The sequence below is a fragment of the Streptomyces sp. NPDC085460 genome (assembly GCF_044541975.1).
Taxonomy (GTDB): Bacteria; Actinomycetota; Actinomycetes; order Streptomycetales; family Streptomycetaceae; genus Streptomyces.
In genome coordinates, this window is the sequence record NZ_JBITTO010000011.1 from 169,713 (window position 1) to 219,830 (window position 50,118).

A 50,118-nucleotide genomic window follows, 5' to 3' on the forward strand; every position below is an offset into this window, starting at 1 on the left:
TGCGGAAGTCGACCTGCCCGTCGGCGGTGAGCGCCTCCTTCACCACGTCGTAGGCGCCGACGCTGACGCCTCCGGTGGTGACGAGGAGGTCGGCCCGGATCAGCTGGTCCTCGATGGTGGCGCGGAGCGACTCGGCGTCGTCGGCGACCGCGCCGACCCGGTAGGCCAGGGCGCCCGCGTCCCGGGCGGCGGCGGCGAGCGCGAAGCTGTTGGAGTCGTGGATCTGCCCGGGGCCGAGTTCCTCGCCGGGCTGGACGAGTTCGCTGCCGGTGGAGAGGACGACCACGCGCGGGCGGGGCCGGACGGTGACCGTGCCCCGGCCGATCGCGGCGAGCAGGCCGAGCTGCGGCGGGCCGAGGACCGTGCCGGCGGCGAGGGCGAGCTCTCCGGCCCGTACGTCGCTGCCGACCCGGCGGACGTGCGCGCCGGCCTCCGCCGCGCGGTGCACCCGCACCTCGCCCGCGGCGCCCTCCGGGGCGGTGCTCGCGGCCCGCATGCCGGTGGCGGCGCCCTCCCCCGCGCCGCCGTCGGTCCACTCGACCGGGACGACCGCCTCGGCGCCCGGCGGCAGCGGGGCGCCGGTCATGATCCGGGCGGCCTGCCCGGGGCCGACCTCCGGCAGGCCGCCGGCGCCCGCGGCGACGTCGCCGACGACGGTGAGGACGGCCGGGAACTCCTCGGTGGCGCCCGCGACGTCGGTGACCCGGACCGCGTACCCGTCCATCGAGCTGTTGTCGAACGGCGGCAGGGCGACCGGCACCGTCACGTCCTCGACGAGCACGCACCCCTGCGCGTCGAGCAGCGGGAGCTCGATCGGGTCCAGGGGGCGGACGGTCGCCAGGATGTCGGCCAGGTGCTCGTCGACCGACCAGAGGCCCCGGGCCGGGCCGGCGCAGGGGTCGCCGGTCCCGTGATCGTGACCGTGATCGTGGCCGCCACCATGACCGTGGCCCTGGTCCTGGGCGCCCTGGTCCTGGGGGTCCTGGGACGGTGCCGTGTCGCTGCTCAAGGTCCTACATCTCCTCGCTGACGTATCTCCGGAGCCAGGCCCGGAAGTCCGGTCCCAGATCTTCACGTTCGCACGCGAGTCTGACAATGGCACGCAGATAGTCACCGCGGTCCCCGGTGTCATAGCGGCGCCCCTTGAAGACGACGCCGTGCACCGGACCGCCCAGCTTCTCGTCGCTCGCGAGCTTCTGCAGGGCGTCGGTCAGCTGGATCTCGCCGCCCCTGCCGGGCTCGGTCTCCCGCAGCGTGCCGAAAACCGCCGGGTCGAGCACATAGCGCCCGATGACCGCGTAGTTGCTGGGCGCCTCGGCCGGCTCGGGCTTCTCCACCAGGTCCGTCACGCGCACCACGTCGCCGTCGACGGTCGCCTCGACGGCCGCGCAGCCGTACAGGTGGATCTGCGAGGGCTCGACCTCCATCAGCGCGACGACGCTGCCGCCCTCGCGCTCCTGGATCTCGACCATCCGCGCGAGGAGGGGGTCGCGCGGGTCGATCAGGTCGTCGCCGAGGAGGACCGCGAAGGGCTGGTCGCCGACGTGCGGGGCCGCGCACAGCACCGCGTGGCCGAGGCCGCGGGGGGCGCCCTGGCGCACGTAGTGCATGGTGGCGAGGTCGTTCGACTCCTGGACCTTGGAGAGGCGTTCGCCGTCGCCCTTGCGGCTCAGCGCCTCCTCCAGCTCGTAGTTCCGGTCGAAGTGGTCCTCCAGCGGCCTCTTGTTCCGGCCGGTGATCATGAGCACGTCGGAGAGCCCGGCCGCGACGGCCTCCTCCACGACGTACTGGATCGCCGGCTTGTCGACGACCGGCAGCATCTCCTTCGGCGTCGCCTTCGTCGCCGGCAGGAAGCGGGTGCCGAGGCCGGCGGCCGGGATGACAGCCTTGCTGATCCGGCCGAGGCGGGGGAACGACTGATTCATGCAGGCACCTTAACCGCTAGGGAATGAGAGAAAGATGTGCCTCCGATTAACTTTCTTCCCATAAAGACGCTTACAAGCCAGTTACAAGAGATTCCAGGAACCCCCGTGCAGAAAGAAAATCCTGACTTGTCCGAAAAGGCACTGTTGCGCCGCCGGCTGCTCGCCGCCCGCGCCGCCCTCTCGCCCGAGGTCCTCGCCCGCACCGCCGCCGAGCTGGCCGGCCACGGCGCCGAGCTGCCCGAACTGGCCGGTGCCGCGACCGTCGCCGCGTACGTCTCGGTCGGCCGCGAGCCCGGCACGCGCGTGCTGCTCGACGTCCTGCGCGCCTGCGGGACGCGGGTCCTGCTGCCGGTGCTGCTGCCCGACAACGACCTGGACTGGGCCGCGTACGAGGGCCGGGAGGCGCTGGCGAAGGCCGGCCGCGGCCTGCTGGAGCCCACCGGGCCCCGGCTCGGCCCGGACGCGGTGTGCGCGGCGGACGCGGTGCTGCTGCCGGGGCTCGCGGTGGACGCGCGGGGCATGCGTCTGGGCCGGGGCGGCGGCTCGTACGACCGGGTCCTCGCCCGCCTCGCACGCGCGCGCGTGCACCCGGCCCTGGTCGTGCTCCTCTACGCGGACGAGGTGGTCGCGCGGGTCCCGGAGGAACCGCACGACCACCCCGTGCAGGCGGTGGTGACCCCCGAGGGGACCACCCGCTTCCGTGCCGCTACGGCTTGAGGACCAGCGTGTCCTTCGCCGCCGCGTCGACCGCCGCCTTGCCGTAGGCCCAGTCGTACAGCTCGCCCCTGGCCCAGGCGTCCGTCTGGTCCGTGTAGTTGGCGTGGTAGGCGTGGCCGGAGGCGCCGCTCAGGTTGATCCAGCGGGACCTGTCCCAGTCGCCGACGTTCACGACCATCCGCATCGACGGCACCCAGATGACCTCGTAGCCGCCGGCCGCGTTCCAGCCGGTCGCGTCGACCGCCGCCTCGCCGCCGCCGAGGTTCCACGGACCGCGGTTGAGCAGGTGCTGCACCATGCCGGGCCCGGCGGTGCCGAGGGTCTGGTTCTTCAGGGTCAGCTGGTGCAGCCGGCCCCAGCTCCAGGAGGAGACGTCCTTGCCGAGCTTGGCGGTCAGCTCCCAGCGGGCGTCCTTCATGGCCCGGGCGAGCAGCTGGTCGCGGGTCTCGGTGGCCGGGTCGGTGCGGGTGGCGGGGGTCTTCCACCACTCGCTCTTGTCCTGCTTGAGGAGCGGGCGGACCACCTCGTACCAGCGGTCGCCGCCGTCCGGCTGCGCCGAGTCGGCGTCGCGCTCGCCGCACTCGCGGACCAGCTCGTTCTGCTTGTCGACCGGGCCGGTGGCGTCGACCGGGCGCACGTTGATGCAGTCGCCCTCGGCGCGCACCTCCTTGGGCAGCTTGTCGCCGAAGGACAGCTTGAGGACGTTGCGCCAGACCGCGTTGAAGTAGGCGGCGGCGGCCGAGTCGGGCTCCTGGGTGTAGTCCCAGCCCTCCAGCAGCTTCTGCGCCTCGCGGACGTACGGGTCGGAGATGTCGACCTTCAGCAGCAGCGGGTTGAGCAGGGTGGCGATCTCGCTGCGGTTGTCGGTCTGCATGGTCCGCATGTCGTCCGGCGAGATCTTGCCGCCGTCCTTGGTCTTGGACTCGATGAGGTCGTTGATCCGCTGGCTGCGGGAGCCGTAGCCCCAGTCCTGGGTGAGCAGGTCGGGGTACTGCTCCGGGGAGATCACGGCCTGGTTGGCGGTGACGATGTAGCCGCGGTCCGGGTCGTACTCGTACGGCAGCTGCTCGAAGGGGATGTATCCGGTCCAGCGGTAGCGGGAGTCCCAGCCGGGGGCGGGCAGGGTGCCGTCGCCGGTGGCGCGGCGCGGGATCTTGCCCGGGGACTGGTAGCCGATGTGACCCTTGGTGTCGGCGTAGACGAGGTTCTGCGAGGGGACCTCGAAGTTCTTCGCGGCGGCCCGGAACTGCTTGAAGTCCTGGGCGCGGTTGAGCGCGAAGATCGCGTCCATGGACTTGCCGGGCTGGAGGGCGGTCCACTGGAGGGAGACGCCGTAGCCCTCGGCGCGGTCGGGGGCGGCGTTGCCGACGGGGGCCTTCTGGCCGACCTTCTCCAGTTCGGAGGAGCGGTCGGAGACGAGCGGGCCGCGGTCGGTGGAGCGGACGGTGATCTTCCGGTCGTCGCCGCCGGCGACCTTGATGGTCTCCTCGCGGGTGTCGAAGGGCTTGACCTTGCCGTCGACGAGGTAGCCCTCGGGGCTGAGCTTCTCCAGGTAGAGGTCGGTGACGTCGGCGCCGAGGTTGGTGAGGCCCCAGGCGATGGAGTCGTTGTGGCCGATGATCACGCCGGGCATGCCGGAGAAGGTGTAGCCGGCGACGTCGTAGCGGCAGGTGGCCGAGACGGAGCGGCAGTGCAGGCCCATCTGGTACCAGAGGGACGGCAGCATCGGCGCGAGGTGCGGGTCGTTGGCGAGCAGCGGCTTGCCCGAGGTGGTGAGGGCCCCGGAGACGACCCAGGAGTTGGAGCCGATGCCGTTGCCGTTGGGGCCGAGCAGCGCGGGGACCTGGTCGAGGACGTCGGAGAGGCCGGAGAGCGCGGCGAGCTGGGCGCTCGCGCCGCCGGAGCCGTCGCCCGAACCCGTACCCGTCCCCGTACCGTCGCCGGACTCCTCGTCCTTGCCCGCCTTCGGGTCGAACTTCTTCGTCACCGGGTCGACCGTGCCGCGGTCGAGGATCGGCTGGTGCAGGTCGTACGGGTACGCCGGGTAGAGCTGCTTGATCTGGGCCGGGGTCAGCCGGCTGGTGAGCAGGGAGCGGTCGATCTCGTCCTGCATGTTGCCGCGCAGGTCCCAGGCCATGGCCTTGAGCCAGGCGACCGAGTCGACCGGGGTCCACGGCTCGATCGTGTAGTCGTTGGTGAAGGCGAGGGCCGCGTACTCGACGGAGACGTCCTTCGGCGCCCGGTCCTTCAGGTAGGCGTTGACGCCTTCCGCGTACGCCTGGAGGTACTTCTTCGTCTCCGCGGTGAGGACCTTGTCGTACTCCTGCTGCGCGACCTGGCGCCAGCCGAGGGTGCGCAGGAAGGCGTCGGTCTCGACCTGGCCCTCGCCGAACATCTCGGAGAGCCGGCCGGCGGTCATGTGCCGGCGGACGTCCATCTCGTAGAAGCGGTCCTGCGCCTGGACGTAGCCCTGGGCGCGGAAGAGGTCGGTCTCGTTGTCCGCGTAGATCTGCGGGATGCCGTTGGCGTCGCGCTTGACCTCGACGTCGCCGGAGAGCGAGTCGATCCGGACCTCGCCGGTGGTCTGCGGGAACGAGGCCCGGACGGTGCCGACTCCCCACCAGCCGCCGAAGGCGACGGCCCCGACCAGCGCAAGGACCAGGAGCAGGACGATCAGGCGGGCGCGCCTGCCTTTCTTCTTGGCGGGGGGCGCGGTCGTGTTGGAGGGCATCGCTGTCCTTCGAGGGGCAGGGTGGTCCTGGAGTACGGGAGCAACCTTAGGCGCAGCGCCTGGGCGCCCCGGACTCGGTGTCAGGGAGGAACCGCACTGATGACCGCATCCCAGAACGGCGGAACGCAAAGAAGGCGTCAAGAAAGCGTTAAAGATTAGGTAAGGTAACGAAGTACCCGCGGTGGAGGAACGATCCGGCGCGTGCGAGGGGAAGGAACGGCGCACTGACTGTCCACGAGCTCAACGAACTCCTGCTGATCAGCTCACTCGTGCTGCTGATCGCGGTCGCCGCCGTCCGGATCTCGTCCCGGAGCGGGCTCCCCAGCCTGCTGCTCTACCTCGGCATCGGCGTCGCCATAGGGCAGGACGGCATCGGCAACGTCGCCTTCGACAACGCCGAACTCACCCAGGTCATCGGCTACGCGGCCCTCGTCGTCATCCTCGCCGAGGGCGGTCTCGGCACGAAGTGGAAGGAGATCAAGCCGGCCCTGCCGGCCGCGGTCGTCCTCTCCACCGTCGGCGTCGCCGTCTCCGTCGGCATCACCTCCGCCGCCGCCCACTACCTCGTCGGCCTGGAATGGCGGCAGGCGCTGATCATCGGCGCCGTCGTCTCCTCCACCGACGCCGCCGCCGTCTTCTCCGTCCTGCGCAAGGTGCCGCTGCCGTCCCGGGTCACCGGCGTCCTGGAGGCCGAGTCCGGCTTCAACGACGCCCCGGTCGTCATCCTCGTCGTCGCCTTCTCGGCCGCGGGCCCCGTCGACGAGTGGTACCTGCTCGTCGGGAAGATCGCCCTGGAGCTCGCCATCGGCGCCGCCGTCGGCCTCGCCGTCGGCTTCGTCGGCGCGTACGGGCTCCGCCACGTCGCCCTGCCCGCCTCCGGCCTCTACCCGATCGCCGTGATGGCCATCGCCGTCACCGCCTACGCGGCCGGCGCGATCGCCCACGGCTCCGGCTTCCTCGCCGTCTACCTGGCCTCGATGGTCCTCGGCAACGCCAAGCTGCCGCACGCCCCCGCCAACCGCGGCTTCGCCGAGGGACTCGGCTGGATCGCCCAGATCGGCATGTTCGTCCTGCTCGGCCTGCTCGTCACCCCGCACGAGCTCGCGGGCGACTTCTGGCCGGCCGTCGTCATCGGCCTCGTCCTCACCATGGTGGCCCGCCCCATGGAGGTCCTGGTCAGCCTGGCGCCCTTCCGCATCCCCTGGCAGGAGCAGGCCCTCATGTCCTGGGCCGGCCTGCGCGGAGCCGTCCCCATCATCCTCGCCACCATCCCGATGGTGGGGCAGATCGAGGGCAGCGAGCGGATCTTCAACATCGTCTTCGTCCTGGTCGTCGTCTACACCCTCGTCCAGGGCCCGACCCTCCCCTACCTGGCGAAGGCCCTGAAGCTCGGCGACTCCTCCGGCGCCGCCGACCTCGGCGTCGAGTCCGCCCCGCTGGAGCGGCTCCGCGGCCACCTGCTCTCCGTCGCCATCCCCGAGGGCTCCCGGATGCACGGCGTCGAGGTCGCCGAGCTGCGCCTGCCCACCGGCGCCGCCGTCACCCTCGTCGTACGGGAGGACACCAGCTTCGTACCGGGCCCGGCGACCGTGCTGCGCCGAGGAGACGAACTCCTCGTCGTCGCCACCGACCCGGTGCGCGACGCCACCGAGCGCCGGCTGCGCGCGGTCGGCCAGGGCGGCAAGCTCGCCGGCTGGCTCGGCACCGGCGACGGACGGAAGGCGGTCACGACGACGGCGACCCGCTTCCACCGGCCGTCGTCGGTGACGGGGAAGAGCAAGCGACCGGATCATTGATCAAGAGTTAATCGCCGGCATTATTTCGGGGTCAGGAGCGTTCTCCCCTGTGGAATCACAGGCGGGAGGGCGCTCCTCCCTGTACCATGAAGGCACACTTGATCGAACCAACTCTGCCTGACGCAGAGCTGGCGCGACCGTATGGCGGCCGCGGCGCCCCCTCCCGCAGAGGGGCCCACCCGGTATCTACCGCAGTTCCGCGCAAGAGGACAGCTCTCGGCGAGACCGGCACCACCGTGCCCGCGCGCTACCAGGCGGCAGAAAGGCCAGGACCGTGGCGTCCACGGTCGTCTCCGAGAAGCGGCCCGGCTACGGGCAGCTGCTGCGCACCCCCGGTGCGCTCTCCTTCCTGATCCCCGGGTTCGCCGCACGGCAGCCCTTCGCGATGCTGACCATCGGCATCGTCCTGCTCGTCCAGCACACCACCGGGTCCTTCGGCAGCGCCGGCGCCGTCGCCGCCGTCACCGGTGTCTCCATGGCGCTCTTCGCCCCGCAGAGCGGCAAGCTCGCCGACCGCTTCGGCCAGCGCGCCGTCCTCGTCCCCGGCGTCCTCGTCCACTCCGCGGCCGTCTCGCTCCTCGTGGTGCTGGCACTCGCCGGCGCCCCGCTGTGGGCGCTGTTCCTCGCGGCCGTGCCCGCCGGCGCCTCCGTCCCGCAGGTCGGCCCCATGGTCCGGGCCCGCTGGGCGGCCAAGCTCGACGGCACCCCGCTGATGCCGACCGCCGCGGCCTTCGAGTCCGTCACCGACGAGTTCACCTTCGTCGTCGGCCCGGTCCTCGCCACCGCCCTGTGCACCGGCGTCCACCCGGCCGCCGGCCTGATCACCGAAGCCGCCCTGACCCTCGTCGGCGGCCTCTTCTTCGCCGCGCAGCGCGCCACCCAGCCCGCGCACGGCCTGCTCGCCGCAGCGGGCCGCGCCGACGCCGAACCGCACCGCTCCGCGCTCTCCGTCCCCGGCGTCCGCGTCCTGATCGTCGCCTTCCTCGGCATCGGCGCCGTCTTCGGCGGCATGCAGGTCTCGCTCACCGCCTTCAGCGAGGAGATCGGCAACCCCGGCGCCAACGGCCTGCTCTACGGCGTCTTCGCGGCCGGCAACATGCTCGCCGGCATCGCCATGGGCGCCATCGCCTGGAAGACCGGCCCCCGCCGCCGCCTGATCCTCGGCTACACCGGCCTCACCCTCGCCGCCGCCCTGCTGTGGACCGCGCACTCCGTGGTGCTGCTCGGCGCCCTCGGCCTGGTCGTCGGCCTCTGCATCGCCCCGGCCCTGATCACCGGCTACACCATCGTCGAGACCCTGATCCCGGCCTCCGCCCGCACCGAGGCGTTCACCTGGCTCACCGGCGCCGTCGCCCTCGGCCAGGCGCTGGCCGTCACCGTCGCCGGCCGCCTCGCCGACGCCCACGGCTCCACCGCCGGCTTCCTCGTCCCGGCCGCCGGCACCGCGCTCGCCTTCGTCACGCTCGTCGCCCTGCGCGGCAAGCTCAAGCCGCGCGAGGCGAGCAGGATCGCGGCGCGGGTGTCGAGCACGGTCTCGACCACGGTCGCGAGGACGGCGACGACTTCGGTCACCGGACGCGTCGAGACTTCGGTCACGGGACCGGTCACGACGTCGGCCACGACACGTGGTGTCGGTCACCGCGTGCCGGTGACGGTGGACTGAACCCGCGGAATACGTCACTATGGGACGTCGTTAGCACTCGATGAGTGTGAGTGCCAGGAGGAAGACTAGTGCCGACCTACCAGTACCAGTGCACCGAGTGCGGCGAGGGCCTTGAGGCGGTCCAGAAGTTCACGGATGACGCGCTGACCGAGTGCCCCGCCTGCCACGGCCGCCTCAAGAAGGTGTTCTCCGCCGTCGGCATCGTCTTCAAGGGCTCCGGCTTCTACCGGAACGACAGCCGCGGCGCCTCGTCCAGCAGCTCCCCGGCCTCGAAGAGCTCGACGTCCTCCACGACGTCCACCTCCTCGACCACGTCGGACGCGAAGCCGGCCTCGACGACGTCCGCCTCGACGTCCTCGTCGTCGTCCTCGACCCCCGCCGCCTGAGGCACCCCCGCACCACCCCCGGCCCCGCCCCCTTGTGAGGGGGCGGGGCCGCGGCATGTCCGGGGGCCGGGTGGGGGGCGACCGGGCGGCCGACCGGCGGCCGGGGGGCGGCCGGGGGGCGGCCGGGTGGCGGCCGGGTGGCGGCCGGGGGCCGGGTGGCGGCCGAGTGGCCCGGCCAACCAGGGGGTTGGGGACAGGGGTTGGGGCCTGGGGCCTGGGGCAGGGGCTGGGGCAGGGGCTGGGCCTGGGGCTGGGCCTGGGGCTGGGGCCCGGGGCTGAGGCTTGGGGCTATCGGCCGTAGCTGCGCAGGCCGGCACAGCCCGGGGTGGTGGCTGCGTAGGGTGACGGCATGGCGACGACTCCAGGCACCAGCATCAGCACGGGCCCCGCAGGCGACCGGGACGGCCGGGGCGACCTCGACGGTCGGGGCGACCTCGACGGGCTCGACGGGCTCCACGGGCTCGACGACCGCGACGGGCTCCAGGGGATCGACCGGCTCGACGGGCGCGAAGACCGCGACGCGCAGGACGACCGCGACGGGCTCGACGGGCTCGACGGCTACGCCGAGATCGGGGTGATCGGCGGGTCCGGCTTCTACTCCTTCCTCGACGACGTCCGCGAGGTGTCCGTCACCACCCCCTACGGCGACCCCAGCGACTCCCTCTTCCTCGGCGAGGTGGCCGGCCGCCGCGTCGCCTTCCTCCCCCGCCACGGGCGCGGCCACCACATCCCCCCGCACCTGATCAACTACCGCGCCAACCTCTGGGCCCTCCGCTCCGTCGGCGTCCGCCAGGTCCTCGGCCCCTGCGCCGTCGGCGGGCTCCGCCCCGAGTACGGCCCCGGCACCCTCCTCGTCCCCGACCAGCTCATCGACCGGACGAAGAACCGCGCCCAGACCTACTTCGACGGAGAGCGCCGCCCCGACGGCGCCGTCCCCCGCGTCGTCCACGTCTCCTTCGCCGACCCCTACTGCCCCGACGGGCGTCAGGCCGCCGTCAAGGCCGCCCGCGGCCGCGACTGGCAGGCCGTCGACGGCGGCACCCTCGTCGTCATCGAGGGCCCCCGCTTCTCCACCCGCGCCGAATCCCGCTGGCACGCCGCCAACGGCTGGTCCGTCGTCGGCATGACCGGCCACCCCGAAGCCGTCCTCGCCCGCGAACTCGGCCTCTGCTACACCTCCCTCACCCTCGTCACCGACCTCGACGCGGGCACCGAGACCGGTGAGGGCGTCTCCCACACCGAGGTCCTGCGCGTCTTCGGCGAGAACATCGGCCGGCTCCGCGACGTCCTCTTCGACGCCATCGGCGCCCTCCCGGCCACGGCGGACCGCGACTGTCTCTGCACTCATGCCCACGATGGATGGAACCTCGGCATCGAACTGCCCTGAAACCTGTCAAACCCCTCGCACGGGTGGCCGAGTTGTCCACAGCCCGTGGATTGTCCACAGGCCGGAGCGGGATCGGAGGACGGGCGGGACAGTGGCCGCATGAACACGACGCACACCACTGTCCCCCCACTCGCCCCCACCTTCACCCCCGCCTTCGCCCCCTCCCCCGCCTCCCCCTCCGTCCCCGCCCCCGTCTCCGTCCCCGCCGCATGCGTGGTGCCGGAGTTCGCGCCGCTGCGGGTCCGCGGCGGCCGGTTCCGGCTCCGGCTGCGCCGGGCGCCCGGCGCACTCCTCCTCCTGACCGCCGCCACACTCACCCTCACCTCCGCGCTGCCGGGCGGAACACACGGCGGCCACGACCCCGGACCGCGCCCCGCCGCGGCCCCGGCGACCCCGGCGGCCCGATCCCCCGCCGCCTCCTCCGCTCCCGCGCCCTCCCCCGCCCCCGTCCGGCTCGTCTCCGCGCCGGTACGGATCGCGGACGCCGAGGCCGTACGGCTCCTGCGCGCCGGCGATCGCGTGGACGTCATCGCCGCACCGCTCGTCAACTCCGCGCCCGGAGACGGCGGCAGCGCGGCCCGGGTGGTGGCGCGGTCCGCCCGAGTGGCCGAAGTCCCGCAGTCGGGCGAGACTCGTTCGGACGGAGGGGCGTTGATCGTCCTGGCCGTGCCCCGGGCGACCGCGACAGCACTGGCGGGTGCCGGTGTCACCTCCCAACTGGCGGTGACACTGTGCTGATTCGCACTGACACACTGTCAAGTCACCGTCCCGTGTGTACGGATTGGACGGCTCTGCGCCCTTCACGGCCTAATGGCTGCGCACACAGCCGCACATCCGAAGAAAGGCACCTTGGTGGCCGAGAAGAAGGAAAGCGTGATGGCGGGCTTCAAAGCCTTCCTGATGCGCGGAAACGTGATCGACCTGGCGGTGGCGGTCGTCATCGGCGCCGCGTTCACCAACATCGTGAACTCGGTGGTCAAGGGCATCATCAACCCCATCGTCGGCGCCTTCGGCACGAAGGACCTGGAGAGCTACACCACCTGCATCCAGGACCCCTGCACGATCGTCAACGGCGAAATGCAGGGCATCCAGCTCCAGTGGGGCCTGGTGCTGAGCGCCATCCTCAGCTTCATCATCACCGCGGCCGTCGTCTACTTCCTGATGGTCCTGCCGATGGCCAAGGTCCTCGCCAAGCGCGCCGCGCACGACAAGGCGAAGGAAGGCGTCCAGGAGACCATGGAGGTCAGCGAGCTGGAGGTGCTCAAGGAGATCCGCGACCACCTGATCGCGCAGCGCGGCTCCGGCAGCAGCACGGGCACGCACTCCACCTCCTGACCGGAGGGACGCTCCGGCGTCAGAGGTGGTGCGGCGGCTTCTCGTCGAGGAAGCGCGCGAGGTCGGCGGCACCGCCGCCGGCCGGAGGCCGCTCGCCCCACCCGCGGTCCGTGTCGTCCGCGGACTGCGCGTCCAGCGGATCGTCGAAGACGATCACCGGCTTCGGAGGGTTCTGGGAATTCGGCCGAATGCCGTTCGGCTTCGCGTCTCGCGGTCCGTGGGCGGGGGCGGTGCTCATGTCTTCAGAGTACGCCCGCCGCCCCACCCCGGACCCGCCTGATCAGCGATCCTTCGGATCCAGCGCCCACAGGCCGAGGACCACCAGGAACGACAGGACGAGGAAACCCGCGCCCCACCACGCGGTGCCGGTGTCACCGGTCATCCACTCGTCCACCACGATGGTCAGCCCCCAGAGCTGGCCGATCACCACCGTGAGCGCCAGCGCCAGCCGCGCCGACAGCTTCGACGAGCGCTCCGGTTCCTGCTCCGTCCCCGCACCGGGGCCCGGTCCGGTGTGCCGGATCCGCGGGTCGCCGTATCCACTGGTGGGCCGGATCTGCGGATACCGCTCGTGCACCGGCCGGTTCAGCCGCGGCTGCGCGCTGCCCGGCCGGTACGAGGGCGGCCGGCCCGGCGCCGGCGGGGTGCCCGCCGGGCGCGGGGCCTCCGGGTCCTGCGGGAAGGCGCTCTCCGTCATGTCCGTTCGCTCCTCTCGGCGGGGGCGCCGGCGGCCGACCGCTCACGGCAGAGCCGCAGCGCGTCGCCCTGCTGACGGCACAGCCCCTCCTCCAGGCTCTCCCCGGACCGGGCGGTGCCGATCGCCCAGACGCTGCCGTCGACCTGCTCGATGAGGATCACCTTGGGCAGGCCGCGCGGCGGCGGGCCGGCGGTGACCTCTCCCGTACGGGCGTCGAAGACACCCTCGTGGCAGGGGCAGTACAGCTCGCCCTCGCTGCCCCGGTCGCTGCGCCACAGGACGGCGCAGGCGAGGTGGGTGCAGACGGCGGAGTAGCCGGCCAGGGTGCCGTCCTCCATGCGGACGGCGATGGCCCGGTCCCCGTCCCCGGGGTAGCGGAAGGCGAGCGACTCCCCCGGCAGGATCCGGTCGGCGATCTTCTTCGGCTCGGGGGCGCCCTCGCTGTCGCCGTGCCGGTGCAGGATGCCGGAGGCGACACCGATGCCGCCGACGGCGAGACCGCCGGAGACGGTGGCGACGATCCGCAGGTAGTCGCGGCGCGTGGTGAGGGAGTCGGCGGCGATCCGGTCGTGGAGCGCCTCCTGGGCCGCGTCGGCGCCGGCCTCCGGCGCGGGCGGCTGCGGGTCGGTGACGCTCATCGGACGTCCCTTCCGTTGATCTCGACGACGGGCAGGCCGCCGGGCACGGGCCACTGGACCTTGTCGGCGGGGACGACCATCGCCACGCCGGTGGTGACGGTGGTGCTGCCGAAGGTGAAGGAGTCGGCGACCTGGACGCCGGGGCGCTCGGCGCGGAGCTCGTCGAGCGTGCCGTAGAACAGGGCGCCGGTCGGGCAGACGGTGGCGCACATGGGGGCGAGGCCGTAGGCGGTGCGGTCGTAGCAGAGGTTGCACTTCATCTGGAGCTTCGCCTGGAGGTCGATCTTCGGCACGCCGAAGGGGCAGGCGTTGACGCAGTTGGCGCAGCCGATGCAGCGGGTGGTGTCGGCCTGCTGCACCACACCGTCGGCGGTCACCAGGATCGCGTCGGCGGGGCAGACCTCGGCGCAGGGGGCGACGGGGTCCTCACAGTGCATACAGACGGTGGGAAGGGAGGCGACGGAGTGACCTTCGTCGGGGTAGTCGAGGTGGATCATCGACTTGCCGCGGTGCGAGTCGCATTCGCGGCAGGCGGAGACACATGCCTGGCAGCCGATGCAGCGGCCCGGGTCGATGAAGATCGTGCGGCCCATCATGCGCGGTCAGCTCCTCTCCGCGGTGCCCCGCCCCTGGGGGGACGTGGGCGGCAGGGGGTCGGTGCGGGAGACCTGGGTCTCGGGGTAGGCGAGCTGCCCGGGGGCGGTCGGGGGCGCGGGGACGTCGTCGACGCGTTCGGCGGCCTCGATGCGGGCGGCGCAGACCTTGTACTCGGGGATCTTCGAGCGCGGGTCGAGGGCGTCGATGGTGAGGGCGTTCGCCGCGGTGGGGACGGGCCAGTGGTAGGGGACGAAGACGGTGTCGGGGCGGATGGCCTCGGTGACCAGGGCAGGGAAGACCTCGCTGCCGCGGCGGGTGACGACCCGTACCGGATCGCCGTTGCGGAAGCCGTGGGAGGGATGGACCTCGACCCACGGGCGGGGGGTCTGTTCGACGAGGGCGCCGAGCCGGCGGGTCTGGTTGCCGGAGAGGAAGTGGGCGACGGTGCGGCCGGTGGTGAGCGAGAGGGGGTACTCCTCGCTGTACGGGTCCATCGGCGGGTGCCACTCGACGACCTGGAGGTGGATCTTGCCGTCGGGGTGGTAGGTGCGCCCGTCCTCGAAGAGGCGGGGGGTGCCGGGGTGCTCGGTGGTCGGGCAGGGCCAGGCGATGCCTCCGGTCTCCTCCAGGCGCTCGTAGGTGATCCCGTAGTAGTCGTTGACGGTGCCGGCGGAGGCGATCCGCAGCTCCTCGAAGACGGAGCGGGAGTCGGGGAAGGCGAACTTGTCCCCGGCGCCGAGCCGCTTGGCCAGCTCGCACATCACCCAGGTGTCGGTGCGGACCCCGGCGGGGGGTTCCTGGGCCTTGTTGTGCTTGACGACGCGGGCCTCGGCGTTGGCCATGACGCCCTCGTCCTCGGCCCAGACGGTGACGGGGAAGACGACGTGGGCGTTGGCGGCGGTCTCGGAGAGGAAGAAGTCGAACTGGGCGTGGAACTGGAGGGTGTCGTAGCCCTCCTTGACCGTGGCGTAGTTCGGCAGGGAGACGAAGGGGTTGTTGCAGATGCCGATGAGGCCGCGGATCTCGGCGCGCTGCATCTGCCAGACCATCTCCATCATGGAGGTGCCGGCGGGCGGGAGCTCGGACTCCTCGATGCCCCAGATCTCGCAGATCTGGCGGCGGTGCTCGGGGTTGGAGATGGAGCGGCCGCCGGGGAGGAGGTCGGACTTCTGGCCGTGTTCGCGGCCGCCCTGGCCGTTGCCCTGGCCGGTGATGGTGCCGTAGCCGGCGCCGGGCTTGCCGATGTTCCCGGTGGCGACGCAGAGGTTGATGATGGTGAGGCAGTTCTCGACGCCCTGGGAGTGGTGTTCCACGCCGCGGGCGTGCCAGGCCATGGCCTTGTCCGCGCCGGCGAACATGCGGGCGACCTGGACGATCTGTTCCTCGGGGACGCCGCAGATCCGCGCGGAGCGGGACGGCGGGTACTCGGCGACGGTGGCCTTGACCTCGTCCCAGCCGGTGGTGTGGCCGGCGAGGTACGCCTCGTCGGTGAGCCCTTCGGCGACGATGACGTGGAGCACCGCGTTGAAGAAGGCGGAGTCGGTGCCGGGCTTGAGGGCGACGTGGACGTCGGCGGTGCGGGCGATGGCGGTCTGCCGGGGGTCGACCACGATCAGGCTCGCGCCCCGGTCGCGGGCGCCCCACAGGTACTGGGTCATCACCGGGAAGCATTCGCCGACGTTGGAGCCGGCGATGAGGAGGCAGTCGGTGAGGAGGATGTCGGAGAAGGGGTTGCCGGCCCGGTCGATGCCGAAGGCGAGTTTGTTGGCGCCGGCGGCGGAGACCATGCAGAGGCGTCCGTTGTAGTCGACGTGCTTGGTCTTCAGCGCGACCCGGGCGAACTTGCCGACGAGGTAGGTCTTCTCCGAGTAGAGGCTGGCGCCGCCGAGCAGCCCGAAGGCGTCGTTGCCGTACTCGGTCTGGATCCGGCGGATCTCGGAGACGGTGTGGTCGAGCGCCTCCTCCCAGCTGACGGGCCGGAACTCCTCGTCCCTGTTGCGCCGCATGAGGGGGGAGGTGAGCCGGTCGGGGTGGTTGACCTGCTGGTAGGCGTTGATGCCCTTGGGGCAGAGCCGCATCCGGTTGATGTCGTGGTTGCGGGGTTCGACGCCGAAGACCTTGCCCGCGTGGTCGACGCGCAGGTACATGCCGCACTGCACGCCGCAGAAGCAGCAGTGGGTGGGGACGAGGGTCTCCTCGTTCTGGTCGGCGTGCCAGCGGTCGGCGGGGATCCCGCCGGCGTCGCGGAAGTTCCTGGTGCCGGGCGGCGCGACGGACGGGTCGAGCGGCAGCGAGCGGGACGGGTCGGTCGCGGTCACTTACTGGAAGCCCTTCTTGACGTGAGTGAGGTAGGCGTTGCCGCGCAGGACGCGCTTGCAGCGGGGGCAGTACTCGGCCCATTCGTCGAAGTCGAGCTTGAGGTCCTTCATCGTTCCGCGCAGGTTGTCGACGTAGTCGGCGGTGTCGATGGGCTCGTGGCAGCGGCGGCAGGTCTGGAGCTCCTCGTCCTTGCGGCGGGAGGTGTACTTGAAGAGCTGCATGCCGACGGCGGCGGGCCGCTGGACGATGTGGAAGAACTTCCCGAAGGGGATGTAGATGAGGGTGAAGACGACCGAGACCATGTGGAGGATCGCCAGGAACTCGTAGCCGCCGCCGTGCAGGAAGATCGACGAGAAGGTGAGCAGCAGGCCGGTGACCGAGATGACGATCAGGGCGATGAGCGGGATCAGGTCGTAGGCGAAGCGCTGGCCGGTGATGGCGCCGCGGTCCTTCATGCGCCGCCACAGGAAGTAGGAGGCGCCGGCGATGACGAGGACGGCGGCGATGTCCAGGCCGTGGAACATGAGCCAGCCGATGGCGTTGAGCGCGTTGAAGCCGAGGACCTTGAAGCCCCAGATCCGCATCTCGTAGCCGGGGCCGTCGCCGCTGTCCGAGGTGAAGGTGAACCAGCCCCAGGTGAGCGGGAAGGTGATGAGCGCGGCGAGGATGCAGCCCCAGAAGAGGAGCTGGTGAGCGGCCCAGCGGGCGTGCGAGCGGGCGCCGAGGAACTTCTGGAAGCCGAGATAGGTGGCGATCATCTTCGGCAGGGCGGTGGGGGCCTTGCGGAAGTTCTCGGCGGAGAAGAAGGAGCGCCAGCCCTGGCGGAAGAGGCGCCGGGCGCCGGGGGCGGAGATCCAGACGGTGTAGCGGTAGGCGACGCCGAAGGCGAGGAAGACGGTGGCGACGGCGTAGGGCAGCAGCGCCGAGTCGAAGTCGCGGAGCAGCCGGCTGCCGAAGACGATCGCGAGGATGAGGAGGGCGGAGACGGCGGCGCCGGCGAGGACGGCGCGGCGGCGGACGGCGGCTGGGGTCTGGGGCGCGCGGCCGTCCGGGACCGGGGCGGGCGCCTCCGGCTCGGGGGTGGTGGGCTCGGCGGTCTGCGGTGGCTCGGTCACGCAGCCACGGTAGGACGTATGTACCCATTAAGCCCGTTTTGAGGGCTTGAGGGGTGAACGCGTCGCACCCCGCTCTCGTCGCGGCGGGGTTCAGACGGCGTGCAGACCGTGGCCCCGGAAGACCTCGCGGACGGCGGCGACCTGCTCGGGGTCGGGCGACGGGGTGTCGTGGAGGGTGAACGGCATGCCCAGCGCCTGCCATTTGGCCTCACCCAGCTTGTGGAAGGGGAGGACGTCGACACGGGAGACGTTGCCGAGGCCGGCGGCGAAGGCGGCGACGCCGTCGACGTTGGCGGGGTCGTCGGTGAGACCGGGGACGAGGACGAAGCGGACGTGCACGTCCTGGCCGAGCTCGGCGAGGCGCCGGGCGAAGTCCAGGGTCGGCTTCAGCGGCCGGCCGGTGACCTTCCGGTACGTCTCCGGGTCCCAGGACTTGATGTCGAGCAGGACCAGATCGGTGTCGCGCAGCAGGGCGTCGGTGGCGCGGACGCCGAGGAAACCGGAGGTGTCGAGGGCGGTGTGCAGGCCCAGCTCGTGCTTCATGCGGTGCAGCAGCTCGCCGGTGAAGACGGGCTGGAGGAGCGGTTCGCCGCCGGAGACGGTGGCGCCGCCACCGGAGGCGGAGATGAAACGGACGTACTTGGCCGCCTCGGCGATCACGTCGTCGGCGGAGGTCCGCTTGCCGTTCCGCATCTTCCAGGTGTCGGGGTTGTGGCAGTAGAGGCAGGTCAGCGGACAGCCGGAGAGAAAGGTGACGAAGCGGGTGCCGGGACCGTCGACCCCGGTGGACAGATCCCAGGAATGCACCGACCCCTCGGACGGGCGGTGAGTCACGGCGGCGGCCGGAGTGGCCGCCGCCACCCGGACCGGGGCGGCGGGGCGGACGGGGATGTCCGGGCCGAGAAGCGTGGCCATGACAGGGCCTCCTGGGGGAGGAGAGGTGGGTGGGGAGGGGTGGGGTGGGGCGGGGAGGGTGGGGCGGGGAGGGTGGCGTGGGGAGGGTGGGCGGGGAGGGGGAGGGGGGAGGGGCCCCCTCCCCCCTGCTGCGTTCGGCGTTCGGCGTTCGCCGTTCCGCGCCCCGCGCCCCGCGCCCCGCGCCCCGAGGCGACGCTTAGAGCGCCCCGTGGAAGGTCCGGTTCAGGACGTCGAGCTGCTGGTCGCGGGTGAGGCGGACGAAGTTGACCGCGTAGCCCGAGACCCGGATGGTGAGCTGGGGGTAGTTCTCCGGGTGCTCCATGGCGTCCATCAGCACGTCCCGGTTGAGGACGTTGACGTTCATGTGGAAGCCGTCGCTCGCCATGTAGCCGTCGAGCACGCCGGCCAGGTTCTTGATCCGCTCCTCGGGGGTGCGGCCCAGGCCGTCGGGGGTGACGGTGTTGGTGAGCGAGATGCCGTCCTCGGCGTCCTCGTACGGCAGCTTGGCGACCGACAGGGCGGAGGCCACGTAGCCGTGGGTGTCGCGGCCGTTCATGGGGTTGGCGCCCGGGGAGAACGGTTCGCCGGCCCGGCGGCCGTCGGGGGTGTTGCCGGTCTTCTTGCCGTAGACGACGTTCGAGGTGATGGTCAGGACGGACTGGGTGTGTTCGGCGTTCCGGTAGGTGGGGTGCTTGCGCACCTTCCGCATGAACTCCTCGACCAGCCAGACGGCGATCTCGTCGGCCCGTTCGTCGTTGTTGCCGTAGGCCGGGTAGGAGCCGTCGATCTCGTAGTCGGTGGCGAGGCCGGTCTCGTCGCGGACGGGGCTGACCTTCGCGTACTTGATGGCGGCGAGCGAGTCGACGGCGACCGAGAGCCCCGCGATGCCGCAGGCCATGGTCCGGCGTACGTCGCGGTCGTGGAGGGCCATCTCGATGCGCTCGTACGCGTACTTGTCGTGCATGTAGTGGATGACGTTCAGGGCGTGGACGTAGACGTTCGCGAGCCATTCCATCTGCTCGTCGAACCTGTCCATCACCTCGTCGTAGTCGAGGACCTCGGAGGTGAGCGCGCCGGTGGCGGGGCCGACCTGGGCGCCGGACTTCTCGTCGCGGCCGCCGTTGATCGCGTACAGCAGGGTCTTGGCGAGGTTCACGCGGGCGCCGAAGAACTGCATCTGCTTGCCGACGGGCATCGCCGAGACGCAGCAGGCGATGGCGGTGTCGTCGCCGAAGCGGGGGCGCATCAGCTCGTCCGATTCGTACTGCACGGACGAGGTGTCGATCGAGACCCGGGCGCAGAACTCCTTGAAGCCCTGGGGCAGCCTCGGCGACCAGAAGACGGTCATGTTCGGCTCGGGGGCCGGGCCGAGGTTGTACAGGGTCTGGAGGTAGCGGAAGGAGGTCCGGGTGACGAGCGGGCGGCCGTCCTCGCCCATGCCGGCGATGGACTCGGTGACCCAGGTCGGGTCGCCGGAGAACAGCTCGTCGTACTCGGGGGTGCGCAGGAAGCGGACGATGCGGAGCTTGATGATGAAGTCGTCGACGAGTTCCTGGGCCTGCTCCTCGGTGAGGAGTCCGGCGTCGATGTCCCGCTGGAGGTAGACGTCGACGAAGGTGGAGGTGCGGCCCAGCGACATCGCGGCGCCGTTCTGCTCCTTCACGGCGGCCAGGTAGGCGAAGTACAGCCACTGGATCGCCTCGCTGCCGGTGGTGGCGGGGCCGGAGATGTCGTGGCCGTACGAGGCGGCCATGGCCTTCAGTTCGCCGAGGGCGCGCAGCTGCTCGGAGAGTTCCTCGCGGAGCCGGAGGGTTTCCTCCAGGGAGCGGTGGCCGGCCGGGAGGACGTCGAGTTCGGCCTTCTCGTCCTTCTTGACGGCGATGAGGCGGTCGACGCCGTAGAGGGCGACGCGGCGGTAGTCGCCGATGATGCGGCCTCGGCCGTAGGCGTCGGGGAGGCCGGTGACGATGCCGGCCTTGCGGGCGGCGCGGATCTCCGGGGTGTAGGCGTCGAAGACGCCGGCGTTGTGGGTCTTGCGGTACTCGGTGAAGACCTTCTCCAGTTCCTGGGAGACCGGGTAGCCGTACGTCTCCAGGGCGCCGGCGACCATCCGCCAGCCGCCGTAGGGCATGATCGCCCGCTTGAGCGGGGCGTCGGTCTGGAGGCCGACGATCAGGTCCTTGTCGCGGTCGATGTAGCCGGGGGCGTGGGCGGTGATGGTGGAGGGGATGTCGTACGCGACGTCGAGGACGCCCTTGGCGCGCTCCTCGGGGAACTTGTCCGTGATCGCCTTCCACACGGCGGTGGTCCGCTCGGTGGGGCCGGCGAGGAAGGAGTCGTCGCCTTCGTACGGGGTGTAGTTCTGCTGGATGAAGTCGCGGACGTCGATGGCGTCGCGCCACAGTCCGCCCTTGAAGCCGTTCCAGGCCCGCTCGGTCGCCGTCGCTTCCGCAGGAGTCGCAGTCACTGCCCGCACCGCCTTCTTCGAGTCATTCGATCGCGTCGTTGCCTACCTTCATTTCACTCCTTTTGATCGATCATCCGTGGCGGCATTGGTCACCGGTCGACGGTCCTTGGTCCCTTTTCCGGGCATGCGGAAAGGCCCCGCCGTGGCGGGACCTTTCGCGGGGTTTTCCGGTGGGGTTCAGCTGGGGGCCTCGGCGCCCTTGCGGGCGTAGAACCACCAGGTCACGACCATGCAGCTGACGTAGAAGGCGACGAAGCCCCACATCGCGCTGGTGACGGCGACCGAGCCGAAGAGCGCCGGGATGAAGAAGAATCCGTAGGCGGCGATCGCGGAGGTGAAGCCGGTGACCGCGCCCGATTCCATCTCGGCCTGCTTGAGGGCCTTGGTGTGTTCGGGGGTGCCTTCGGTGAGGCCCTTGAGGTGGGTGCCGCGGAAGATGACCGGGATCTGGCGGAAGGTCGAGCCGTTGCCGATGCCGGAGAAGAAGAACGCGGCGAGGAAGCAGAAGAAGAAGCCGTAGAAGTTGCCGCCGTCGCCGCCCGAGGGCAGGAAGTTGATGACGCCGACGATGGCGCCGGCCATGCCCACGAAGGACAGGATGGTGACCCGGGCGCCGCCCCACTTGTCGGCGATCCAGCCGCCGCCCCAGCGGGCGAGGGCGCCCACGGCCGGGCCCATCCAGGCGTAGGTGGCGACGGAGTAGTCCGGGAAGGTGGTCTTGATCAGCATCGGCAGGGCGGCGGCGAAGCCGATGAAGGAGCCGAAGGTGCCGACGTACAGCCAGGTCATCAGCCAGTTGTGCTTGCGCTTGAAGATGACCTTCTGCTGCTTGAAGGGGGTGGAGGCGACCTTGAGGTCGTTCTGTCCGAACCAGGCGACGGCGGCCAGGATCAGCAGGATCGGCACCCAGAGGAAGGCGGCGTTCTGCAGATAGACGGGGGTGCCGTCGGCCTTGTGCTGGGCGGAGCCGATCGCGATCGTCGACCAGGTGATGACGATCGGGGTCAGCAGCTGTACGACGGACACGCCGAGGTTGCCGAGGCCGCCGTTGATGCCGGTCGCGCTGCCCTTCTTCGCCTTGGGGAAGAAGAAGCCGATGTTGGCGAGCGAGGAGGCGAAGTTGGCGCCGCCGATGCCGCAGAGGGCGGCGATGACGACCATCACGCCGTAGGGGGTGGTCGGGTCCTGGATCGCGATGCCGAGCCAGATCAGCGGGACGACGAGGACGGCCGTCGAGAGGGCGGTGAAGCGCCGCTGGCCGATCATCGGGCCGAGGAAGGTGTAGAAGACGCGGGCCGTTCCGCCGGTGAGACCCGGGATGGCCGTCAGCCAGAACAGCTGCGAGGTCGAGAAGCCGAAGCCGACGTCCTTGAGGTTGGTCGCCGTGACCGACCAGACCTGCCAGACGACGAAGGCGACGAGGAGGGCGGGGACCGCGATCCACAGGTTGCGGTTGGCGACCTTCTTGCCGATCGACTTCCAGAAGAGCTCGTTCTCCGGCTCCCAGTCGTTGATGGTCCGGCCGGGGCGGTACTGCTCCGTGTCGTACGAGGCGGGTGATCCGCCTGTCGCTCTGCTGTCCTGGACTACGGAACTCATGGCGCTTCCCTGACTTCCCTGACGTTTACGAGCCCTTTCGAGGCTTCTTCCTTGCCTTTCCAGGCTGCGCTTCGGTGGAGGGGTGTCGTCAGTGCCGATGGTCGCGAACGCGGGCGGGCCTAGGTCGGCTTCCGGGGCGGTCCTAGGTCCCGGTGGGGGCGGGCCGGTCGGACTCCGGGAACGGGGGTGCCCCCGGGCCCGGTCCGACGACCCCTGAAAGGGGTGTGGGGCCGTCGGACACGGGCCGGGGGCAGTTCGGGGTACGGGGCGCCGGCCGGGGCCCTCAGGCGCGCGGCGCCTCCGGCACCGGCAGGAGCGGGAGCGTGACGCCCGGGTCGTCCAGGCTCGCGCCGGTCCGCAGGTCGAACTCCTGCTTGTGCATCGGGGAGGCGACCACCGGCACGCCGTCGCGGCTGCCCATGATGCCGTTCGCGATGACGTCGGCGCCCGAGTACGGGTCCCGGTTGCCCACCGCGTACACCGCGCCCTCCGCGTCCTTGAAGAGCGCCGCCTCCGTGCCGTCCGGCAGCACCGCCGCCCGGCCGCGCCCCGGCTCCAGGAACTCGACGCCGGCCACGTGCGGGGCGAAGCGGGCGAGCGCCTCCGGGTCGTCCAGGACGGCCCGCCACTCGTCGCGGTAGGCGGCCACGTGCCGCTCCATCTGCGCCTCCAGGTCGGCGCCGATGCCGAGCGAGTCCTCGATCAGCACCTCTCTGAGGTGGGCGATGCCGGCGCCGGAGCCGCCGAGGCGTTCCAGCCAGGCCGAGGTGCGCTCCAGGCGCTCGCCGGTCCGGAGGTAGTACATGAGGAAGCGGTCGGTCAGGGCGAGGAGTTCGGCCGCCGACAGGTCGGAGGCGAGCAGGTCGGCGTGGCGGGGGGTGGCGCCGCCGTTGCCGCAGACGTACAGGTTCCAGCCGCCGGCGGTGGCGATGACGCCGATGTCCTTGCCGCGGGCCTCCGCGCACTCGCGCAGGCAGCCCGAGACGCCGCCCTTGATCTTGTGCGGGGCGCGCAGGCCCCGGTAGCGGAGCTCCAGGTCGATGGCGAGCTGGACCGAGTCGCCCTGTCCGAAGCGGCAGAACTTCGCGCCCACGCAGGATTTCACGGTCCGCAGCGACTTGCCGTACGCCTGCCCGGACTCGAAGCCGGCGGCGATGAGCGTGCGCCAGATGGCCGGCAGGTCCTCCTTGCGGGCGCCGAAGAGGTCGATGCGCTGGCCGCCGGTGATCTTGCTGTAGAGGCCGTGGTCGCGGGCCACCTCGCCGAGGGCGATGAGCTGTGCGGGGGTGATCTCGCCGCCGGGGACGCGGGGGACGACGGAGTAGGTGCCGTCCTTCTGGAGGTTGGCGAGGAAGAGGTCGTTGGAGTCCTGGAGCGCGGCCTGTTCGCCTTCCAGGACGTGGCGGAGGCCGAGTTCGGGGGCGAGGGTGCCGAGGACGTTGGCGACGACGGGCTTGCAGACGGTGCAGCCGGACGTGACGGAGCCCGGGGTGCCGGAGCCGTACCGCTCCATCAGTTCGGTGAAGGAGCGGATGCGTTCGGTGCGGACGCGTTCGTACAGTTCGGGCCGGGTCAGTTCGGGGAAGTGCTCGCAGAGGCCGCGGCGCCGGGCGACGCCGGCGGCGTCGAGGACGGCCTGGAGGGTGGTGGCGCAGCCGCCGCAGCCGGTGCCCGCCTTGGTGCGGCGCTTGATCCCGCCGAGGTCGGTGAGGCCGTGCTCGGCGATGGCCGCGCCGACCGCGCCCTTGGTGACGTTGTGGCAGGAGCAGACGACGGCGTCGTCGGGGAGGGCGTCCGCGCCGGGGAGGCCGGTGCCGCCGGCGGCCGGGGGCAGGAGGAACGCCTCGGGCGGGGCGGGCAGCCGCCGCCCGGCGTGCGGCTTCAGCGAGCCGTACGCCTCGGCGTCGCCGACCAGGATGCCGCCGAGGAGCCGCCCGTCGGGGCCGAGGAGCAGCTTCTTGTAGACGCCTTCGCGGCCGTCGGAGAAGACGATCTCGGTGGCTTCGGTGCCGCCCGCGAAGGGGTCGCCGAAGGAGGCGACGTCCGCGCCCATCAGTTTCAGCTTGGTGGAGGTGTCGGCGCCGGTGAACTCCGTCGCGCCGTCGCCGGCGAGCTGGTCGGCGACGGTCTCGGCCATCTGGTAGCCGGGGGCGACGAGGCCGTAGACGCGCCCGTCGGCGGTCTGGGCGCATTCGCCGATCGCGTACACGTGCGGGTCGGTGGTGCGGCAGTGCGGGTCGACGGCGACGCCGCCGCGGTCGCCGACGGCGAGCCCGGCCTCGCGGGCGAGCCGGTCGCGGGGGCGCACGCCGGCGGAGAAGACGACGAGGTCGGCGGGGATCCGTTCGCCGTTCGAGAGGGTGAGGGCGGTGGTGCGGCCGGCGGCGTCCGTCTCGACGCGGGTGGCGCCGACGCCGGTGTGCACGGTCACGCCCATCGACTCGATGGTGGCCCGCAGGGCGGCCGCGCCGCCGTCGTCGACCTGGAGGGGCATCAGGCGGGGCGCGAACTCGACGACGTGGGCGGCGAGTCCGAGGGTGCACAGGGCGCCGGCCGCTTCCAGGCCGAGGAGTCCGCCGCCGATGACGACGCCGGTCCTGGCGTGTTCGGCGTGGGCGGTGAGGGCGTGTACGTCGTAGAGGGTGCGGTACGTGAAGCAGCCGGGGGCGTCGGCGCCGGGGATCGGCGGGACGAAGGGGTACGAGCCGGTGGCGAGCACCAGGGTGTCGTAGGGCACGACGGCGCCGGAGGTGGTGGTGACGGTGCGGGCGGTGGTGTCGATGTGCTCGGCGGGGTCGCCGAGCCGCAGGTCGATGCCGTGGTCGGCGAGGAAGCCGGGGGCGGCGAGGCCGAGCCGTTCGGGCGCGGTGCCGGCGAAGACGGAGGAGAGGTGGACGCGGTCGTAGGCGGGCACGTCCTCCTCGGCCAGGACGGTGACGCGCCAGCCGGGGGCGGCGGGGGAAGAGGGTGAGGTGGGTGAGGTCGGTGAGGTGGATGGGTGGGATGAGGTCGGTGAGGCCGGCGCCAGGGCCTTGCGTTCGGCGAGTGCCTCCAGGAGCCGGTGGCCGACCATGCCGTGGCCGACGAGGACGAGGGACGGGCTGGAGGACATGGTGGCTCCGGGTGGTGGGGGGTGTCTCCGTGTCTTCGACCGTAGGGCGGTGGGGGGCCGCCGCCGCCCCGGAAAGGGCCCGAGGAGGGGGGACTTGTGGCCCTCGCGGCGGGGCCGAACGGCGGGGGCGGGGGGCGCGGCGCGGGCCCTAGCGTGGGGGTACGGGCCCGGGCGGCGTACGACACCGCCGGACCGGTCCCGCCCGCCGGCGACTCCCGGGGACGGTGCACCCCCGGGAGCCGTGGCGGCCGGACCGGAAGGAGCGGCAGGATGCGTGAGCTCGTCCTCGCGGCGCACGGGAGCGCCGTCGCCGAGGCGGCTGCGGCCACGGCCCGGCTGGCCGGGGCCGTACGGCGCCTGACCGGGGCGCCGGTCACCGTGGCGTACCTGGACCACCGGCTGCCCTCGCTCCCGGCTGTGCTGGCCGGCCGTCCGGGCGCGGTCGTCGTGCCGCTGCTGCTTGGCGACGGGTTCCACCGGACGGTGGACGTGCCGGCCGTGGCGGGGCGGTTCGCGTGCTCCGTCACGCCGGGGCTGCGGGGCGAGCGGGCGGTGGCGCTCGCGCTGTACGAGCGGCTGCGGGCCGCCGAGCGGGCGGCGGGCGGCCCGGCGGACGCGGTCGTCGTCGCGGGGGCCGGTTCGTCGCGTCCGGGCGGGAACGACGGGACCCTCGTGGCGGCGGAGCAGCTGGGGCGGCTGCTCGCGGTGCCGGTGTCGGTGGCGTACTGCTCGGCGGTGTCGCCGGCTCCGGCGGAGGCGGTGGCACGCGCGCGTGCGGACGGTTTCCGGCGGGTGGCGGTGGCGGCGCACCTGCTGGCGCCCGGCCGGTTCTCCCGTGGTCTGGAGGCGCTGCGGGACGTGTGTGCCGTGTCGGCGCCGCTGGCGGACCATCCGCGGCTGGCGCGGCTGGTGGCGGCCCGTTACGAGGCGGCGGCGTTCCCGGAGGCCGTACCGCTCCGCGTGGCTTGAGAGCGGCGGGAGGCGGTACCGCTCCGCGTGGCTTGAGAGCGGCGGGGCGCGGCTCTGCTGTGCTGGCCGTATGACGCAACCGTTCCTGCCGCTGACCGCGCGCTCCCGTGAGGAGTCGCACCGGACCGCCACACCGCTGGAGCTCTTCTTCGACCTGTGTTTCGTGGTCGCCGTCGCCCAGGCGGGCGCGGCGCTCGTGCACGCGGTGGCGGAGGGGCACGCGGGCGAGGGGGTGGTGAGTTACGCGATGGTGTTCTTCGCCATCTGGTGGGCGTGGATGAACTTCTCGTGGTTCGCCTCGGCCTACGACAACGACGACGTGCTGTACCGGGTCGTCACGTTCGTGCAGATCACGGGGGTGCTGATCCTCGCCGCGGGTGTGTCGCGCGCGTTCGAGGAGCATGACTTCCTCGTCGTCTACCTGGGCTATCTGGTGATGCGGGTGGCGCTCGCCTCGCAGTGGCTGCGGGCCGCGCACCACGCCGGGTCGGCGGAGGAGCGGACGATGTGCCGGCGGTACGCGGGCGGGGTGCTGGCGGTGCAGCTGGGGTGGCTGGTGCTGCTGTTCGTGCCGGACGGGGCGGTGCCGTGGGTGTTCCTGGCGCTGGTGGCGGCGGAGCTCGCGGTGCCGGTGTACGCGGAGAAGGACGCGGCGAGCACGTGGCATCCGCACCACATCGCGGAGCGGTACGGCCTGTTCACGATCATCGTGCTCGGCGAGTCGGTGGCGGCGGCGACGGTGGCGGTGAAGTCGGGGGTGGCGGAGCACGACGCCCTGAACGAGCTGCTGCCGATCGCGGCGGGCGGGCTGCTCATCGTCTTCGCGGCCTGGTGGATCTACTTCGTCGTCCCGGCGCACGACCGGCTGAGGGACAACCGGCAGGGCTTCCTGTGGGGGTACGGCCACTTCGTGATCTTCATGTCGGCGGCGGCGGTCGGCGCCGGTCTGGAGATCGCCGTGGAGCAGGCCGTCGGCAAGGCGCACATCAGCACGCTCGCGGCCTCGGCGTCGGTGACGATCCCGGCGGCCGTGTTCCTGCTGTCGGTGTGGCTGCTGCACGCCCGCTACTTCAAGGTCGGCATCGCGCAGCAGGCGGTGCTGCCGGTGTCGGCGCTCGCGATCCTGATGTGTTCCTTCGCGGGCCGCTGGGCGGTGTTCGCGGCCGGTCTGGTGGCGGCGGCGACGGTGGCGGTCGGGGTGACGCTCACCGCGCGGAACCCGGCCACCGGGACGGCCGGACGTTCCTGAGGTGGGTCCGTACGTCCTGAGGTAGGAAGGGGACATGACAGTTGAGCGGTTCTTCCCCGACGGACTGACCGACGTGCCCGGCATCCGGGTGGGCCACGCGCGCGTGGCCGGGCCCCGGGCGCTGTCGGGGACCACGGTCGTGCTCGCCCCGGAGGGCGGGGCCGTGGCCGCCGTGGACGTACGCGGCGGGGGCCCGGGGACCCGTGAGACGGACGCCCTCGACCCGAGGAACGTGGTCCAGCGGATCGACGCCCTCGTGCTGACCGGCGGCAGCGCCTACGGCCTGGAGTCCGCCGCCGGGGTGATGGCCTGGCTGGAGGAGCGCCGGCGCGGGGTCAGGGTCGGTCCCGACCCCGCGCACGTGGTGCCGGTGGTCCCGGCCGCCTGTGTCTTCGACCTGGGCCGGGGCGGCGACTTCGCGGCCCGCCCGGACGCCGCCACGGGCCGGGCCGCCGTGGAGGCCGCGGCGGCGTCCGGGGACCACGCGCGCGTGGCGGCGGGCGCGGTCGGCGCCGGCACGGGGGCGGTCGTCGGCGGGATGCGCGGCGGTGTCGGCACGGCGAGCCTCCGCCTGGAGTCCGGCGTCACGGTCGCCGCCCTGGCGGTGGTGAACGCGGTCGGTTCGGCGGTCGATCCGGCGACCGGCGTGCTGTACGGGGCGCTGTTCGACGGCGGCGGCCCGCCCGTGCCGCCGGCCGCCGCGGTGCACGAGGCGGCGGTGCGGCGGCTCGCCGAGGCCCGCGCGGCCTCGGTCCGGCCGCCGCTGAACACAACCCTCGCGGTGGTGGCCACGGACGCGGCCCTGACCCGCGCCCAGGCCCAGAAGGTGGCGGGGACGGCGCACGACGGCATCGCGCGGGCGATCCGGCCGGTGCACCTGATGAACGACGGGGACACGGTCTTCGCGCTCGCCACCGGGGCCCGGGAGCTGCCGGCCGCGCCGGGGCCGCTCGCCCTGAACGAGGTCCTGGCGGCCGGTGCCGATCTGGTGACCCGGGCGATCGTCCGCGCGGTGCTCGCCGCCCCCGGGGGGCAGCGCGGCCCGGGCGGCGACTTCCCCTCGTACGGGGAGCTGTACGACCCCCCACAGGGGCCGTACTCCCGGTAAGAGAAGGGGAGTTGAGGGAGGATCCGGGGACGGGAACTTCCTCCGCCCACCCCTCGTTTTCCGTAACCCCGACCCCGTTGTCGGACCCAGGGACTACGTTAAGCAAGCACCAAGTGACATGCGGCGACGGCCTGGAGACCCTCTTGAACGATCCGCGGGATCACCACGATCCGTACGAGACGACCGAGACGCACGTCGAGCGGCTTCTCGGCCGGGCGCTCAACTCCTTCGACCTGCCCGACGCGATGGTGGAGCGCCTGGAGTCGGCGCTCGCCCACTCCACCGCGCTGCACTCCTCGCACCACAGTTCCTCGCTGCACCGCACCACCTACCGCCACGCCTACCTGCTGTCCGACGGCAGCGCCCTCACCCTGTGGGAGCTCGTGCACAACGCGGGCCGGGACGGCACCGAACAGCACGAGCTGTACGCGGAGGAGGCGGAGGCGCGGCTCGCCGCCTCCCGGCTGTCCGCGGGCCCGCTGCCGGGGTGGACCGTGGAGCGGGCCGACGGGCGTCCGCTCGGCGACGACGACGACCTGGCGGCGCTCGGCGCGCTCCTCGCCCGGCCCATACCCGCCCAGCCCCGGATGTACGTGCCGGACAACTCGGCGGACCACGCCCGCCGGGTCCTGCGCCGCGCGGAGAACGAGGACCGGCCGACCGGGCGGACCGCCCGCCGGCTGCGCATCGCCTTCGCCCACCACATCACCCAGGTCTTCGGCCGGAACTGCCCCGTGGAGGGCGGCCGGGACGCCGGCTTCACCCTCTACGAGCACCAGTTCCTGCTCCTCGACGGCAGCGAGCTGAGCCTCTGGGAGGTCGAGCACACGGCCACCCCCGACGGCCGGCACATGTGCGAGGTGTACGAGTCGGAGGCCGCCGCCCGCGGCGCGATGGAGGCCCGCTCCCGGGTCCGCTGAGACCCCGCCGGGCGGCACGCAGAGGAGCGGCCGTCCGGCAACACCAGCGAGGGGCCCGCAGGCCCTCGCGGCCCCCTCCCCGAGGGGCCCGCGGAGTCGCCGGGACCCGCGTGAACAGGCTCTTTCGTGCTCTGTCCGGGTGTTCGCCCCGGCGTACGCGTCCATCCGGGACCGGGTGTAGGCCGGTGGTTGGATTGCCCCTCGCGTTCCTCAAGGCGCCGCGATCGCGACCCGAACATTCCAGTGAAGCCCGAACAGGTTTCCCGAGAATGTTCGATCCGGTTTCGAACCGGGTGTCGAAGGAGCACATGTATGCGTCCTGATTCCAGGACCCCGTCCACGCTGGGGCCGATCGCCCGACGACGCTCTTGGCGCACCGGCAGTGCCGTCGCCTCGCTCGCGCTCGTCATCGCCGGCGTCGCGAGCCCCTCGGTCGCCGTCGCCCACAGCCCCGCCCAGCAGGCGGGCGCGCAGGCGGAAGCGCCCACGGGCGACGAGTGCGGCCCGCCGCACCACCAGGACGGCCCGCCCCCGCACCACCCGCACGCGGTGGCCCGGCACGTCGATGACGCGCTCGGCATGGTCGAGCGGCTGATGGAGGGCCCGCCGCCCCACGGGTGCCTGACCGGTCCTCCCGGTCCTCCCGGCCCGCCCGGACCGCCCGGACCGGAGGGCCCGCAGGGACCTGAGGGACCTGAGGGACCGCAGGGCGAGACCGGACCGGCCGGACCGGCGGGACCGGCCGGACCCGCGGGACCGGCTGGACCGGCTGGACCGCAGGGGCCCGAGGGACCTGAAGGACCGGAGGGACCCGAGGGACCGGAGGGTCCGCAGGGCGAGACCGGACCGGCCGGACCGGCCGGACCCGCAGGACCGCAGGGACCTGAAGGACCGGAGGGACCCGAGGGACCCGAGGGACCCGAGGGACCCGAGGGACCGCAGGGCGAGACCGGCCCGGCCGGACCGGCCGGTCCCGCGGGTCCGGCGGGACCGGAGGGGCCCGAGGGCCCTGAGGGCCCTGAAGGACCCGAGGGACCGCAGGGTCCCGCCGGGCCTCAGGGGCCCGCCGGTCCGCAGGGGCCGCAGGGTGCGCAGGGGCCCACCGGTCCGTGCATCGACGTCGACGGCTACAACCCCGCCAACAGCCGCGAGGTCAAGGCCGTGCTCAGCGACGGCGTCACGTACGCCGGCATCCGGGATCTCACCCCCAACGTCACCCCGTTCATCTGGTACGACCTCACCGACCCGATGCTCCACCCCGGCTACCCCTCCAACGCGTGCGCCGTCTCGGTCGCCTCCCAGGCGAACAACGTCTCCGTGCAGGTGCTGACGGAGAACGGCGAGGTGTGGGAGACCCGGTGCGAGATCGTGCCCGGCACCCCCGACGCGCTCGACTGCGTCGGCGAGCCCATGGACGACATCGGCCCGTGGTTCGAACTGACCACGCCGACCCCGGGTGACCCGCCGCTCAAGAAGGGCGCGGCCAAGGACAAGGCGCCCACGGACAAGGGCGACAAGACCAAGGACAAGATCACCACGAACAGGTTCCTCGGGCAGCTGAACGCGTAACGGCGCCGGGAACGGGACGAGGGGCGGTGCGCTCGCGGTGCGCGCCGCCCCTCGTCATGGCCCCCTCCTGTCCGGGGGGCCGGGTCAGGCCGCGACGGTCACCGCCGCCCCGGCCTCGGTCCGGTCCTCCGGGGTCCCGGCCCCGGCGGGGTTCTTGCGGGTGGTGCTCTTCAGGAGGATCACCAGGCCGGCGCTGACCAGGACGCCCGCCACGATGGCCAGCAGGTACAGGAAGGGGTTGCCGATCAGCGGGATCACGAACACCCCTCCGTGAGGGGCCCGCAGGGTGCACTCGAAGGCCATCGACAGGGCGCCGGTGACGGCGCCGCCCGCCATCGCGGCCGGGATGACCCGCAGCGGGTCGGCGGCGGCGAAGGGGATCGCGCCCTCCGTGATGAAGGAGGCGCCGAGGACCCACGCGGCCTTGCCGTTCTCGCGCTCGGTCCTCGTGAAGAGCCGGCCACGGACCGCCGTGGCCAGCGCCATCGCCAGCGGCGGGACCATGCCCGCGGCCATCACGGCGGCCATCACCTTGAGGGAGCCCTCGTTGGGGGTGGCGAGGCCGCCGACGGCGAAGGCGTACGCGACCTTGTTCAGCGGGCCGCCGAGGTCGAAGCACATCATCAGGCCCAGGATCACGCCGAGGATGACCGCGTTGGCGCCGGAGAGGCCGGAGAGCCAGTCGGTGAGGGCGGACTGGAGACTCGCGATCGGCTTGCCGATCACCAGGAACATCAGGAAGCCGACGGCGATCGACGACAGCAGCGGGATCACGACCACCGGCATGATGCCCCGCAGCGCGGCGGGCACCCTCGCCTTCTGGATCGCGAGGACCGTGCCGCCCGCGAGGAGACCGGCGGCGAGACCGCCGAGGAAGCCGGCGTCGATGGTCAGCGCGATGGAGCCGCCGACGAAGCCGGGGACGAGGCCGGGCCGGTCGGCCATCCCGTACGCGATGTATCCGGCGAGCACCGGCACCAGGAAGGCGAACGCGAGCCCGCCGATCTGGAACATCAGCGCGGCCCAGCTGTCGATCTGCCCCCAGGCGAAGTGCTCGGCGACGGACGGGGCCTTGTCGATGTCGTAGCCGCCGAGGGCGAAGCCCAGGGCGATGAGGAGACCGCCGGCGGCGACGAACGGGACCATGTAACTGACGCCGGACATCAGCCACTTGCGCAGCTTGGTGCCGTACCCCTCCTCGGGCTCGCCGGCCTTGTCGACGGGGGTGGGGGCGGCGGCCGCGGTGGTCTCGCCGCGCTCGGCCCGGCCGCGTACCTCGGCGATCAGCTCGGCGGGACGGTTGATGCCGGCCTTGACGCCGACGTCGACGGTCGGCTTCCCGGCGAAGCGTTCCTTCTCCCGGACGGGCACGTCGTGGGCGAAGATCACGCCGTCGGCGGCGGCGACGGCCGCCGGGTCGAGCCGGGTGAAGCCGGCCGAGCCCTGCGTCTCCACGACGAGTGCGACGCCCGCCTCCCGCCCGGCCTTCTCCAGCGCCTCGGCGGCCATGTAGGTGTGCGCGATGCCGGTGGGGCAGGAGGTGACGGCGACGATCCGGAAGGGAGCGGCCTTCGAAGGCTCCCGCACCTGCTCAAGCTCGGGCTCGGGTCCGGGCTCGGGTCCGGGCTCGGGCTCGGGCTCGGGCTCGGGCTCCAGCTCGGTTTCGGGTGCCGGTGCCTTGGCGGGAAGCTCCTCCCCCGCGATCATCGCCGCCGCCTCCACCGGGGAGTCCACGGCCCGCAGCGCGCCGGTGAACCGCTCGTCCATCAGCTGCCGGGCCAGCGAGGACAGGATCGTCAGATGGGCGTCGTCCGCGCCGGCCGGGGCGGCGATCAGGAAGATCAGGTCCGCCGGGCCGTCGGGGGCGCCGAAGTCGACGCCGACGGCGGAGCGGCCGAAGGCGAGGGTCGGTGCGGTGACGTGGACGCTGCGGCAGTGCGGGATGCCGATGCCGCCGTCCAGACCGGTCGGCATCTGGGCCTCGCGGGCGGCGACGTCCGCCAGGAAGCCGTCCAGGTCCGTCACCCGGCCGAGCGCGACCATGCGCTCGGCGAGCGAGCGGGCCGCGGCCTCCTTGGTGCCGGCGGACAGGTCGAGGTCGACCAGGTCCGCGGTGATCATGGTGCTCATCGCGGGCTCCCTTGCTCGCTGAGGACGGTGTCCAGGGGTACGTCGGAGGTGACGGTGACGGCGGCCGGGTCGAGGTCCGCCGGGCCGGGCATCTGACTGCCGGGCAGCTGGACGGCGGCAGCTCCGTGGGCGACGGCGGCGGCCAGCGCCTCCGGCCCCTCGCCGCCGGCCGCGAGGAAGCCGGCCAGGGAGGCGTCGCCCGCGCCGACGTTGGAGCGGACCACGGGGACGGCGGCCGAGCCGAACCAGGTGCCGGCGGCGGTGACGAGGAGCTGCCCGTCGGCGCCGAGGCTGGCGAGGACCGTGCCCGCGCCCCGCTCCCGTACCTCCTCGGCGGCCTTCACGGCGTCGCCGACGGTGCGGAGGGGGCGGCCGACGGCCTCGGCGAGCTCGTCCGCGTTGGGCTTCACCACGTCGGGCCGGGCGGTGAGGGCGGCGAGCAGGGAGGGGCCGGAGGTGTCGAGGGCGATCCGGGCGCCGGCGCCGTGGGCGCGGGCGACGAGCCGCGCGTACCACTCGGGGGCGAGGCCGCGCGGGAGGCTGCCGCAGCAGGCGATCCAGCCGGCGGCGGCCGAGTGGGCGCCGACCGTGGCGAGGAGCGACTCGGACTCCTCGGCGGTGAGTTCGGGGCCGGGGGCGTTGATCTTGGTGAGGGTGCCGTCCGGCTCGGCGAGGGCGATGTTGGAGCGGGTCTGGCCGGCGACCGGGACCGGGGCGACCTCGATGCCCTGTCCGGCGAGGAGCTGGGCGACGAGAGCGCCGGGGGCGCCGCCGAGGGGGACGACGGCGACGGTCCGCCGGCCGGCGGCGGCGACCGCGCGGGAGACGTTGACGCCCTTGCCGCCGGGGTCGACGCGCTCGGCGGTGGCCCGCAGCACCTCGCCGCGGTCCAGGCCGGGGACCTCGTACGTACGGTCCAGGGAGGGGTTGGGGGTGACGGTGAGGATCATGCGCGGACGACTTCCGTTCCGGCGGCCTCGATGGCCGCGGCGGTCTCGGGGGCGAGGCCGCTGTCGGTGACGATCAGATCGACGTCGGAGAGGGCGCCGAAGCGGGCGAAGTGCTCCTCGCCGTGCTTGGCCGAGTCGGCGAGGAGGACGACCCGGCGGGCGGAGGCGAGGACGGCCCGCTTCACCGCCGCCTCGGCGAGGTCGGGGGTGGTGAGGCCGTGTGCGGCGGAGAAGCCGTTGGCGCCGACGAAGGCGACGTCCGCGCGGATCTCGCCGTAGGCGCGCAGCGCCCAGGCGTCGACGGCGGCGCGGGTGCGGTGCCGGACGCGGCCGCCGACCAGGTGCAGGTCGATGCCGGGGTGGTCGGCGAGCCGGGCGGCGGCGGGCAGCGCGTGGGTGACGACGGTGAGGGCGCTGTCGAGGGGGAAGGCGGCGGCGAGCCGGGCGACCGTGGAGCCGGCGTCGAGGACGACGCTGCCCTCGTGGGGCAGTTCGGCGAGGGCGGCGGCGACGATGCGGTCCTTCTCGTCGGCGGCGACCGCCTCGCGCTCGGCGAGGTCGGGCTCGAAGTCGAGCCGGCCGGCGGGGATGGCACCGCCGTGCACCCGGCGGACGAGCCCGGCCCGGTCGAGGGCCTTGAGGTCGCGCCGTACGGTCTCGGCGGTGACCTGGAACTCCTCGGCGAGGGAGAGGACGTCGACGCGGCCGCTCTCGCGGGCGAGCCGGAGGATCTCTTGCTGTCGCTCGGGTGCGTACATGGTGGGTATGTGTCCGTTCGATGCCCGAACCTGTGGTTTCACCGTCAGACTACGCCCACGCTTCCCGCAAGTAAACGGATCCGGGCATTCAAACGGGCACGAACGGACATCGAGGGCGAAGGGCCGGGCGGGGTGCCGCCGAAGGGCCGGGCGGGGTGCCGCCGAAGGGCCCGGAGGGAGCGGGGCGAAGGGCCGGCGGCGGGCATGGCGAAGGGCCCCGGTCCGGAGACCGGGGCCCTGCGCTCGTACGGGGTGCGGTCACCCCTCTACGTGGTCCGCGTGGTTCAGGAGACGAGCGCGGGCTCCTTCTCCACCGCCCCGGGCTCGTCCTCGCCGCCCTCGCCGTCCTCGCCGCCCTCGCCGTCCTCGTCGCCCGCGCCGCCCTCCAGGTGCTGCTTGGGCCGGGCCGGCAGGGCGAACATCACCAGGAAGATCCCGGCGAGGACCACCGCGGCCCACCCGAGGGAGTTGCGGAAGGCGTCCGTGAAGGCCGTCGTGATCTCCTGCGGGGCCGTCTTCAGCCGCTCCTCGTCGAAGGTGCCGAAGAAGACCACCGACACCAGGCCGAGTCCGATCGCGTTGCCCATCTGGCCCGTCATGTTGATCAGGCCGGAGGCCGAACCCGCGTGCTCCTTCGGGACCTCCGACAGCACCGCGTCGGTGAGCGGCGCCACGATCAGGCCCATGCCGACGCCCATCACCACGAGGGCCGGGATCATCTGCCAGGACGCGATCTCCGCGCCGTACCGCCCGGCGACGAAGAAGTAGAGCAGGATGCCCGCGGCCATCGTCAGCGCGCCCGCCTGGAGCACCTTGCGGCCGAAGCGCGGGACGAGCAGCTGCACCGACAGGCCCGCCGCCGCGGAGACCGCGATCGAGAACGGCACGCCGGTCAGGCCCGCGTGGAGGGCGCTCCAGCCGAGGCCGAGCTGCATGTAGAGCGTCCACACCAGGAAGAAGATGCCGAGCACGATGCCGAAGGTCAGCTGCACGGCGATGCCCGCCGCGAACGACTTCACCCTGAACAGCGCCAGCTCGATGAGCGGCGAACCGTCCTTCTTCGTCTTGTACCGCTCGTACGCGACGAGGACGGCGAAGACCACCGGGCTGGCCGCCATCATCAGGTGGCCCCACAGCGGCCAGTCCAGCTCGCGGCCGCGGGTCAGCGGGTAGATCAGCAGGAGCAGCGCGGCGGTGACGAGGACGACGCCGACGAGGTCGAGGCGGAGCGCCTTCGGCGCCTTCGACTCGGTGATGAACTTCCGTCCGAGGATGAGCGCGGCGACGCCCACGGGCAGGTTGATGAGGAAGATCGGGCGCCACTCCAGGCCCGCGATGTTCCACTCGGTGAGCAGCGCGCCAAGCAGCGGGCCGGAGACCGCGCCCAGGCCGACGATGGCGCCGAAGAGGCCGAAGACCTTGCCGCGCTCGTGCGGCGGGAAGGTGACGTGGACGATCGACAGCACCTGCGGCACCATCATCGCGGCCATGGTGCCCTGGAGGAGGCGGGAGGCGACCAGCATCTCCGGGCTGGCGGCGAGGCCGCACAGCGCGGAGGCGACCGTGAAACCGGCCGTGCCGAGGAGGAAGAGCCGCTTGCGGCCGTAGATGTCGCCGAGCCGGCCGCCGGTGATGAGGCCGGCGGCGAAGGCCAGCGCGTAGCCGGCGGTGATCCACTGGATCGCGGTGGTCGTGGTGCCGAGGTCGTGCTCGATGCTGGGGATCGCGATGTTCACGATCGTGGCGTCGACCAGGTCCATGAAGGCGGCCGTCATGACGATGGCCAGGGCGATCCAGCGCTTGCTGTCCCCCGTGGTGCTGCTGCCCGCCCCCGTGGCGGCGTCGGTCTCGTGTGCGCTCATAGGAGGACCATAAGAGTGATGTAGGCCAGATGGCGTCCTAATTGCCGCGCATGATGGTGTGCATGACGGACACCCCGGCACGACTCCTCAATCTGCTCTCGCTCCTCCAGACCCCGCGCGAGTGGCCCGGAAGCGAGCTCGCCGACCGGCTCTCGGTCTCCCCGCGCACGATCCGCCGCGACATCGACCGGCTCCGCGACCTCGGCTATCCCGTCGAGGCGACGAAGGGCGCGATCGGCGGCTACCGGCTCGTCGCCGGCACGGCCATGCCCCCGCTGCTCCTCGACGACGAGGAGGCCGTCGCCATCGCCGTCGGCCTCAGGGCCGGCGCGGGGCACGCCATCGAGGGCGTCGACGAGGCATCGGTACGGGCCCTGGCCAAGCTGGAGCAGGTGCTCCCGGCGCGGCTGCGGCACCGGGTCTCGACGCTCCAGAACGCGACGCTGCCGCTGACGCGGGGCGACGGCGCCACCGTCGCGCCCTCGACGCTGACGGCGCTGGCGGGCGCCGTCACCGGCCGCGAGCGGCTGCGGTTCGCCTACCGCGCGGGCGACGGCGCCGAGACGAAGCGGCTCGTCGAGCCGTACCGGCTGGTGTCGACCGGCTGGCGCTGGTACCTCGTCGCGTACGACATCGGGCGCGAGGACTGGCGCACCTTCCGCGTCGACCGCGTCAGCGACCCGCTCCCGACCGGCGCGCGCTTCACCCCGCGGGAGCTGCCGGAGGGCGACGAGGCGGCGTACCTGGTGCGGTCGATGACGCGGGCGCAGGGGGAGGAGGTGGAGCTCGACGTCACCTTCGAGGCGCCCGCGGAGACGGTCGCGGGGCGGCTGCCGGCGCATCTCGCGCCGGTCGCGACGGGGGCCGGTACGTGCCGGCTGCGGGCGCGGTCCGGTGACTCCATGGACTGGCTCGCGGTACGCCTGACCCTGCTGGATGTCCCCTTCAAGGTCCAGTCCCCGGAGACCCTCCGCACCCACCTCCACCACCTCAAATCCCGCCTCACCGAGGCCCTCACGTAACGCGCCCGCGCGCCCGCCGCACCCGCAGGCCCGTTGCGACCCGCGCGCCCGCCGCACCCGCAGGTCCGTTGCGGCCCGCGCCCGCACCCGCAGGTCCGCGTTGTGGCCCGCGCCGCCGCTCCGTTGTGGGCATACGTTCCGCTAGGGCGGAACGGGTGGGCACAACGGAACGGCACCCTGCGCGGGTGCCTCCGCTTCCGAGCCTGGACCCGCACCGGTACGGCGCCGTCGCACGCGTGCGGGTTCAGGCGCGGAAGCCTGGGCGCGGCTGGGCGCGCCGTCCCGTGTGCCCACCCGTCCCGCCCTGCGGGACGCCTGCCCACACGGGGGGGTGCGGCACAGCGCGCCGCCCCGCAGGGCGCGAGGCGCGGAAGGTGCGAGGCGCGGAAGGCGCGAGGCGCGGAAGGCGCGGGGCGCGGCACGGAGGCGCCCCGCGCAGGGCGCGCGACGCGGGGCAGGCCCCACGGGCGCTCAGCACGGAGACGCACGGCACGGGGGCACCGCGCGGAGGCGCGCAGCGCCGAGGCGCTCTGCGCTGCGCCTGGCCGCGCAGGACACGGAGGCGCGACGCGCGACGCGCAGTGGCCGCGCGACGCCCGTCCCCGTCGCCGGCCGCTCTAGGCCACCGCGTCGAAGCCCGTATCCCGCGCCATCTTCTTCAGCTCCAGCAGCGCGTGCTTCTCGATCTGGCGGATCCGCTCGCGCGTGAGGCCGTGCTCCTTGCCGACCTCCGTCAGCGTCCGCTCGCGCCCGTCCTCGATGCCGTACCGCATCCGGATGATGGACGCCGTCCGGTGGTCGAGCTTGTCGATGAGGTCGTCGAGCTCCTCGCTGCGCAGCAGCGTGAGGACGGACTGCTCGGGCGAGATCGCCGACGTGTCCTCCAGCAGGTCGCCGAACTGCGTCTCGCCCTCGTCGTCGACCGACATGTTCAGCGAGACCGGGTCCCGCGCCCAGTCGAGGACGTCCGTGACCCGCTCCGGGGTCGAGCCCAGCTCCTCCGCGACCTCCGCGGGCTCCGGCTCGCGCCCGTGCTCGCGGTTGAACTCGCGCTGGACCCGGCGGATCCGGCCCAGCTCCTCCACGAGGTGGACGGGGAGCCGGATGGTGCGGGACTGGTCGGCGATGGACCGGGTGATGGCCTGGCGGATCCACCACGTGGCGTACGTGGAGAACTTGAAGCCCTTCGCGTAGTCGAACTTCTCGACCGCGCGCACCAGGCCCGCGTTCCCCTCCTGGATCAGGTCGAGCAGGGGCAGGCCGCTGCGCGGGTAGCGCCGGGCCACGGCGACGACGAGCCGCAGGTTGGACTTGATGAAGAGGTCCTTGGCGCGCTCGCCCTCGGCGGCCAGCGCCTCCAGCTCCTCGCGGGTCGCCCCGCCGCCCTCGGCGCCCTCCACCGCGTCCACCTCGCCGTCGAGGATCTGCTGGGCGTACACGCCCGCCTCGATGGTCTGCGAGAGCTCGACCTCCTTGGCGGCGTCGAGCAGGGGCGTGCGCGCGATCTCGTCGAGGTACATGCCGACCAGGTCGCGGTCGGCGATCTCCCCGCCCACGGCGCGAACGCTGCTTGCCCGGCCGTCCCCGCTCTTGGCGGCGGACTGACGACGGGCGACGGCACGGGTTGCCATGCGAGCTCCCTTGCTGAGTAGGTCGCGACACCCTTCCGGGTGCCCTGCATCCGACGGAAACAACGACCGGAATCGGGACAGAATTCCCAGGAGGCTCAGGATTTTCGCGATCATGCAGTATCCTGCGCGCCCCGCGCCCGGCCCGGCGGCTCGCCACCGGCACGGATCCGCAGGTCAGAGGCGACGGAACGGCCTTCCGGGCGTTCCCCGACCGCACTGCCGGTGAGACGGCCGTCACACCGGCGGCCGTCCGCCCTTCCCTCCCTTTACGACGCGAGACAGTGGCGAGAAGTTGCCTCACGGGCCCCGTACTCGGGCCACCGACCGAGCCGCCCTCCGCCGCCCGGTGTAGGTCCCGAGCCCGTTACGGCCCGCCACTCCCCCGCCCTACCGTCCCCTCCATGGACACCACGGACATGAACACCACGGAGACCACAGAGACCACGGGCACCACGGGCACCACGGAAACCACGGAGACCACGGACACCACCGGCATCCTCGACGAGGCTCTCGAACGGCTTCACACCACCGGACCCGAGCGGAACGGCTGGCTCACCAATCACGCGCCGATGGCGGTGGAGGCGCTGGCCCGGAACGGGCACGCCGCCGCCGTGCACCGCTGGCTGGACGCGTACGCGCCGAAGCTGGAGGAGGCGCCCGCCCCGTACGCCCCGGTCACCGCCGGGAACTGGCGGGAGGCGCTGGGCGATCCGGTGCGGATCACCGACTGGACGCGGTTCTTCGCCCGCGAGCTGGCCGACCGGCCGTGGCGGGAGGTCCTGGCCGAGTGGTGGCCGCGCCTGCTGCCCGGCATCGCGGCCGGCGCCACGCACCCGGTCATCCGCACCGGGCACGCCGTACGGACCCTGCTGGCGCCCGGCGGGGAGACGGCGCCCCGGCGGGCCGAGCTGGCGCACGCGCTCGGCTACTGGGCCGCCCGGCACATGCCGCTGCCGCGGCTCACGGCGCTGCCCGTCGCGCCGGACGCGGCCGCCGCGCTCGCCGCCGTACCGCCGGTCTCGGAGCAGGAGAGCGGGTTCAGGGAGCGGTTCGCGCAGCTGACGGCCGTGCCCGTCTGGGGCACGGAGACGGATCCCGAGGCCGCGCGGGAGCGGCTCGCGGAGCTGGTGACGGCGGCCGTGCACCGGTACGCGACGCACGGGCACGGCGATCCGATCATGATGGTCCACGCGGCGACCGCGCCCAACGCCGTCCTGCGGACCCTGCCGGCCCTCCCCCGGGAGCTGTGGGCGCCGAGTCTGGCGGCCGCCTGGTCGGCCTCGGCGGTGGTGACGGCCGCGTACACACCGCGGGAGGCCGCCGCGTACGCGCCGGCCGGTCTCGCCCCGGAGGAGGTCTTCGCGCGGGCGGCGGCGCACGGCGACGACCACACCATCAAGTTCACCGACACCGCGCTGGACGTCGGCGGCGAGCTCGCGCTGGCGGCCGCCCTCCGCTCGGTGGAGCTGAACCCGCCGAAGTTCTGAGAGCCGGCCGGGCCGCTCCCGGGGCCGCCGCCTCGGCCGGCCGGCCGCTCCCGGGGCCACTGCGACCGGCCCGCGCCGCTCCCGCTCCCGCCGCCGGCCCCGGAGGGCTCAGCCGAACTGCACCGACCGCTTCGCGAGGCCCATCCAGAAGCCGTCGATGACCGACCGTTCGGCGTCGAGGTCGCCGGCCGCGTCCGCCGCGCCCATCGTGACGAAGAGCGGCGTGAAGTGCTCCGTACGGGGGTGGGCGAGGCGGCCGGCGGGGGACTTGCGCTCGAAGTCGAGCAGGGCGTCCACGTCCTGGGCGGCGAGGGCCTCGTGCCCCCAGGCGTCGAACTCGGCGGACCAGCCCGGGACGCCTCCGCCGGGGTGCCGGAGGGCGGCGAGGTTGTGGGTGAAGAAACCGCTGCCGACGATCAGCACGCCCTCGTCGCGCAGCGGGGCGAGCCTGCGGCCGATGTCCATGAGCCGGCGCGGGTCCAGGGTCGGCATGGAGATCTGGAGGACCGGGACGTCCGCGCCGGGGTACATCTCGACCAGCGGTACGTACGCGCCGTGGTCGAGGCCCCGGTCGGGGATGTCCTGCACGGGCGTGCCGGGGGCGCGCAGCAGTTTGCGGACGGCCTCGGCGAGCGCGGGCGCGCCGGGGGCGTCGTACCGGACGCGGTAGTAGTGCTCGGGGAAGCCCCAGAAGTCGTAGACCAGCGGGATCGTCTCGGTGGCGCCGAGGGCGAGCGGGGCCTCCTCCCAGTGGGCGGAGACCATGAGGATCGCCCGGGGCCGGGGCAGTCCGGCCGACCAGGCGGCGAGCTCGCCGGGCCAGACGGGGTCGTCGGCGAGCGGCGGGGCGCCGTGGGACAGGTAGAGCGCGGGCATCCGTTCCTGTGTGGCGGCCATGGTGTCGCCTCCTCCTCCGGCAGACATGCTCCGGCAGACGCGCGAGAAGTCTTTGAAACTTCAAGCTGATGCATGCAGCGTAAACCTACATAGTTCAACTTTCAAGAACGGGTCGTACGATGGGTGGCATGGGAGACAGGACCGAACCCGGACCGCGCTGGCTCAGCGACGGCGAACAGCGCGTCTGGCGCTCGTACCTCCACGCCACCACGCTCCTGGAGGATCATCTCGACCGCCAGTTGCAGCGCGACGCGGGGATGCCGCACGTCTACTACGGGCTGCTCGTCCAGCTCTCCCAGGCCCCGCGCCGCCGGCTCCGCATGACCGAGCTGGCGAAGAGCGTCAAGATCACCCGCTCCCGGCTGTCGCACGCCGTCGCCCGTCTGGAGAAGAACGGCTGGGTACGGCGCGAGGACTGCCCCTCCGACAAGCGCGGCCAGTTCGCCCAGCTCACCGACGACGGCATGGAGGTGCTGCGGCGGACCGCGCCCGGGCACGTGGCGGCGGTGCGGCAGGCGCTGTTCGACCGGCTCAGCCCCGAGCAGGTCGAACAGCTCGGCACGATCATGCGGGTGATGGCGGAGGGCCTGGAGCCGACGGACCCGGACGCGGACCTGCCCTGGCTCCGCTGAGCGAGACGCCGAGCGGAACCAGGGCAGGGATGTCCCCGGAAGGCGGGGACGCCCTGAAGGGCAGGGACGCCCCCGGAGGGCAGGGATGTCCCTGAAGGCAGGGGGACACCCCTGGAGGGCCGGGGCTCAGTGCGCGATGACCGGCACCTTCACCTCGTCCTCGGCCCCCTCCCCGGAACCGGCGACCACGCCCGTGTCCGGCTTCCCGGTGGTGATCAGCACGGCCGCGATGGCCGCGGAGACGACCAGGATGCCGACCGCCCACCAGATCGCGGCGGTGTAGCCCTCGACCATGCCCTGGAGCTGGAGCAGCTTCTGGGCGGCCGGAGTCGTCGCGCCGGCCGCGTTGTCGACGAGGTACGCGGTCGTCGCCGAGGCGGCGATCGTGTTCAGCAGGGCCGTACCGATGGCGCCGCCGACCTGCTGCGAGGTGTTGACCATCGCGGAGGCCACGCCGGCGTCCCGCGGGTCCACGCCGTGCGTGGCGAGCGACATGGCCGGCATGAACGCCGTGCCCATGCCCAGTCCGAGCAGCAGCTGCGCGGGCAGGATCAGCCCGGCGTACGAGGTGTCGACCGCCAGCTGCGTCAGGAGCAGCATGCCGGCGGCGGCGGTCAGGAAGCCGGGGGCCATGAGCAGCCGCGGCGGGACCCGGGTCATCAGGCGCGTGCCGATCTGGGTCGAGCCGATGATCATGCCCGCGATCATGGGCAGGAACGCGAAGCCCGTCATGACCGGCGAGTAGCCCTTCACGACCTGGAGGTAGTACGTCAGGAAGAGGAAGAGGCCGAACATCGCGATGACCGCGAGGCCGAGGGAGAGGTAGACGCCGCCGCGGTTGCGCTCGGTGAGGACGCGGAGGGGCAGCAGCGGGTTCTTCACCTTCGCCTCGACGAACACGAAGGCGCCGAGCAGGACCACGGAGGCCACGAACATGCCGACCGTGCCGGCGTCGCTCCAGCCCTCGGACTCGGCGCGGGTGAAGCCGTAGACGAGCGCGACCAGGCCGAGGGTCGAGAGGATCACGCCGGGGATGTCGAGCGCGGAGCGGTTACGGCCGCCGGCCGGCTCGCGGATCACCAGGTACGCGCCGACGGCGGCGACGATCGCGAACGGGATGTTGACGAAGAAGGTCCAGCGCCAGTTCAGGTACTCGGTGAGGAAGCCGCCGAGGATCAGACCCACGGCGCCGCCGCCACCGGCGATCGCGCCGTAGATGCCGAACGCCTTGGCGCGCTCCTTGGCGTCGGTGAAGGTCACCGCGAGCAGCGAGAGCGCGGCGGGCGCGAGCAGCGCGCCGAAGGCGCCCTGGAGCGCGCGGGCCCCGAGCATCGTGGCCTCGCCGGTCGCGGCTCCGCCGAGGGCGGAGGCGGCGGCGAAGCCGATCAGACCGACGACGAAGGTCCGCTTGCGGCCCCAGAGGTCGGCGATGCGGCCACCGAAGAGCAGCAGACCGCCGAAGGCGAGGGCGTAGGCGGTGATGACCCACTGCCGGTTGCCGTCCGATATGCCGAGATCCTGCTGGGCGGAGGGGAGGGCGATGTTCACGATGGTCGCGTCGAGCACGACCATCAGTTGGGCGAGGGCGATGAAGACGAGGGCCTTCCAGCGACCGGGGTCGGGCTGGGGGGCGGCCGTCGACCGGGCGGTCTCGGCGGTTTTGGGCATGGGGGTAGCCACCTCTTGGCACGTAAGCGAAGAAAAGGGATGTTCTGGGCTTGTGAAGTTCTGGGGTTACGCAGTACGAGCGTTACGCAGTACGGGGGTTACGGAAGTACGGAAAGTCTCGAAGCACTGGGGCCGTCAGGCGTCCCGCCTCAGGTCCCCCAAGGTCGCCGCCGACCCCGGCAGTTCGGAGCGGGCGGGCGCCTCCAGGCCGTCCAGGAAGAGCTGGAGGTGCCGGTGGACGAAGGGGGCGAAGTCCTCGCAGCCGGTGCCCGGCAGCGGCCGGGTCAGCTGGGAGACGCCGACCATCAGGTCACCGACGCCGACGTCGGGGCGGAGCCGGCCGGCGGCCTGCGCCCGCAGGACGAGACCCTCGACGGCCTCCTCCAGGCGCTCGCGCTCGACGACCAGGTCCGGGTGGTCCTTGTCGAAGGTGCCGTCGAGCATCGGGCAGAGCGCGCCGACCCGTTCCTCGGCGGCGGCGTGCGCGAAGCGGCTGAGGGCGGCGAAGGTGTCGGACTCCTCGGCGGCGGCCGTCTCGGCCCGCTCGGTGAGCCGGGCGAGGATCGAGAGCACGACCTCGTGGACGAGTCCGGGCCGCTCGGGGAAGTTCCGGTAGAGAGTGGCGTTACCCACTCCGGCGCGGCGCGCGATCTCGTCGTACGGCACGGAGCAGCCGAACTCCACGAACATCTCGCGGGCCGCCGCCACCAGCCGCTCGCGGTTGCGCACGGCGTCGGCGCGCGGGCGAGGGACGCGGCGCGCGGGGACATCGCCCACGGGCGTCGCCGATCCCGCCGAGGCCACCGATCCCGCCGATGCCACCGGCCCCGCCGATTCCGCCGACGCCACCGGCCCCGCCGATCCCACCGACGCCACCGCCCGCTCCTCCACGGGAGTCTCTCCGTCCGTACGGATCACGCCACGACCTCCTCGAACCCATCCATCCGGACCGGCCTCTCAACCGTCCGAAGCCACCTGAAGCCATCCGGAGCCATCCGGAGCCATCCGGAGCCATCCGGGGAAACACTCCCCACTTCGTCGAACTCTCTCCTAAACGGGGAGACGGTCCCCGCTTATTTCGACCCTCCATGTGACCTGAGTCACACGCCACGCTCCGTCTCCGCGTACCCACGATCGGTCCAACCCCGCGCGCGCCCCCGCACCGCTCCGCACAGGCTGATCGCACGGCACCACGCCGCTGACCTGGCCCCGACCGGAGAGGCGACCGCATGCAGCACACCCGCCGGCGGATACGCAGACCGGTCGCCCTCGCGGCGACCGCGGCCCTGCTGCTCACCGTGCTCGTCTCGGCGAGCACCACGTTCCCCGGGCCCGCCCCGGCCTCGGCAGGCCCCGTGGCCGCCGCGCCGGACACCACCCGCCTCGGACCGTGCCGCATCGCCACCACCATGGGTGTGCAGATGTCGGAAGGGCTGCCGACCGCCCCCGGGTTCGCCCGCTCCACCGGCCAGGTCCGCGCCCTCACGCTCATGGTCGACTTCCCCGACGTCCGCGGCGAGGGCACGGCGATGGCCCGCTTCCGCGAGTTCTTCCCGCAGACCTCCGACTGGTTCCACACCAGCTCGTACGGCCGGCTCCAGTACCGGGCCGAGACCCCGATACCCGACTGGTTGCGGATGCCGCGGCCGTTCTCCTCGTACGGGATCGAGCGCGGCGCCCCGTACGAGCCGGGCTACCGCTCCTTCGTCGAGGACATCGTGAAGACGGCCGACGAGAAGGTCGACTTCAGCGCCTACGACCTGGTCAACGTCCTGGTCACGCCGAACGCCGGCCCCTCCGCCCTGGACACGGTCCTCTCCGTCACCTTCTCCGGCAACGCCGACGCCCCCTACGCCGACGGCGTCCCGCTCGCCAACACGTCCTTCGTCTACAGCCGCCAGGACGACGGCTCGGGCAGCTTCGCGGAGACCGGCTACCGCGTCCTCCCCCACGAGAACGGGCACGTCTTCGGCCTCCCCGACCTCTACACCGCCGACGGCGGCGGCACGGTCGGCCACTGGGACATCATGTCCGAGGACTGGGGCGCCAACAACGACCTGCTCGGCTGGCACAAGTGGAAGCTCGGCTGGCTCGACAACGCCCAGATCCGCTGCGCCTCCGCCACCGGCACCAGCGAGCACCTGCTCACCCCGCTGGCCCTCGCCGGCGGCCCCAAACTGGTCTTCGTCCCGCTCTCCGACACCACCGGCTACGCCGTCGAGGTGCGCACCCGGGACGGCAACGACGAGGCCGTCTGCGAGCCGGGCGTCCTCGTCTACCGCGTCGAGTCCGACGTGGACACCGGCCACGGCCCGGTGACGGTCGCCGACAGCGACCACGCCAGCGGCGGCTGCACCCGCCGCCCCAACGTGCACGCGGAGCTCTCCGACGCCCCCTTCCGCCCCGGCGAGACCTTCACCGACCGCGCCCACGGCATCCGCATAGGCGTCCTGGACGAGGACACGGAAGGCAACTTCCGCGTCAGGGTCACAAGGAACTGACGAAAAAAGCTAGTCCAGCGCCCCCTCCAGCACCTCCTCCAGCAACCGCCGCACCGGGCCCTTCAGCAGCTTCCCGGCCTGGTTGCGGGGCAGCTCCCCCTCCCGTACGAGGACGTGCGCGGGCACCTTGAAGGCGGCGAGGCGCGCGGCGACGTGCGCCCGCAGCTCCTCGGCGCCGACGTCGGCGCCGGCCCGGAGCCGTACGACCGCCCCGACCTCCTCCCCGAGCAGCGGGTGCGGCACGCCGACGACGGCCGCGTCGAGCACGTCCGGGTGGGCCTGGAGCGCCTGCTCCACCTCGACGCAGTACACGTTCTCGCCGCCCCGGATCACCATGTCGGTGAGCCGGTCGACGATCGACACCCGCCCCTCCTCGTCGACCCGGGCGAGATCACCGGTACGGAACCACCCGCCGGGCGCGAACGCGGCACGCGTCGCCTCCGGATCCCCCCAGTACCCGCGGAACAGCGACTGCCCCCGCAGCCACAGCTCCCCGACGCCGTCGCGCGCGCCGTCGATCCGGACCTCGGTGGCGGGCGAGGGCCGCCCCACGCTCCCCGGGTGGTCCCGGTACTCGGCCCCGACGTTGGCGAGCACGCCGCCGCAGGTCTCGGTGAGCCCGTAGCCGTTCCGCGGCTGGATCCGCTCCCCGTACCCCTCGGCCAGCTCCCGGGTGATCCCGGCCGGCGCCGGGGCCCCGCCCGTACTGACCAGCACCACGCTGTCCAGCGGATCCCCGGTCTCCCGGGCGAGCGCGAGGAGCTGGAGCGCGGTGGTGGGCACCCCCGCGTAGTGGGTGACGCGGTGCTCCCGGATCAGCTCCAGCGCGCGGACGGGATCCCACTTCCGCATCATGACGAACGTCCCGCCCCCCGCCATGACGGCGTAGAGCGACGTGAAAGCGGCCACGTGGAAGAACGGAAACGTCGTCAGCGACACCACGGCCGGCCCGCCGCCCGGCAGCTCGCCGCGCGCGAGCGCCGCCGCGGCGGCGAAGTACCGCGGATGGACGGCGGCCCCGGCCTGCGCGAGCTGCGTGGCGACGGCCCCCTTGGGCCGCCCGGTGGTCCCCGAGGTGTAGAAGATCGTCGCGTCGTCCTCGGCCGCCACCTCCAGGTCCGGCGGCCCGAGCAGCGGATCGTCGTCGACCTCGTACGCGGCGAACCCGTCCTCCGCCTCGCCCCGGAACACGATCCCCGGCACCCCGGCCCGCCGGGCCCACGCCCGCACCCGCGGCACCCGCTCCCCGTCGACGAGCAGGACCCCGGGAGCGCAGTCGTCGAGCGCGTACGCGAACTCCTCCTCGGTCCACCAGGCGTTCAGCGGCACGGCGACGAGCCCGGCGAGCTGCACGGCCCAGAAGGCCACCTGCCACTCGGGAACGTTCCGCATGGCGACGACGACCCGGTCCCCGCGCCGCAGCCCGTACTCCCCCACCAGCTGCCGAGCGAGCCCACACGCCCGATCGAAGAAGGCCCGGTACGTCAGCACCTCCCCCTCGTACACAAGGAAATCCCTGTCGCCGAACCCCCACACCGCCTCGACGAACTCCCGCAGCGACCGAGGCCCCCCGACATACACCCCGTCCCGCACCTCGAACGGCGCCCCGCCCCCGCTCAACCGCCCCACACCACCACTCCGCCCCACAACCCCTCCTCCATCCGGTCCCCCAGTCTGACCCACACCCCCACCCCCCAACCCCCCATCCGCTAGGCTGTCCCCGGCCCCGCCTCCGTAGCTCAGGGGATAGAGCACCGCTCTCCTAAAGCGGGTGTCGCAGGTTCGAATCCTGCCGGGGGCACAAGCCGAAGGGCCAGCTCACAGGGGTTTTTCCCCGGAGCTGGCCCTTTCGCATGATCACGCCCGTGCCACCTACGTGCCAGAAGGCGGCGGATCACCCTCTCCTCGGGCCTGCCGGATCATCTCCCCGAGCTTCCCCGCGATGTGCTGATCACGGTCACTCGTCATGTGCTGATAGATCAGCGCGGCCCGGGTCGTGCTGTGCCCCATCCGCGTCATCAGCTCACGCGTGCTCGCGCCGGCGCTGGAGGCGAGCGTGTTCCCGGTGTGGCGAAGATCGTGGAAGTGCACGTCACCGGAGACGCCGGCCTCTGCGCGTGCGGCCGTCCAGTCGTCGCGGAAGTTGCTCCGCCGAAGCAGCCCGCCACGGGGACCCTGGAAGAGGTGACCGTCCTGCCCGGCGGCGGCGAAGCGCTCCAGGTGGTGAGCCAGCTCGGAGACGAGTTCGGCGGGGAAGGCGACCGGCCGGACGCCGGCGGCGGACTTCGGTGCCTTGTCGGCGAGCTTCCCGTTCTGGAGCTCGGACTGGGCCCGGCGGACCAGGACCACGCAGCGGCTCAGGTCGAGGTCCCGGCGTCGGAGCGAGGCCAGCTCACCGAAGCGGAGCGTGGTGAAGGCCGCGAGGAGGACGAGCGCCCGGTAGCGGGCCTGGATGGCGTCGGCCACGGCGTACACCTCGGCGACGGTGAGGACCGGCCGCTCTGGGACGTCGTAATGGTCGGCGCCCTTGATGCGGCACGGGTTGCGGCGGATCAGCTCGTCGTCCACCGCCGTGTTCAGGATCGCCCGCAGGAGCTGGTACGCCTTGACCACGGTGGGCTCCCCCACGCCGGAGTCGAGCAGGGCGGTACGCCAGGCACGGACACGAGGCGTGGTGATCGCGGCCAGAGTGCCGGCACCGAAGGTCGGCTTGATGTGCAGCCGGAGTACGCCCTCGTTCCGCTCGCGGGAACGGTCCTCCAGCTTGCGGTGCTTCAACCAGTCATCGGCGTACGGACCGAAGGCGACCCTCCCAGCGTCCGGTGCCTGGTAGGTGCCCCGGATGATCTCCGCCTCGATGGTGGTCAGCCACACGTCGGCGTCGGTCTTCGTGGCGAAGGTCTGCGGCGCGGACTTCGTCTCACCTGACAGCGGATCGCGGTAACGGGCCTGCCAGCGCCCCGAAGCGAGCTGCCGAACCGTCCCGAACCGACGACGCCGGCCTTTGCTGTTCGCCATCACGCCACCTTCCCGAAGCGCCGCACGACGGGCTCCACGGTGTGGGTCTGGATGTACGCCTCCACAGCAGGCTCCGGGATGCGGACGTGCCGACCGACCTTGACGAAGGTGATGCGCCGCTCCTCGATCAGTCGGCGCGGGAACCGGACCGAGGTGCCGAGGAGTTCGGCGACCTGAGCGACGGTGAGCAGACGAACGGACATGGTCACCACTCCTGTTCGGGGGACGCTTCGAGCTGGGCGCGGAGTTCGCGGGCGTGTTCGCGGTTGTGCTGGATGTCGCGGCGGATGTTGGCGGCGAGCCAGGACTCGCCGGGTGTGGCGCCGTGGCCGGCGTAGGCCCAGTGCG

Annotated in this window: 40 protein-coding genes and 1 tRNA gene (1 of these 41 cut by a window edge); 17 read left to right on the top strand and 24 right to left on the bottom strand. The window is 72.6% G+C overall.

Annotated elements, in window-relative coordinates; translation table 11 throughout:
* Positions 1 to 1,009: the 5' portion of a gephyrin-like molybdotransferase Glp gene (gene glp, locus ACIGHB_RS27550; protein WP_399916625.1), read on the bottom strand. It extends 395 nt beyond the left edge of the window; only the first 1,009 of its 1,404 coding nucleotides appear in the window; it begins with the start codon at positions 1,007 to 1,009; the stop codon falls past the left edge of the window.
* Between the two features lie 4 nt (positions 1,010 to 1,013).
* Positions 1,014 to 1,925 carry a UTP--glucose-1-phosphate uridylyltransferase GalU gene (gene galU, locus ACIGHB_RS27555; protein WP_360312693.1) on the bottom strand — a complete coding sequence of 304 codons (912 nt, stop codon included), beginning with the start codon at positions 1,923 to 1,925 and terminating at the stop codon, positions 1,014 to 1,016.
* A gap of 126 nt (positions 1,926 to 2,051) precedes the next feature.
* On the opposite strand from galU, the gene ACIGHB_RS27560 reads away from it, so the two are divergent.
* Positions 2,052 to 2,642 (top strand): 5-formyltetrahydrofolate cyclo-ligase, encoded by a 591-nt coding sequence (locus tag ACIGHB_RS27560; RefSeq protein WP_399916628.1) that lies wholly within the window; start codon positions 2,052 to 2,054, stop codon positions 2,640 to 2,642.
* Here the strand turns inward: ACIGHB_RS27560 and ACIGHB_RS27565 are convergent.
* Complete coding sequence (locus tag ACIGHB_RS27565) at positions 2,632 to 5,373, bottom strand: penicillin acylase family protein (RefSeq protein WP_399916630.1); 2,742 nt, start codon at positions 5,371 to 5,373, stop codon at positions 2,632 to 2,634. The two genes, ACIGHB_RS27560 and ACIGHB_RS27565, sit on opposite strands and share 11 nt — an antisense overlap.
* A 269-nt stretch (positions 5,374 to 5,642) precedes the next feature.
* Between ACIGHB_RS27565 and ACIGHB_RS27570 the strand changes: the two genes are divergently transcribed.
* From ACIGHB_RS27570 to mscL, 6 genes are all read left to right on the top strand, one after another.
* The gene (locus ACIGHB_RS27570; RefSeq protein ID WP_360312687.1) at positions 5,643 to 7,169 is read left to right on the top strand and encodes a potassium/proton antiporter; all 1,527 of its coding nucleotides are present in this window, start codon (positions 5,643 to 5,645) and stop codon (positions 7,167 to 7,169) included.
* A gap of 274 nt (positions 7,170 to 7,443) precedes the next feature.
* Positions 7,444 to 8,832, top strand: coding sequence for an MFS transporter (locus tag ACIGHB_RS27575; RefSeq protein ID WP_360312685.1), 1,389 nt, complete (start codon positions 7,444 to 7,446; stop codon positions 8,830 to 8,832).
* Positions 8,833 to 8,900: 68 nt separating this feature from the next.
* Positions 8,901 to 9,218: an FmdB family zinc ribbon protein gene (locus tag ACIGHB_RS27580; protein WP_360312683.1), complete on the top strand. Its 318-nt coding sequence runs from the start codon at positions 8,901 to 8,903 to the stop codon at positions 9,216 to 9,218.
* Positions 9,219 to 9,567: 349 nt separating this feature from the next.
* A complete protein-coding gene (locus ACIGHB_RS27585; protein WP_399916632.1) occupies positions 9,568 to 10,605 on the top strand; it encodes an S-methyl-5'-thioadenosine phosphorylase in 1,038 nt (345 codons plus the stop codon).
* A gap of 99 nt (positions 10,606 to 10,704) precedes the next feature.
* Positions 10,705 to 11,343, top strand: a complete 639-nt coding sequence (locus ACIGHB_RS27590) for a hypothetical protein (protein ID WP_399916634.1) — start codon at positions 10,705 to 10,707, stop codon at positions 11,341 to 11,343.
* A 114-nt stretch (positions 11,344 to 11,457) separates the two neighbouring features.
* Positions 11,458 to 11,940 (top strand): large conductance mechanosensitive channel protein MscL, encoded by a 483-nt coding sequence (gene mscL / locus ACIGHB_RS27595; protein ID WP_399916635.1) that lies wholly within the window; start codon positions 11,458 to 11,460, stop codon positions 11,938 to 11,940.
* Positions 11,941 to 11,959: 19 nt separating this feature from the next.
* On the opposite strand, the gene ACIGHB_RS27600 is transcribed toward mscL, so the two are convergent.
* The 10 genes from ACIGHB_RS27600 to nirB all read right to left on the bottom strand — a co-directional run bounded on the left by ACIGHB_RS27600 (position 11,960) and on the right by nirB (position 25,399).
* On the bottom strand, positions 11,960 to 12,178 hold the full coding sequence (locus tag ACIGHB_RS27600) for a hypothetical protein (protein WP_360312675.1): 219 nt from the start codon (positions 12,176 to 12,178) through the stop codon (positions 11,960 to 11,962).
* Between the two features lie 42 nt (positions 12,179 to 12,220).
* Positions 12,221 to 12,637, bottom strand: a complete 417-nt coding sequence (locus ACIGHB_RS27605) for a hypothetical protein (RefSeq protein WP_360312673.1) — start codon at positions 12,635 to 12,637, stop codon at positions 12,221 to 12,223.
* On the bottom strand, positions 12,634 to 13,275 hold the full coding sequence (locus ACIGHB_RS27610) for a Rieske (2Fe-2S) protein (RefSeq protein ID WP_360312671.1): 642 nt from the start codon (positions 13,273 to 13,275) through the stop codon (positions 12,634 to 12,636). The genes ACIGHB_RS27605 and ACIGHB_RS27610 overlap by 4 nt, the downstream gene beginning before the upstream one ends.
* A complete protein-coding gene (locus ACIGHB_RS27615) occupies positions 13,272 to 13,871 on the bottom strand; it encodes a 4Fe-4S dicluster domain-containing protein (protein WP_017241081.1) in 600 nt (199 codons plus the stop codon). The genes ACIGHB_RS27610 and ACIGHB_RS27615 overlap by 4 nt, the downstream gene beginning before the upstream one ends.
* 6 nt (positions 13,872 to 13,877) lie before the next feature.
* On the bottom strand, positions 13,878 to 16,190 hold the full coding sequence (locus ACIGHB_RS27620) for a molybdopterin oxidoreductase family protein (protein WP_360312669.1): 2,313 nt from the start codon (positions 16,188 to 16,190) through the stop codon (positions 13,878 to 13,880).
* Positions 16,191 to 17,306: an MFS transporter gene (locus ACIGHB_RS27625; RefSeq protein WP_399916639.1), complete on the bottom strand. Its 1,116-nt coding sequence runs from the start codon at positions 17,304 to 17,306 to the stop codon at positions 16,191 to 16,193.
* Positions 17,307 to 17,396: 90 nt separating this feature from the next.
* A complete protein-coding gene (gene pflA / locus ACIGHB_RS27630) occupies positions 17,397 to 18,221 on the bottom strand; it encodes a pyruvate formate-lyase-activating protein (RefSeq protein WP_360312665.1) in 825 nt (274 codons plus the stop codon).
* A 196-nt stretch (positions 18,222 to 18,417) separates the two neighbouring features.
* The gene (gene pflB, locus ACIGHB_RS27635) at positions 18,418 to 20,688 is read right to left on the bottom strand and encodes a formate C-acetyltransferase (RefSeq protein WP_399916641.1); all 2,271 of its coding nucleotides are present in this window, start codon (positions 20,686 to 20,688) and stop codon (positions 18,418 to 18,420) included.
* Between the two features lie 177 nt (positions 20,689 to 20,865).
* On the bottom strand, positions 20,866 to 22,287 hold the full coding sequence (locus ACIGHB_RS27640; protein ID WP_399916643.1) for an MFS transporter: 1,422 nt from the start codon (positions 22,285 to 22,287) through the stop codon (positions 20,866 to 20,868).
* 283 nt (positions 22,288 to 22,570) lie between these two features.
* Complete coding sequence (gene nirB, locus ACIGHB_RS27645) at positions 22,571 to 25,399, bottom strand: nitrite reductase large subunit NirB (RefSeq protein ID WP_399916645.1); 2,829 nt, start codon at positions 25,397 to 25,399, stop codon at positions 22,571 to 22,573.
* Between the two features lie 270 nt (positions 25,400 to 25,669).
* Here nirB and ACIGHB_RS27650 point away from each other — a divergent pair, with 270 nt between their 5' ends.
* From ACIGHB_RS27650 to ACIGHB_RS27670, 5 genes are all read left to right on the top strand, one after another.
* Positions 25,670 to 26,368 carry a sirohydrochlorin chelatase gene (locus ACIGHB_RS27650; protein ID WP_399916647.1) on the top strand — a complete coding sequence of 233 codons (699 nt, stop codon included), beginning with the start codon at positions 25,670 to 25,672 and terminating at the stop codon, positions 26,366 to 26,368.
* Positions 26,369 to 26,438: 70 nt separating this feature from the next.
* Positions 26,439 to 27,617: a low temperature requirement protein A gene (locus tag ACIGHB_RS27655; protein ID WP_360312655.1), complete on the top strand. Its 1,179-nt coding sequence runs from the start codon at positions 26,439 to 26,441 to the stop codon at positions 27,615 to 27,617.
* Positions 27,618 to 27,651: 34 nt separating this feature from the next.
* Positions 27,652 to 28,725: a P1 family peptidase gene (locus ACIGHB_RS27660; RefSeq protein ID WP_399916649.1), complete on the top strand. Its 1,074-nt coding sequence runs from the start codon at positions 27,652 to 27,654 to the stop codon at positions 28,723 to 28,725.
* Positions 28,726 to 28,868: 143 nt separating this feature from the next.
* Positions 28,869 to 29,645 (top strand): DUF6227 family protein, encoded by a 777-nt coding sequence (locus tag ACIGHB_RS27665; protein ID WP_360316619.1) that lies wholly within the window; start codon positions 28,869 to 28,871, stop codon positions 29,643 to 29,645.
* A 312-nt stretch (positions 29,646 to 29,957) separates the two neighbouring features.
* Positions 29,958 to 31,214, top strand: a complete 1,257-nt coding sequence (locus ACIGHB_RS27670) for a hypothetical protein (protein ID WP_399916652.1) — start codon at positions 29,958 to 29,960, stop codon at positions 31,212 to 31,214.
* Positions 31,215 to 31,298: 84 nt separating this feature from the next.
* Here ACIGHB_RS27670 and ACIGHB_RS27675 read toward each other — a convergent pair whose 3' ends face one another.
* The 4 genes from ACIGHB_RS27675 to ACIGHB_RS27690 all read right to left on the bottom strand — a co-directional run bounded on the left by ACIGHB_RS27675 (position 31,299) and on the right by ACIGHB_RS27690 (position 36,914).
* The gene (locus ACIGHB_RS27675; RefSeq protein ID WP_399916654.1) at positions 31,299 to 33,344 is read right to left on the bottom strand and encodes a fructose-specific PTS transporter subunit EIIC; all 2,046 of its coding nucleotides are present in this window, start codon (positions 33,342 to 33,344) and stop codon (positions 31,299 to 31,301) included.
* Positions 33,341 to 34,294, bottom strand: coding sequence for a 1-phosphofructokinase (gene pfkB / locus ACIGHB_RS27680; protein WP_360316627.1), 954 nt, complete (start codon positions 34,292 to 34,294; stop codon positions 33,341 to 33,343). Before pfkB ends, ACIGHB_RS27675 begins: the two co-directional genes overlap by 4 nt.
* Positions 34,291 to 35,052 carry a DeoR/GlpR family DNA-binding transcription regulator gene (locus ACIGHB_RS27685; RefSeq protein ID WP_360316630.1) on the bottom strand — a complete coding sequence of 254 codons (762 nt, stop codon included), beginning with the start codon at positions 35,050 to 35,052 and terminating at the stop codon, positions 34,291 to 34,293. The genes pfkB and ACIGHB_RS27685 overlap by 4 nt, the downstream gene beginning before the upstream one ends.
* Before the next feature lie 284 nt (positions 35,053 to 35,336).
* Positions 35,337 to 36,914: an MFS transporter gene (locus ACIGHB_RS27690; protein WP_399916656.1), complete on the bottom strand. Its 1,578-nt coding sequence runs from the start codon at positions 36,912 to 36,914 to the stop codon at positions 35,337 to 35,339.
* A gap of 62 nt (positions 36,915 to 36,976) precedes the next feature.
* Between ACIGHB_RS27690 and ACIGHB_RS27695 the strand changes: the two genes are divergently transcribed.
* Positions 36,977 to 37,936: a helix-turn-helix transcriptional regulator gene (locus ACIGHB_RS27695; RefSeq protein WP_399916658.1), complete on the top strand. Its 960-nt coding sequence runs from the start codon at positions 36,977 to 36,979 to the stop codon at positions 37,934 to 37,936.
* A 617-nt stretch (positions 37,937 to 38,553) separates the two neighbouring features.
* Here the strand turns inward: ACIGHB_RS27695 and ACIGHB_RS27700 are convergent.
* A complete protein-coding gene (locus ACIGHB_RS27700; protein WP_360316638.1) occupies positions 38,554 to 39,567 on the bottom strand; it encodes a sigma-70 family RNA polymerase sigma factor in 1,014 nt (337 codons plus the stop codon).
* 401 nt (positions 39,568 to 39,968) lie between these two features.
* Between ACIGHB_RS27700 and ACIGHB_RS27705 the strand changes: the two genes are divergently transcribed.
* The gene (locus tag ACIGHB_RS27705; protein WP_399916660.1) at positions 39,969 to 41,054 is read left to right on the top strand and encodes a questin oxidase family protein; all 1,086 of its coding nucleotides are present in this window, start codon (positions 39,969 to 39,971) and stop codon (positions 41,052 to 41,054) included.
* A 108-nt stretch (positions 41,055 to 41,162) separates the two neighbouring features.
* Here ACIGHB_RS27705 and ACIGHB_RS27710 read toward each other — a convergent pair whose 3' ends face one another.
* Positions 41,163 to 41,951, bottom strand: coding sequence for a dioxygenase (locus ACIGHB_RS27710; RefSeq protein ID WP_399916662.1), 789 nt, complete (start codon positions 41,949 to 41,951; stop codon positions 41,163 to 41,165).
* A gap of 119 nt (positions 41,952 to 42,070) precedes the next feature.
* Here ACIGHB_RS27710 and ACIGHB_RS27715 point away from each other — a divergent pair, with 119 nt between their 5' ends.
* Complete coding sequence (locus ACIGHB_RS27715; RefSeq protein ID WP_360316646.1) at positions 42,071 to 42,583, top strand: MarR family transcriptional regulator; 513 nt, start codon at positions 42,071 to 42,073, stop codon at positions 42,581 to 42,583.
* Positions 42,584 to 42,709: 126 nt separating this feature from the next.
* Here ACIGHB_RS27715 and ACIGHB_RS27720 read toward each other — a convergent pair whose 3' ends face one another.
* Positions 42,710 to 44,251: an MFS transporter gene (locus tag ACIGHB_RS27720; protein WP_360316649.1), complete on the bottom strand. Its 1,542-nt coding sequence runs from the start codon at positions 44,249 to 44,251 to the stop codon at positions 42,710 to 42,712.
* Positions 44,252 to 44,386: 135 nt separating this feature from the next.
* A complete protein-coding gene (locus ACIGHB_RS27725) occupies positions 44,387 to 45,055 on the bottom strand; it encodes a TetR/AcrR family transcriptional regulator (protein WP_399916680.1) in 669 nt (222 codons plus the stop codon).
* Between the two features lie 425 nt (positions 45,056 to 45,480).
* Here ACIGHB_RS27725 and ACIGHB_RS27730 point away from each other — a divergent pair, with 425 nt between their 5' ends.
* Positions 45,481 to 46,752: a M6 family metalloprotease domain-containing protein gene (locus ACIGHB_RS27730; RefSeq protein WP_399916664.1), complete on the top strand. Its 1,272-nt coding sequence runs from the start codon at positions 45,481 to 45,483 to the stop codon at positions 46,750 to 46,752.
* Between the two features lie 9 nt (positions 46,753 to 46,761).
* Here the strand turns inward: ACIGHB_RS27730 and ACIGHB_RS27735 are convergent, their stop codons facing one another.
* Positions 46,762 to 48,507 carry a class I adenylate-forming enzyme family protein gene (locus ACIGHB_RS27735; protein WP_399916666.1) on the bottom strand — a complete coding sequence of 582 codons (1,746 nt, stop codon included), beginning with the start codon at positions 48,505 to 48,507 and terminating at the stop codon, positions 46,762 to 46,764.
* Here ACIGHB_RS27735 and ACIGHB_RS27740 point away from each other — a divergent pair.
* Positions 48,481 to 48,553, top strand: a tRNA-Arg gene (locus ACIGHB_RS27740). The genes ACIGHB_RS27735 and ACIGHB_RS27740 overlap by 27 nt on opposite strands.
* Before the next feature lie 71 nt (positions 48,554 to 48,624).
* On the opposite strand, the gene ACIGHB_RS27745 is transcribed toward ACIGHB_RS27740, so the two are convergent.
* Together ACIGHB_RS27745 and ACIGHB_RS27750 are read right to left on the bottom strand one after the other, a co-directional pair.
* Entirely contained in the window at positions 48,625 to 49,770 is a 1,146-nt protein-coding gene (locus ACIGHB_RS27745; RefSeq protein WP_399916668.1) for a tyrosine-type recombinase/integrase, read from the bottom strand.
* Positions 49,770 to 49,973 carry a helix-turn-helix domain-containing protein gene (locus ACIGHB_RS27750; protein WP_399916670.1) on the bottom strand — a complete coding sequence of 68 codons (204 nt, stop codon included), beginning with the start codon at positions 49,971 to 49,973 and terminating at the stop codon, positions 49,770 to 49,772. The genes ACIGHB_RS27745 and ACIGHB_RS27750 overlap by 1 nt, the downstream gene beginning before the upstream one ends.
* Positions 49,974 to 50,118 lie beyond the last annotated feature (145 nt).

Excerpts from the sequence above, each read along its gene's own strand:
- galU (WP_360312693.1), bottom strand. The coding sequence starts at position 1,925 with ATGAATCAGTCGTTCCCCCGCCTCGGCCGGATCAGCAAGGCTGTCATC.
- ACIGHB_RS27565 (WP_399916630.1), bottom strand. The coding sequence starts at position 5,373 with ATGCCCTCCAACACGACCGCGCCCCCCGCCAAGAAGAAAGGCAGGCGC.
- ACIGHB_RS27585 (WP_399916632.1), top strand. The coding sequence starts at position 9,568 with ATGGCGACGACTCCAGGCACCAGCATCAGCACGGGCCCCGCAGGCGAC.
- ACIGHB_RS27590 (WP_399916634.1), top strand. The coding sequence starts at position 10,705 with ATGAACACGACGCACACCACTGTCCCCCCACTCGCCCCCACCTTCACC.
- ACIGHB_RS27600 (WP_360312675.1), bottom strand. The coding sequence starts at position 12,178 with ATGAGCACCGCCCCCGCCCACGGACCGCGAGACGCGAAGCCGAACGGC.
- ACIGHB_RS27605 (WP_360312673.1), bottom strand. The coding sequence starts at position 12,637 with ATGACGGAGAGCGCCTTCCCGCAGGACCCGGAGGCCCCGCGCCCGGCG.
- ACIGHB_RS27610 (WP_360312671.1), bottom strand. The coding sequence starts at position 13,275 with ATGAGCGTCACCGACCCGCAGCCGCCCGCGCCGGAGGCCGGCGCCGAC.
- ACIGHB_RS27615 (WP_017241081.1), bottom strand. The coding sequence starts at position 13,871 with ATGATGGGCCGCACGATCTTCATCGACCCGGGCCGCTGCATCGGCTGC.
- pflA (WP_360312665.1), bottom strand. The coding sequence starts at position 18,221 with ATGGCCACGCTTCTCGGCCCGGACATCCCCGTCCGCCCCGCCGCCCCG.
- ACIGHB_RS27640 (WP_399916643.1), bottom strand. The coding sequence starts at position 22,287 with ATGAGTTCCGTAGTCCAGGACAGCAGAGCGACAGGCGGATCACCCGCC.
- nirB (WP_399916645.1), bottom strand. The coding sequence starts at position 25,399 with ATGTCCTCCAGCCCGTCCCTCGTCCTCGTCGGCCACGGCATGGTCGGC.
- ACIGHB_RS27650 (WP_399916647.1), top strand. The coding sequence starts at position 25,670 with ATGCGTGAGCTCGTCCTCGCGGCGCACGGGAGCGCCGTCGCCGAGGCG.
- ACIGHB_RS27655 (WP_360312655.1), top strand. The coding sequence starts at position 26,439 with ATGACGCAACCGTTCCTGCCGCTGACCGCGCGCTCCCGTGAGGAGTCG.
- ACIGHB_RS27660 (WP_399916649.1), top strand. The coding sequence starts at position 27,652 with ATGACAGTTGAGCGGTTCTTCCCCGACGGACTGACCGACGTGCCCGGC.
- ACIGHB_RS27670 (WP_399916652.1), top strand. The coding sequence starts at position 29,958 with ATGCGTCCTGATTCCAGGACCCCGTCCACGCTGGGGCCGATCGCCCGA.
- ACIGHB_RS27675 (WP_399916654.1), bottom strand. The coding sequence starts at position 33,344 with ATGAGCACCATGATCACCGCGGACCTGGTCGACCTCGACCTGTCCGCC.
- pfkB (WP_360316627.1), bottom strand. The coding sequence starts at position 34,294 with ATGATCCTCACCGTCACCCCCAACCCCTCCCTGGACCGTACGTACGAG.
- ACIGHB_RS27685 (WP_360316630.1), bottom strand. The coding sequence starts at position 35,052 with ATGTACGCACCCGAGCGACAGCAAGAGATCCTCCGGCTCGCCCGCGAG.
- ACIGHB_RS27690 (WP_399916656.1), bottom strand. The coding sequence starts at position 36,914 with ATGAGCGCACACGAGACCGACGCCGCCACGGGGGCGGGCAGCAGCACC.
- ACIGHB_RS27695 (WP_399916658.1), top strand. The coding sequence starts at position 36,977 with ATGACGGACACCCCGGCACGACTCCTCAATCTGCTCTCGCTCCTCCAG.
- ACIGHB_RS27700 (WP_360316638.1), bottom strand. The coding sequence starts at position 39,567 with ATGGCAACCCGTGCCGTCGCCCGTCGTCAGTCCGCCGCCAAGAGCGGG.
- ACIGHB_RS27705 (WP_399916660.1), top strand. The coding sequence starts at position 39,969 with ATGGACACCACGGACATGAACACCACGGAGACCACAGAGACCACGGGC.
- ACIGHB_RS27710 (WP_399916662.1), bottom strand. The coding sequence starts at position 41,951 with ATGGCCGCCACACAGGAACGGATGCCCGCGCTCTACCTGTCCCACGGC.
- ACIGHB_RS27715 (WP_360316646.1), top strand. The coding sequence starts at position 42,071 with ATGGGTGGCATGGGAGACAGGACCGAACCCGGACCGCGCTGGCTCAGC.
- ACIGHB_RS27720 (WP_360316649.1), bottom strand. The coding sequence starts at position 44,251 with ATGCCCAAAACCGCCGAGACCGCCCGGTCGACGGCCGCCCCCCAGCCC.
- ACIGHB_RS27730 (WP_399916664.1), top strand. The coding sequence starts at position 45,481 with ATGCAGCACACCCGCCGGCGGATACGCAGACCGGTCGCCCTCGCGGCG.
- ACIGHB_RS27745 (WP_399916668.1), bottom strand. The coding sequence starts at position 49,770 with ATGGCGAACAGCAAAGGCCGGCGTCGTCGGTTCGGGACGGTTCGGCAG.
- ACIGHB_RS27750 (WP_399916670.1), bottom strand. The coding sequence starts at position 49,973 with ATGTCCGTTCGTCTGCTCACCGTCGCTCAGGTCGCCGAACTCCTCGGC.